This window comes from Coprococcus sp. OM06-34AC, from assembly GCF_003462545.1.
GTDB classification, from domain to species: domain Bacteria; phylum Bacillota; class Clostridia; order Lachnospirales; family Lachnospiraceae; genus Coprococcus; species Coprococcus aceti.
In genome coordinates this window covers 1-57,127 of record NZ_QTZF01000008.1, presented here as the reverse complement: position 1 = coordinate 57,127, position 57,127 = coordinate 1, and the positions used below count along the sequence as shown (strand labels likewise).

Genomic DNA, 57,127 nt, shown 5'->3' with positions numbered 1-57,127 from the left:
AGCAGACCGAGGAAATGGTCGAGGCTAAGGTAAACGAAGCCATGAATAGAATCGAGAAGGAGAATTGCGATGAATAAATTTACGAAAGTCATGAATAAAATGGCTAACAAAGCTGGAAAAAATAGCCCTGCAATACTGATAGGCTTGGGTATTACATCAGCAGCAGGTGCAGTTATATTTGCTATCAAAGGCACAATAGCTGCAAATAAGAAAGTCGAAGAGGTAAAAGAGGCTAAGATAAACGAGCTCATGGAGGAAGAGGTCGAAGATATTCCTGTAGAAGTGGAGCTCACAAAGAAAGAAATCGTACAGGCAACGTGGAAGTGCTACATTCCAACAGCTATATCGTTCACCACATCAGTGGTATGTATTATATGTGCCAACAATGTGAATGCTAAGCGGAATGCAGCTATAGCTACAGCATACTCTATGTCTGAAGCAGCATTGCATGAGTATAAGAACAAGGTGATCGAGACTATTGGTGAGGAAAAAGAGAAAGAGATAGCAAAGGCAGTTGTTAAAGATAAAATCGAGAAAGCACCAGCACCAAATACACAGGTTATCGTAGCGGGGGACGGAGAGCAGCTTTGTCTGGATTATATATCTCAAAGATATTTTAAATCTGACAGAGAAACACTTCGCGCAGCAGTAAATGACCTGAATGAGATACTGAATAGTTGTGACTATGTATCTTTGAACGACTTCTACGATAAGATTGGGTTGGAAAGGACATCAATCGGTGATGAGATTGGCTGGAATGTAAGTAGAGATGGGCTCATTCAGCTAGATATCACTGGTGATATTGCAAAGGATGGTCGTCCGTGTCTTGGAATAGGCTATCGTGTAGCTCCGAGGTACGAATATTCCATGTATCACTGATGCAAATTCGCGAAAATTACAAGTCATATTATGAGACTATAAGTCAAATAAATTATATTTTAGGAGGATAAAACTATGGAGAACAACGAAGAAATCATGAACACAGAGATGGAGAATGAGGTAAACGAGGTTAGCGAGTCAAACTATGATAACACTGATTCAACAGAAGGCGGATCTACAGCTGGAGGAATCGTTATTGGACTTGGAATAGCAGCAGTCGGCGGATTAGTCGCATTTGCTATATCAAGAAGAAATGAGATACTTCAGAGGAGGATCAAGAATCTGGAGAAGAAGGGTTACAAGGTTGAGAAACTGCCTGAGCCAGAAGATGAAATCGACGAGGACGAAGATACAGTTGTCGACATGAAGAAGGCTAAGTAGAGTTATTTACGACATAGTCAAAGCAAGGGGGATGCCTTATTACAAGGTGTTCTCCTTTTTATTTTGCATATTTTTTAGGAGGAAACATCATGAAGATAGAAATAAATGCGGGTAGTTTGCTGGGTGTGGTAGTAGGACTTATTGGCACAGGCTTTGCTATTGGGTCTACGCTGAAAATGAGAAAACTTGCAAGAAAGCTGGATAGGACTGTCGATCAGGTAATTGATTCATCTGAGATAGAGTTGTCTGAAACTGTTGTAAATAAGGCGGTTGCTAAGGCCGCTGATAAAGCCGCAGTCAAGGCGGTAACGTCAGCAACAAAAGAAGCAATAGGTGCAATAAAGGCTGACATCAGCAAACAGGTATCTGATGAGGTGTACAAGTCATATTCAGATGTAAGTGCTGCTGTAAAGACAAGGGTTGCCACAGAGGTAGCAAAGATAGACAGGGATAGACTTTCCAATGAAATACGCAAGGAAGCCAAAGAGGCTGTGCTGACTAAGTTCAACAATGATCTGGATGATATTTTGGAGAAATACAACACAGATTTGAGTAACATATCCAAGATATATCAGTCCATATCATCGTCGATAGCAGCAAACAGTTCACCCGGTATAGCACGTACCGCGTTGTTATAAAGGAGGGCATGCCTATGGCAAGATATTTATACAGAGGTCCAGTGATGGAGTTTGATAGGTGCATAGTCAACAACTGGACAGGGCAGACTGAGGCTCCATCAGAGGCAAAAGCTAAGAGCAATCTTAGTTACCAGTTTAAAAAATATAATAACCGAACAGCAAATACAAAGATAACATTGCCAGGTAAGCTGTTAAAGGTTAGTTAGGAGGAGACTATGGCTGAAGTTAAATTACCAAGTAATTCCCATAGAGCTAGAATCGAGGCAGAGAAAAAAGCTGAAGAACCGAATAAGAAAGAAGTACAGAAAGTTGTTTCTGGAAAGGTCGTACGAAAAGAGAACAAGGGTCGAAAACTCACGGACGCAATCATTAGTGATGACGTGAAGCATGTAAAGTCGTATGTTGTTTTTGAGGTTCTTATCCCGGCATTTAAGAAAGCTATATCGGATATTGTTACCAATGGTATTGACATGATTCTGTATGGCGAGACCGGACATACAAAGAAATCGGGTAGTTTGCGATCGGATTATGTGTCATACAGGTCATATAGCGATTCGTCAAGAGAACGAAGATACGTGGATAGTAGATCTGATAGTGACTACGACGACTTGATATTTGAGCATCGTGGATCAGCAGAAGATGTACTGGCACATATGGAAGATATTCTTGACGAGTATCATCAGGTATCGATAGGTGATATGTATGATCTGGCAGGCGTTACGTGTGATTATACATACAACGATTATGGATGGACAAGCCTCAGAGACGCAGAGGTGGTCCGCATAAGAGACGGATATTACATAAAGTTGCCTAGAGCAAAGGCACTCAGGAGGTAAAGCATGGATAAGAATGGTATTTTAGATAAGGCAAAAACCATTATAAATGGTGAACGACAGGGTACGTATGGCAATGCAGAGGATAACTTTACAAGCATAGCTGCATTTTGGAGCACATATCTTAATACTTCAATCGACAGCACAGATGTTGCCAATATGATGATCCTTATGAAAGTAGCCAGAAACTCAAGTGGCGTATATAAGGATGATAACTATATTGATATTTGCGGTTATGCAGCACTCGGAGGTGAGATTGCTGCTAACACAACAAAAAAGGAGGACGATATAAATGAAGAGTAAATTCTTATCAAAGATGGCAGTAGCAGCCAATAAAGCTATATTTAAGACCAGGCAGCATAGCCCGGAGATATGTATGATCGTTGGAGTAGTAGGTACGGTAGGCAGTGCAATATGGGCATGCGTGGCTACAAGAAAACTTGACGACGTTATGGAGGATTCCCATAAAAAGCTCGATTCTGTTCATGAAGATATCAAGGCTATCGAAGACGGCGAAGAGACAGAGTACACGATGAAGGACTGTAAGAAGGACCTTACAACTATCTATATGCAGACTGGTTGGGAGCTTACGAAGCTCTATGGGCCATCCATATTACTTGGTGCCTTATCCATCGGTAGTATGATTACGTCCAACCGAATCCTCAGACAGAGAAATGCAGCTCTTGCTACGGCTTATATGACTGTAAATAAGTCATTCAAAGAGTATAGAAACAGAGTTGTTGAGAAGTTCGGAAAAGAAGTGGATCAGGAACTCAGATACAATATCCAGCACAATACCATGGAGACTGTGGTGCAGAATGAAGATGGTACTCAGACAGTGGTTACGGAGGAATATGATGTCATTGATCCAAACACATTATCACCATATGCAAGGATATACGAATGCGGGAATACCGGATGGGATGATGATCCAGAGCAGACGTTATGGTTTCTCAGACAGCAACAGAACTGGGCTAACGATAAACTCAAAGATCAGGGTTATCTATATCTAAACGATGTATTTAAAATGCTGGGATTTCAGCAGACAAAGATTGGTCATGAGGTCGGTTGGATATATGATGAAAAGAATCCAAATGGTGATAATTTCGTAGATTTTGGCATATTTGATGTCAATAATTCAGCTACACGTAGGTTTGTCAATGGGTACGAGAAGGCGGTAGTGCTAGACTTCAATGTAGACGGACCTATTACAGATTACGTATGTGCATGAAGAGGTTTTGACTCTTACGGGTCAGGTGATTGGTACAGAGATATATTTGATTACCCTCAGTTGTTTATAGGACGCTGAGGGTTGTTTTCATGTAGGAGGAACACATATGAACAATAAAGTATTGGTATTTTCATTAGGAGTTGCGGTAGGTGCTGTGGCTTCTTGGTTTATAGCAAGAGAAAAGTACAGAAAGATAGCAGATGACGAGATTGCATCTGTGAAGGAAGTATTTCAGCGTAAAAAAAAAGAGGAAGTTGAGTTAGCTGAGGAGAACGTAACATACTGTGGTCTTGTGGATACATACGATACCGAGTCAGCAGATGATGATTTGGCGGAAGATAAAGATGACAGTATGCTTCCATATACCATCGAACCTGAAGAGTATGGTAATAAGGCAGAGAACGAGTGCACAGTACTCATGTGGTATGGCGACGATATTCTGACTGATACATATGGAGTGAATGTGGACGACATCGCCAACACAGTCGGCAGAGAATTCATAGATCATTTCGGTGAGAATCCAGAGGAGCCAGATGTAGTGTATGTAAGAAATGATCGCCTTGAGATGGATTATCAGATACTTCAGTGCAACTCTGGAGAGGAGGACTAATGTATTTAGAGGATAAGTTTCGAGAAGATTATTTCAAATGGCTATGTAATATAGTCTGTGGAAAGCGGTTTGGTAGAGAAGTCTCTTACAATAAGCTGCTTTCTTTTTTATATTCTAAGGAATTCTATGCAGTAATGGCAAGAGATGAGAATAGGGCAAGTGATGGTATAGATCTTCGCAAGGAATTCATGTTTGCTAACGGTTATGATACGTCTATGTCAGACTTGGTATCTGAGCCATGTAATATCTTAGAAATGATGGTTGCACTTTCATTAAGATGTGAGCGGACGATCATGGATAATCCACAGATAGGAAATCGTACAGGTCAGTGGTTCTGGCAGATGATATCCAGTCTGGGATTACAGGGAATGCATGATAGATGTTTTGACGTTCGACTCGTACATGAGATAACAGATACATTTCTCGACAGAAAATATGACCGAGATGGCAAGGGCGGATTATTCATAATTCCAAATTGCCGAGAAGATCTCAGACGTGAGGAAATATGGATACAGATGTGTTGGTTTCTTGATGGTATATCGTGAATCAAATAATGAAAAGAGAGGGTGGTGAGTATGTTAGATTTTATGACTATCGCAACCAGATCGCCCAAACGTGGCGAGGTTGAGATATATCCTAAATTCATCATCAAGAAGAGTAAGGATCTCATGATTCGCGGTCAGGATTTCTACGCTATATGGGACGAAGAACGTAAACTTTGGTCGACTGATGAAGAAGTTGTTGTCCGTCTCATAGATCAGGAAATAAAAACATATTATGAGGAGAATAGAGACAGATTTACCGATTTAGCAAAACCTATGTATATGTGGGATGCCGATACTGGAATGATTGATAAGTTTCATAAATATTGTCAGAAACAGTCCAGAGATTCGTTCCATATGTTGGATGAAAAACTTATATTTTCAAATGATGCCGCCAGAAAAGAGGATTATGCAAGTAAACGACTGCCGTATCCTCTTGAGGCGGGCGACTATTCATCATGGGATAAGCTATTATCTACTTTATATTCTGAGGAGGAGCGTCGCAAGATTGAATGGGCTATTGGTTCGATCATAACTGGTGATAGCAAGACCATTCAGAAATTTGTAGTGTTATATGGTGCCGCCGGAACAGGTAAATCAACAGTTTTGAATATTATTCAGATGCTATTTGATGGTTATTATTCAGTATTTGATTCAAAGGCATTGGGTTCTGCTACGAATGTATTTGCACTGGAGGCATTCAGATCAAATCCGCTTGTAGCAATAGAGCATGACGGCGATTTATCCAGGATTGAGGATAACACGAAGATAAACAGTTTGGTGTCACATGAGCAGATGACGGTAAACGAGAAGTTCAAAAGTACATATACAAACAGTTTTAAGTGTTTTCTTATCATGGGTACAAACAAACCAGTAAGGATCACCGATGGTAAATCGGGTTTGTTAAGACGTCTGATAGATGTATCTCCATCAGGGGATAAGCTCAGCCAAAAAGAATACAAAGAGGCGATGGCAAAAGTTAAGTTTGAGCTTGGGGCTATTGCCTGGCATTGCAAGGAAGTATATTTGGAAAATCCAGGAAGATATGACGACTATGTGCCAGTTGCGATGCTGGGAGCGTCAAATGATTTCTATAACTTCATATTGAGTGCATATCATGTGTTCAAAAAACATGACAGTACAACACTCAAAGAGGCATGGGAGATGTACAAGCTGTATTGTGATGATGCAAAAGTGCCTTATCCATATTCTCAGAGAAGTTTCAAAGAAGAACTCAAGAACTATTTCAGAGAGTATTCCGATCGTATAGCACTTGACGATGGTGCGAGAGTAAGAAGTTACTACACTGGATTCAGGACTGATATTTTTGAGCGTGAAGAACCTACAGAGAAGACGGAAGTTGCTGAAACGAGTATTCCTGCATGGTTAAGGTTTAAAGAACAACATAGTTTACTTGACGATGAACTCGCAGATTGTCCAGCGCAATATGCGTCAAGTAACGAAACTCCGACGATATCGTGGGATAAGTGTAAAACTAAACTGAAAGAGCTCGATACTCATAAACTGCATTACGTGAAAGTCCAAGATGTCAAAACTAATCTGATAGGTATAGACTTCGATAAAAAAGGAGATGATGGTAAAAAATCCTTCGAGAGAAATCTTGAAGCGGCAAGTAAGTGGCCTGCTACATATGCAGAACTCAGTAAGAGTGGAGCTGGCATACATCTTCATTATATTTATGATGGGGACGTTTCAATGCTTAGTCGTATTTATGATGAGGATATTGAAATAAAGGTATTTACGGGTAATAGTTCATTAAGACGTATGCTTACCAAGTGTAACGATATTCCTATAGCGACTATTAACTCTGGATTACCTTTGAAGGAGGAGAAAAACACGGTAGGAAAAGATAAAATAAAGAGCGAGCGAGGGCTTAGACAGCTGATAAAAAGGAATCTCAATAAAGAGATACACCCAGCTACTAAGCCCAGTATTTGTTTTATACGACAAATATTAGACGATGCTTATAATCAAGGTCTGCATTATGACGTAAGTGATATGTTCGACGCTGTGCTGGCGTTTGCCATGTCAAGTACAAATAATGCAGACTTTTGTATTAAGCAGGTAAAAGAAATGAAGTTCAAGTCGGATGAACCTTCTGAAAATACTGAGGACACGGAGAAACCTATAGCATTTTATGATATAGAGATATTTCCGAACTTATGCTTGGTGAACTGGAAGATTGCTGGTGAAGGAAATCCGATGGTTCGTATGATCAACCCAAAGCCTATAGATATTGAGAAGTTGATAACTGGGTATAGGCTGATCGGATTTAACTGTAGACGATACGATAATCATATTCTGTTTGCAATTATGATGGGGTATGACAACGAGCAGCTTTACAGATTATCACAGAGGATAATAAATCACGATAATAACGCATTCTTTGGCGAGGCGTATAACATATCATACACTGATATTTATGATTTTGCATCGTCTACCAATAAAAAGAGTTTGAAGAAGCTCGAGATAGAGATGTCAAAGGTTGCTCACGACCCAAAATCTAAGATAAGTGATGAACTCAGAAAGTTATTACTGAGGATCAAACACCAGGAGCTTGGATTGGAGTGGGATAAGCCTGTACCGAAGGAACTATGGGTAAAAGTTGCTGAGTATTGTGATAACGATGTTATATCCACAGAGGCAGCGTTCTATTACTTGAAGGCAGACTGGACGGCAAGGCAGATTCTGGCAGATTTGGCAGAGATGACAGCCAATGATACAACAAATACTCTGACTACAAGAATTATATTTGGTAAAAATAGAAAACCACAGAGCGAATTTATGTATAGGGATTTGTCACAGCCCGTGAAAGAGCTTCCGCCGGATGTGCTGTTATTCTTAAAAGATACATGTCCGGAGATGATGGCAGCACCGCATAATCCTCCGCATGCAGAAGTGCCGTTCAAAGAGGATAGCTTGCTTCCATATTTCCCAGGCTATACACATGAATTTGGCAAGTCAATGTACAGAGGGGAAGACCCAAAAGAGGGCGGCTTTGCTCAGGGTTTTCCTGGCATGTATGGCAACGTAGCATTGCTTGATATTGCTTCAATGCATCCGCATACAATAATTGCAGAATGTTTATTCGGCGTCAGATATACCAGAGCATTCCGTGATATTGTTGAAGGTCGTGTAAGTATCAAACATAAAGCATGGGATGAAGTTGACCAAATGATGGATGGTAAGCTCAGACCATATATTGAGAAAGTCAAGAATGGCGAACTGAGTCATAAGGACTTGGCAAATGCGCTCAAGACAGCTATCAATTCAGTTTATGGCTTGACAGCCGCAGGTTTTGATAATCCATTCAGGGATAATAGAAATGTCGATAATATAGTGGCAAAGCGTGGAGCACTGTTCATGATAGATCTCAAGCATGCAGTTATGGAGCGTGGATTCAAGGTTGCTCATATCAAGACAGACTCGATCAAGATACCAGATGCCACTCCGGAGATTATCAAGTTCGTTATGGACTTTGGTAAGAGGTACGGATATACATTTGAGCACGAGGCTACATATGAAAAGATGTGTCTTGTAAATGATGCGGTATATATTGCAAAATACAAGTCCCCAGAGGATTGTCAGAAGATGTATGGATACGTACCGGGTGATAATACTGAGCATGGTGGAGAATGGACAGCTACAGGTAAGCAGTTCGCAGTCCCATATGTGTTCAAGACTCTGTTTAGCCATGAACCAATAGTATTTGACGATATGTGTGAGACATTTTCAGTATCCAAGGGAGCTTTATATTTGGATATCAATGAGAAACTTCCAGACGTGAGTGAGCTCGAGAAACAGCTTGATAAACTCGAGAGTGACTATAAGAAAGGCAAGATATCAGATACAATGTTTGAACCAGAGGCTAAGAGACTTGTTGAGGATATTAAGCCGGGTCACAACTTGCAGTTTGTAGGAAGGGTTGGTCAGTTTACTCCTATATTGGTTGGTGAGAATGGCGGTGTATTATATCGTGTGGATAATGGCAAGAACTATGCGGCATCAGGATCGACCGGTTACAGATGGCTCGAATCCGAGATGGTTAGACAGATCGGAAAAGAGAACGCTATAGATAAGTCATTCTACAGAAAACAGGTAGATGCAGCAATATCAGAAATATCTAAGTATGGTGATTTTGAGCAGTTTGCTTCGGATGATCCGTATGTATGCACCGATCCGCCTATGGATTTTATGTATATTCCACCGGGGGTAACTGGTGATATGCCGTTCAAACAGAGTATCGCGTAGATTACAGCCTCTATAATGAGGAGGTGATGACTATGATAATACTGATGAATATGTATTTGGTAATAGGGGCTATATTTGGAACTCTGGAAATGGTTGGTGAGTATGCAACCGGTATGAAACGGGGGTACTTATTTAGAGCACTATTTGTTACCATATTATGGCCAATGGGAATACCAAGTGCAATTAGTGGTTTTAGAATGGGAATTGAAAAAAATAAAGAAAAAAATAAAGACAAAGATAAGTAAAAGCAGGAAGAGTCTAAGGAAACTTAGACTCTCTTTATTTTTTTTTACAAAAAGGAGAATAAACAATGGAATTAAAGATTGAAAAGAAAACTGGCGTATTGTTTATAGACAATGCAACAATTATGTTCAAGAACTTTTCTGGAAAGCCAAGTGCATATAATGCAGAGGGTAATAGAAACTTTGCACTGGTTATCCCGACAAGAGAAATGGCGGATGCCCTGGCATCAGATGGATGGAATGTCAAGATTAAAGATGGTATAAATCCGGGGGACGAACCAAGAATGCACCTATCTGTGAAGATAAAGTTTGGACGTTCTGGTCCTAACATATATTTAACAAGCGGTAAAAACAGGAGGCAGCTTACTGAAGATGAGGTTGAGATTCTGGACAGAATCAGCATCGCAAGGGTTGATCTTGATATTCGTCCATATGATTGGGTAACTCAGGAAGGTACTAAGAACGAGAAACGTGGTAGAGCCGCATATTTACAGAATATGTATGTGGTGCAGAATATTGACAGGTTTGCTCAGCGTTTTGCAGAGGAAGAGGCACCTGACGATGAGGATGAACTGCCATTCAAATAATATATAAGAATAGATCACACGAGACTTAGCGTAGCAATACGCTAGGTCTCTTTTATATTTTAAGGAGGAGATTTTTATGAATATTGTTGTCGTGACAAGATATGCGAGAGATATAAGTACGTTCATTAACGATGCCACAGATTGGGTGCTGAAAAATCCAGTTGATAGAACACTATATAGTGTTGGAATGGGCAACAATGTGCGGATTGGACCATATAATATAAGGTTTGTATATAGACCTGATGCCTCGGCAAGTTTTAGGTTTGATATTGCCTATTTTTACGACATTCCTATCGAAGGCTCTATGATTCGTCGAATGGCCCCAGGTGGAGAAATTTATACGAATCTGCATTATTTTATGAAAGAGGTATTTCGGAGAGCAGAAAACGAAGTAAACATTGCTAAAAAGAAGTTGCTCAATGACATATACGGAGTAAAATCCGTGAATTACCCAGAGGATTTTATAGCAAATTTAAAAGAAACTATGAAAAGGGCAAACGGTCTGTATGGATTATCTGGCTATAACGGGGTATATAGAATGGAAATAGACCACCTGAACAGTGAGATACTCGGACAGCATTGCTTACCTACAGAATTATACAAACGAAACGCTGTTGCATGTATAAAGGAGGAAACAACTATGAATTGTGATATTAGATCAAATATAAAGGACGTTATATTCAGCGATCGAGTAACTGTCATACTTTGGAAGGACGGAACCAAAACCATGGTTAGGGCTGGAAAACGTGAAATCTATGATCCTGAGAAAGGTTTTGCCATGGCCGTTGCCAAGAAGATGTTCGGTAATAAGGGCAACTACTATGAGGTATTCAAGAAATATGTACCGGTAACAGATTATATTGTGGATAAGAAAGATGCTAAGAAAGACATCATGATAACAGATCAGGCTGTTTCAGACGAGGTCATGAATGAAATCGCAGGTATGATCAATGAATGTCAGGAAAAGGGTAAAATATGGCCAGGGCTTACTAGGAAGAAATGGAAAGAACTGGTCAACAAGGTTGCTAAGTGTGTCACAGATAAGCGGAAGAGAGAAGAAGCTGAAGCAGATTGTAAGAAGAAGAAAGAAGGTATAAGATCAGGCAAATACCCTTGGGGCATGGACATGAGTAAATATATGACTCCGCCGGAAGAGGGTGTAAACAGCTCAGGTAAGGAGGAGTGACATGAATACTAATAAGGTAGGCACTCTTACTTTTGATAAGAGGCAGTTAGACGTATATTCGTCGTTGGACGAGCCTTTGTTCAGTGCTAGAGATGTAGCAGATATGGTTGGTTATAGCGCGGGAAATACTTGGAATATGCTCGGTATGGTGGAGACAGATGAAAAGCTGATACTACCAATGGTAGTTGCAGGGCAGAGTAGATCGGTCAGCTTTGTTACTGAGTCTGGGTTATATAACATATTAGCCCAGAGTAGAAAGCCTCTTGCACGTAAGTGGAGACGTCTTATAAGTGACGAACTTATCAATCTCAGAAAACAGAGAAATTACAATGTGCTGGAGCAGTTCCAGGAATGGGATCATAAGCTGGACGATATATATTTTGATGAAGAAACGGGGATGATGATGCAGTCGGTTACCCTTCCAGGAGGAGACGTAGATCAGATTCCATATAGAGGGGAGGCGCTTGCTTTATGATGTCTGGGAACAATCTTGATACAGCAGTAACGGGCGTATGCGTCGGTTTGGCTGAGACTAAGCAGCTTGCTACCTGTGAGTTCACCTATAACGATGGTGCTGTAGCAAAGGATGCACCTAATGGCGAACCTTTATATTTAGGATTTGTGAGTTTTGCAGAGATGGACATGTTTATAGAGACTTTACAGCGGATGGGTATAGACCTTAAACGTAACCTAACTCACCCGGTTGAAGGAGGTGACAAGCATGAGTAAGGAGTATGACAAATATATTAAAGAGCATAAGGTTGCAGTTAGGAAAGCTTATACGTGGCTTTTGGATAATTACGATGACGTGCTCAAAATAAGCAAGTATCCCAACCTGAAAGAAAATCTGCTTAATCATGATACATCAAAGTATTCGGATGAGGAATATGATGCCTATGACAAGTACTTCTATGGTGGGAACAGATCTTATGCAGTAGTTGAAGAGTTTAGGCGCGCATGGCTTCATCATATTCACGTCAATCCACATCATTGGCAGTATTGGGTTTTTGTGAATGACGACCCAAAGGAGGGTACCATAGCACTTGACATGCCAGACGAATATATTATTGAGATGATTTGCGATTGGTGGTCATTTTCATGGCGGTCTGGTGATTTAACCGAGATATTTAAGTGGTACGACGATCACAAGGACCGTATGATATTACATGAGCGGACAAGGGCTAGTGTTGAGCTCATTCTAACTATGATAAAGTATAAGCTCGATGAAGGAGGGCATGAAGTGGAAGGTGACTAAAGACAAAGAATTTCTGCGTCCTCACCAGCAGATAGCCCTCGCCAAGATGCACAATGGCTGTATATTATGCGGAGGCACTGGTTCTGGCAAGAGTAGGACGGGATTATATTACTTTTTTCAGCAGAGTGGTGGTCGGATTGATAAGTCCGGCTATCATCCTGTGAAAAAGAGACCGAAGGATTTATATATTATAACCACTGCAAGAAAACGCGATACTCATGAATGGGAGGATGAGATGGCCCCATTTATGATGTCAACTAACCCGAAACTAAATAAAACCAACGGCAACAAAATAGTTGTGGATAGTTGGAATAATGTAAAGAAGCACTCTGATGTTAGGGGTGCTTTTTTTATATTTGATGAACAGAGGGTTGTTGGTTACGGAACCTGGGTAAAGGCTTTTCTGAAGATAACAAAATCGAATGAATGGATATTGCTGTCCGCCACACCTGGAGATACATGGATGGATTATTTGCCTGTATTTTTGGCTAATGGATTTTACAGAAATAAGACGGAGTTTATCCATGAGCATGTTATATATTCAAGGTTTTCCAAGTTCCCAAAGATTGATAGATATGTTAATACTGGTAGGCTTATACGACTCAGAGAGAGACTGCTGGTGGATATGCCATTTGACCGATCTACGGTGCAGCATCATGAAGGTGTCTTCGCTGAGTATGACATGAAACTGTATAAGTCATTATTCAAAGATAGATGGAATATATATGAGAACAAACCAATAGAGAATGCGTCGGAGCTATGTTATTTGCTGAGAAAAGTAGTAAATAGCGATGAAACACGACAGACTAAGGTGTTGGAGCTGTATGAAAAACACCCTAAATGCATTATATTCTATAACTTTGATTATGAGCTGGAGATACTAAAGAGTATATTTGAGATATATAGGGATGATGACAGGTTTGAGCTTGCTGAGTGGAATGGACATGCTCATCAGGAGATACCACATACAGAGCGATGGGTATATTTGGTTCAGTATACGGCTGGGTGTGAGGGATGGAATTGTGTTGATACCAATACGATTATATTTTACTCACAGAACTACTCGTACAAGGTTATGGAACAGGCAGCAGGACGAATTGATAGACTGAATACCAAGTTTGTTGATTTATATTACTATCATCTGAAGAGTAGAGCCAGTATTGATATTGCAATCAGCAAAGCTATCAATAACAAGAAGAAATTCAATGAAAGTAGATGGTTGCATATATAGGAGGATATATGGATGAATTAGACAAGTCGTCGGGGATGTTTTTTCTCAGTAAAAAACTGGTCCGATTGTAAGGATGTACTTGAAAGGGAATTATCACGTTTTGTGTTTGGGAATGCCAAATGCGAGCTTTTTGATGACTTTTTAAAAATAACCATAACAAATGGCACTACAGAGTATTACAAATATTACGACGTAGATACTATCGAGTACATGCATTTAAATTATTTAGTTAACATAATACTCAGACTTTATAGGGATTATGTAATGCGTATATATTTTAAAAGAGAAGGACGAGTTTTATTAAATTCGCGTAAGAAACAGCCTCTATAGTGGAGGTGAAGTATATGACAGACTATGAATATATATATAGTATGGCAGTACAAAAGGCACTAAAACCGATAATAATCGGAAGTATATTTTGTGCAATCAGGGATGACGTACTCAATATAATCATCGAAAACGATGGTAAAAAATTTGAGTATAGCATTGATGAAATAACAGAAAAGATACGTACGGGTTATCCGGTTGATAGTGTGGTTAGATACTGTTACGACATGTATAAGGTATTTATATTAAGTAATTATTTCTATTAACAGTAGAGAAGGGTCTTTGGAAACATGGACTCTTCTTTTATTTTCGCGATATTTACAACCTCTATAATGAGGAGGTGATCGATATGAATTACAGACAGAGAGAAACAGCTAGAGAAGTAAGACTTTGGATTGGACAGGTCATAGTGCCAGCGGTAGTAGGTATTACTGGACTTGTGACTTTACATCCGGAGCTTAAAGACAAAGCTAAGATACAGGTAAATCGTATCAAGAACAAATTTAAAAAATAAGACGAGAGGGTCTGGACTGATATTTGGTTCAGGCTCTTTTGTTTTTTTTCAAGGAGGAGATTAGAAATGAGTATGTTAGATTGGATAAAACAAGACAGACTCATAGACGGTAAGCCATTGGCACCTATAGAGGATACAGATGATATTTGGAATGCATGTTCATGGACTTACAGTGACAGTTCCAAATTATATCAGTGTAAACGAATGCCTTCGTTATTTAAGCATGTATTTCCTGATAAAACAATCGCATATACAGACTGCGTCAGATTATGTTGTGTTGATATTAATAATCCACGTAGTACATATAGAACAGGTCTAAGTCGTCGTATCATTGATGAGATGTTTCCTATAGTGATGCCATATATGCCAGGTAATCTGATCAAGGTTTATTGTGAGGATTTCCTAACAGACAAAAAGAACGGGGACTTTGATACTGTTGGAGTATTTTATGCAATTAAAACCGAGAATGGTCAGCAGGAAAAAATTGAAATCAATAGATTCTTTAGAGAACCAGAAGGTAACGAAGAGGGTAGATGGACTGAAATATCTAAAGAAGAGTATGAGGAACGGAAGAGTAGAAAGTTGTAGAAAGGATGGCACTTATGACTATCGTAGAGTTTGTCGAGGGGTATTTGGAACATCCTCTATCAGATTTGGATAGGCAGTTCGTAGAAAAAACGTATGAATCCGTAAAATACAGACGGCAATTATTCTATATCCCACCACGTGGTTGTAATAGGTCATATTACGTTATATTGCAGGCCTTGGTGATTCTTGCCGTAGGTATGGAACAGGGGCTCATAAAGAAAAGGTAATAAAGGAGTAGGTTAATTATGAAATTCGTAGTTTCAAGGGTGAGTGATGACTATTACCATAATATTCCCGATAATGCTGAGCCACCGATACCAGGATGTGTATTGGAGAAACGAATGAAAAAGTACTCGGTGAACATACATGATATTCAGACTGGGAATGTTATAGAGACACAAAAAGAAAAGCCCGATGATCGCTGGACCATTGATATTAATTCTCTGGAGCAGCTTATGGGTTTGATACAGGCTCAGGAAGGAACTAAATATGGGTTCATAGTCTATGCTGAAGACGATGCAGGCGATCTTCCTAACATAACAATTTTTGATGATTATATTGATTAGAAGGGGGGTAATGACATGGACGAAATATCAAGACAGATTTTGATAAACCAACGAACAATCATGTCAGCAATAGATGAGATGCAAACTTTTATGGTAAATTTACCAGCATCCACGTCACTTCATATAAGCGAGGACTTACAGGTAAATATAAGAGCAACAAAACAGATACTAGACAACCACCAGAAAGGATGAGATTAGAAATGACAGTAAGTGATTTTTTGAAATTGGCATCGTCATGTACCAAATGGGTAAGAATCTCAGATAAACACACTGGTAACGATATTATAGCAATAAATCCACAAATATATGATTGGAGGATGCTATCCGATGAGATATTAGATCAGACGGTATGCTGTATAGGATCGGCGGATGAAGATGTACTAGAAATAACGGTTTGTATGATTGCAGAGAAAGGAGGCGTGATATGCGAAAATTAATCTTATTTTGTCGTAAATACGGGATAGAGGTACGTATGGATTACGACAGTTTGGTAGATGGTCAGCGTTTTGTATTCCGACGAGGGAGAGAGCGGTTTACATATGTGTTTAGCATGAGTGACCTGAGAGAGATGGATGAATGGGTACATATTGAGGATACACTCATAAATTGGGTGCATATTCAGTTTCAGTTAGGAGCAGAGGAATGAAGAAGATATTAATGTGTGTGATTGTCGCTGCATCGTTGGTGTTTTGTATTGGCTGTAGCACAATTGATGTGGCAGATGCAACTGAATCAGACATTGGAAATGTGTTTAATATTGTCGAATCAGGCAAAATGCCTGAATATGGCGAATATGAAGTTTTAGTCGATAAAACAACTAGGGTTATGTATTTTTATACAACCCGACAATATTCAAATACAATAACAGTTCTACTTGATAGTGATGGTAAACCACGGTTATACGAGGAGGAATAGCGATGATCGGAGATTATAAAGAAGTATATTTTCACGAATATTGTAAGACTTGTAAGCATCGAGATATAGAAGATTGGAAGGATCCATGCAATCCTTGTTTGGCTAACCCATGCAACATCGATTCTCATAAGCCTACATATTATGAGAAAGATGAAAATGTAAAAGAACAGAAGTAGCAAGGTTTTGCATATTTAAGGAGGAGTTTTTATGCAGACAAAGGAGAAGAAAAGAAAGAATTATGATATGCATAGACATAGGAGTCTTGCGGAAGAGGCTCTTATTAGCGAGAAGATGCAGGTGCTGCACGATTTTTGCATTGTGAATCAGTTCAATCACAAAGAATATAGAGAAAGATTTGAAAAGGCGTTGGCTACCAGACCGACTGGAGTTAGTGCAGTCACAGTCATCGAGAATCTGAGTATCACTATTATAGAGGAGGAGTTGTAGGTATGAAATTTAAAATTATATCTGGTAGCATAGCTGAAGTAGAAGCAACAGTTAATAAATATATATCCGATCCTGACACACGTATCGAGAAGGTAGATACTTCGTCGTGTGTAATCGATAAAACAGGTAAAGCAATATACACTGTTTATATTTGGTATTGGGCATAAGAGGAGGAATATTCATGATAAAAACTATAGATAAGTACAAAGAAGTTAATGCTGCAAATGTAGCTCAGTTCAAAGAAACTGGAAGAGTAGGACGATACGACGGCGATGATCTGTATACTTGTGTTATTTGTGGTAGGAAGACCAGTATAGACGGTTCATATTCAACAAGAGGGTATAATTTGATATGCAGTGGGCATTTATTTTTGGCTAATGGTAATGAATACAAAGAACTTAGTAAGTTTGTATGGGGGAGGTGCTAAAAATGGATAAATTTGAGACTGGTCAGGTCGTAGTTACAGCCGGGGTTGCCGCCAAGATGGAGCACAATCCTGGCTTTATTAAGTTTATTCTTGTGTCATTCAAGCGGTATGAGACTTGCGACTGGGGTAATTTATGTCCTGATGATGCAAAAATAAACGATAAAGCCGTAAAAAATGGTGATGATCGTATTTTGGCGATGTATGAAGATGAAAAATACGGCAAAATATGGATAATTACCGAGTGGGATAGGAGTGTCACGACGATTTTATTCCCAAGTGAGTACTAATATTGCATATTTTCCTAAAATTTTCGCGTAGTTTACATGCTCTATAGTGAAAGGAGTGATGGGCTATGTTACGAAAATTAATAAGTAATCATTTTATAGAGAGGTCTAGTGAACTTGTAGCTAGAGGTGGTATTGAAAGTATGAAGCAGAGTGCTAAATACATGAGAATGGCACTGATATTTATGAGTGCAGATGACAGGATGATAACTATAAATGAACAGTGGAAAAATGTAGCACAGAGATAACTTAAAATCAGAAGAGGGTCTTTAAAAGAGGATTCTCTTCTTTTTTTTAGGAGGAGATAAAGATATGACAATTATTCAATTGGAGAAAAGTTTAAAAACAATAAAATCATTGGAGATGGATGAGTATAGTAAGATATATTTCCTAACTTTATTAGAATCTAAAACTAGGAGTGGCACGGACAATTATGTCTTCAGATCTAAGAGATTAGATTGTTTAAGATTCAATGAACTTGAAAATTATTTAAACAATCCAGAGTACATGTTAGTAAAAATCAAAAAGAATGATTAAGAACAGAGCCACTTTTTTATTTTTTAGGAGGAGATGTAGTTATGTTCGAGAGAAAAAATGAACGATTAAAGAGCGTGGCATTGTTAAAAGATACTCTTTGTAGCAAAAATGGTAGGTATTTTTTAGACCTAACATATGAGTTTGAAGATGCACAAGAAAACGTTCACGAGGTGTATATAAGTAGAGTTCCCTTGCCTATTTATGATCAGGGTATCCCTGAAATAAAATGTAAGTCAGTATATACCATGGGGTCATATATCAACGCTGGAGCCTCCATAGATGTTGGCTATGGTGATGTGGATTTACCAGGTGATTATGCAGTAATTGATACCATAGTCAAATATGGAATTAAAGAAATGACCCTTGAGGAGATAGAGGAGAAGCTTGGGCATAAGGTTAAAATTGTGAGTAGAGAGGATGAATAATGATAGAAGTAGGTAATAGTGGATGCAAACGATTTTGTAAGTGCAATTATTGCAAATTTATATTTTTGGCTGACATGGACCAGATATATTCCATCCATTATGAAAATGGATACTTACTTAGTCGTTGGGTGCATTGTCCTCAATGTAAGAAAGCTATATTGTTGGACGAACACGAATACGGAAAACCTGATAATAATTTTATAGAACTATTAAATTTCCTAAAGATGAATGGAATCAATGTTAGGAAATGATCGAGGAGGATGACTAGATATGGCAACACACGATGAGTATGACAAGAAACTTCTAAAGGGTATTGAGAAGATAGCTGATAGGATCGATAGGATTGAGCAAAAAATGCCCAGGATGGTTGAGCAAACGGAAAATATTAGTTTACCAACCTTGTGTAGATTGGCAAAAGAAAATAATTGCGCAATGACCATACATATTTATCCAAATGATCAGGTACATTTAGGAGTTAGTATTTTTCCATCGAATTACGACGACAGGATAGTCAGCAGCGACTTTTCAGCAGAGGACATACTGGACACATTTAAAGATATTATACGCACGGTAAAGGAGAGAAAAGTATGATTAATTTAGAGCACGTGGTTCTGGCGAGCCCAGAGCAGATGGAATTTGTGATAGAGGGCATGAGGAATCCTATGAATTCATGGGCGAAGAGTGATAGTGAATATTGTTTCTTTAAAAATTGCAAGGACGATTGTGACCGTTATGGACATTGCAATGATGATATACCTTTTTATCTTGGCAACAACGACCACTCTCTCATGCAGAAGCTCTCAGATGCAGGTACAGAGCATAGGAAGTATATGCGAATGATTCCTGTATATGTGAGAATCACAGCGCCTTTATATTGGTGGAAAGAGTTTGATACTTATAAGGTAGGAACTGTTGCTAACAGCTGTAGTACCATGCATAAGATTCAGGAGAAGGAGTTTGATCGCAGTGATTTTAGTCATGAACATATTTCAAAAGGTTCAGATGCTTATTCTGACACTTGGGATATTAGGACATCAAATATGTTCTTTCCTGTAAGCATTCAAGATAAAATTTATTTTTCGGCTGAAGATATTTTAGATTTTACGATACAGGCTCTAAACCATTACCGAGAAAAATACCTTGAAACTAAGGCTATGAAATATTGGTGGCAGATGATACAGCTCCTTCCAAGCAGCTACAACCAGACTCGTAATGTCATGTTGAATTATGAGGTATTGGCTAATATCTATAGGCAGCGTAAGAATCATAAGCTGGATGAGTGGCGAGAGTTCTGCAAGTGGATTGAGAGTCTGCCATATTCGGAGTTTGTTACTGGGGAGGTGAAATTTCCTATAATCGATGGCGAATGCGTGAAAGTGCGAGAAAGGTAGGTAATATATAATGGGAATGTATACAGAAATCAATGTATGTTTTGATTTATGCCAGGATGTATCGATGGATGTTGTAGGTATATTGCATGCTCTCATAGATGATGTGGAGTTGCCGTCCTTGGTGGTGTTACCAAAACATGAGTTCTTTAGATGTGATAGATGGAAAATGGTATGCTGCTGCGGTAGTTATTATTTCGATGGGCTTACTCATAGCATAATGTCCTTCGATATGATTTCAAAAACTTGGAAGGTGAATATTAGAGCTAATTTAAAAAATTACGACTCTGAGATTGAAAAATTCTTGGATTGGCTAGCACCTTATATCAATACATGCGGATTTATTGGTTATACAAGATATGAAGAGTTCGACGATCCGACATTAGTCTATATCGAAGATCATAAAGTAGTGTTTAAGCAAATATAAAGGAGCGGATAGAGATGAGTAGGATTAGAAAAAAACTGATGGAAAGGGGTAAACGTCTATTAAATATACAGAGCCCTAGTCTTAGAAAGAGGTCAAATCTGAATCCACGGACCGAGAAAACCAAGAAGATCATGCATTTGATGGTTACTAGTCTGTGTGATAGGGATTGCAAGTATTGCTGCAACAAGCAATATGATCTGAATAGTATTCCGTATGCCACGGATGAAGAACTGAGAGAGACGGAGACATTATGTATCACGGGCGGAGAGCCTTTTGCTTATACTAAGCCGAACGCAATAGCATATCATTATAAGCATAAATACCCAAATATAATGCGCGTGATCGTATACACGAATGCTTCTGAGCTATGGTCGTCGTTGATTATTAATCGTGCACCTTTAGGTAATATAGACGGGCTTAATATATCGATAAAAAATTTAGGTGATTATCAGATGCTTGATGATATTATCCGGAATAAGGAGGTATGTTCATTACCACTCAATCGTATATACGTGTTTGGCGATAGGCTTTATGAAAAGACGAATAGTCTTTTAACAGAATATGACAAGCTAGGGCGTTTTCAGGTTATCCGTCGTGAATGGCAGGAAGATTTCAAGCCAGCAGACGATAGCATATTTAGAAGAGTTTGAAGGAGGTTTTACTATGATTTGGACAATTAGTCTTGCAGTGATTTTGGTGGTATCAATCGTGTTATCTGTAATTACATACAACGAATGTATAGATTGGGCGTGCCTTATAAGTGTAGTATTTATTACACTATCAGGTGTAGGCGTAATCCTTGCACTATTCATGATAGTGATAAGTCATTGTGCAATTGACAAAACAATCACCGAATATCAGATGAAACACGATTCTATAGTAAAAGAGGTAGAGGCTCTTGAACAGGATACCGATGAGAAAATATCCAGAGTTACTGTGATTAAAGATGTAAAAGAATGGAACAGTGACATATATTCACAGAAATACTGGTCTGAGAGCCCTTGGACAAACTGGTTCTGTAGCAAGGAAGTAGTCGATTCACTTGAGTATATAGAAATGGAGGAATGATATTTATGTCAAAGGCAATGAAATGTGATAGGTGTGGTAAGTTCTATGAGAAAAATAGCGCAAAGTGGTATCTCAATGGTGGTTCAATCACTAGAGGAATAAATATCATGAATAAAGATGGTCTCGTAACAGCTGAGTATGATTTGTGTGGTTCTTGCATTGGGGATTTGAGATGCTTTATGGCTTATGATGATAAAGAGGAGAATAAAAATGGAGAAGAAAGAACTGAGTGAGACCGCCAGATCAGTTTTGCTGGCAATAGCGGTGATAATTGATTTTGCGCTGATGATTACGTCATTGGCGCTTTATTTATTTTATTAGAAAAGGTTAGGCGATAAAAACATGGATATACGGAAAAAGACTGTAAAAGCGACTTTGAGAGATGAAGAGATTAAAAAATTACAGGAGCAGGTCTTGCAGTTACATAGGGATAAGACAGCCTTGATGAGTAAGTGCAAGACACTTTCACGAGGGCTTGCCTGTTCTTTTTGTAACTTTAGGACAGAGTGTTTATATGCAGAGAAGAATGGTGGTGATGAAATTGCGTAGGGATGGGCATACAGTGATGAGAGCTTATATTGTATATGATCAGCAGAATGATGGTAGTTGTGCTGGGATCATGAGTGAAGCGCATTTGGCCAGGTTTCTGGGAATAGCACGAGGTAGTATACGTAGACAGTTGTGGCGCGGTGACAAGCTATTTCTGAGAAGATACGAGGTTGTCAGGTGCTGGATTGATCCTGACGATTATGAGTATTTGCAGGTTGATGATAGCGTAGGCGAATAGTATAATAGTCTTATATTTTCAGATGAGGAGATTTTTATGAAAAAGAGATTATTTATAGGTTTATTAGTTGGAGCTATGTGTGTTGGACTTGTTGGATGCGGTGGTGATAGTAGTAATGCTGGTTCAGGAAGTAGTGAAAGTGTTGGTACGGAGGCTGAGAGTGACTTTGTAATGTCTAGTATATTGCCAGATGCCAAAGATATTTTTTCAGATAAAAGTATATCAATTGATAGGGATTCAGATACAAGTTATTATGCATCGATCAGTTCGGCTACGTCTGATGATTTTAAAAAATATGATTCAGCTTTGAAGGGTGGTGTTTTTACTAGTATGGATGCATATGGAATCGATGATAATAGTGGCTTTGCTAGGTACTATGATTCTGAGCATAAATACGAATTAGATTTTGGATATGACTCAAAAAACGGCGGATTGATGACCATAACTTGTGATGTAATACAAAAATAGTATCTAAAATCTCTGCCCACTTTTACAAAAATATCTGGGCTTCTGCCCGGTTTTGTGGGTGTTTTGCCCATTTTTGAGGCGGTAGCAGACCCAAAAATTTTGTAAAAAATGGCCATTTGCCCACTTTTCTGCCCACTTTGCCCACTTTTAAAAACAAAAGTGGGCAGCGAAAAACCTAGTATTTATGCGGGTTTGCGGGGTTTCTGCCCACTTTCCCACTTTTTTTCTTAAATTAATATGAAAAAAATATTATATAAATATATATAAATGGGAAATAAAAGTGGGCATCCGGGCAGAGGGCTGTTTTCAGCAAAATTTATCATCTCGGAAACGAACCTTACAAAGTCATAATGTCTTATGAAATCTCTTTAGTTTTTACAGTCGTCAAAGTATAATTGCAGTATAGTTAGTAACTAGTAGACGGAAGAGTAAAAAGTTAAGGAGGTTTTCGGATTATGAAAGAATATCTTGTAGGAATGGTTTGTACAGAATGTGACAGAGGAGAATTTGAATATAATTCTATAATCGATAAATATGAATGTACATGTTGTGGGGCGGAATTCGACGAAGAAGAGCTGACTACAAATCAAGCTTATCTTGATAGGGATGAGGAATATCCAATATTTTGTCCTAAATGTAAAACACCATTATTTTACAATGAGTATATGAATAAGTTTGTATGTTGGGATTGTTATAAAACATATCCAGGTGATATGTTTGGTGGAGAGATAAGGAAACTGATAGCATATAAACCTGCCATATGCAAGAATCATTGCGGTGCAGAATGCTATCCTAAATGTATTACATCATGTCCATATGATCGAAATTGATACTTGCTAGATTAAATGAACTGTATGAGCATAAGAGGATAACCGAATACAAGTTAATAAAATAATATTAAGAACCGGGAGGCTCAGCATAGAAATATGCTGGGTCTCTTATTTTTTAGGAGGAATATGTATGGATAAAGAGACAAAGAAATGGCACGTGTGTATATGTCAAAAAGGCGATAAAAAAGGAAGTGATTATGATATAGGAATACTTTTAGGACTAATATCTGGCGCTTGTGATATAGACGCAGAGATATGGTATAACCCGATAATGCCAATTAGTGTAGTTAAAAGGTATGGACCTACGTTGTTACAGTCGCCATTATATTTATATCATCGCGAGCTAGTAGACAAAATGTTAAGGGATGAAATATACAGAAAATATGATACTCCTATAGTATTTCAGTGTACCGATGATCAGTTTGACGAAATAAAGGCAAAAACAGAAAAATATATGATAAAAGCACTTACGCACTCACCAGTGTTTATTTGGGAATAATATTTAAGGACCCAATACAAAACGCTGTACTGGGTTCCTTGCCCTCATATACGACCAGATTTCATTTTTTATTTTGTCTGAGTTTTGTATATTTTGTTTTTACAAAAGGTATAAGCCGGTATTTTACCAACACACTGATATACATCAAACCAGTTATAGCATTCATAGTATATCCAATTCCATCTATTGTTTTGCTTATATTGTCTTCAGTAGATTTATCGTCCATGTCTTCTTGAAACTCGGGAAGATATAAATATTTGGACTCATATGCTTCATCCTGACGGCCTTGCTCGTAAATGATAGCATAGTCATTTTCTAGTGACGTACTTATGTTTCCCATTCCGTCACAGTGTTCCTTTAATGCATGCGTTATTTGGTCGGCGGGTAAGTTGGTCGGTATGTTAGCAAGTCCCGATAAGCACTCGTCGTTTGGATCAAAACTCATATAGTTTCACCTCCTCTCTGTTAAGTTTATGTATTGATTATACAAAAGTACTTAATGGTAATACAGAGGAGTTGTGAGACAATATAACAAATATCGGTTAGTATTTGCACAATTCACAACAAATACATCTTATATAACGAGATAGAAACTTTTTAATGATTCAAAAGGAGGATTTTATTATGAGTAATTTTAAAGAGAAAGCTAAGAAAAAGTATGGGACAGCGAAGGAGTACGTTAAGGAGAATAAAACAGAAATTGTTACCGGTATATATGCTGGTGTATTAGCTGGCGTATTCGCAAGCATAACAAGAATTGTAGGATATAACCATGGACACAAAGACGGGTTTATTCAAGGGTGCAAAGCACAGTGTAATTACGACAACGACGTCTTTAACAATGCTTTGGAAATGAACAAATACATTAATAATTATAACAACGAAGAAGACAAGTAAAAAATAATCTATCTCAATCTGGAGAGTCGTTAAATTTACAACGGCTCTTCTTTTTTTTTTGTGTGCAGCAGACACAAACCCTATTATTTTTGCTCGCGGCAAATACATCCCCTTTTATAGAGAGAGAGGTAAGAAGCGCCATATTTATGTGTGCTTCTATTTTTCTTTCTGAAAATGAAAGGAGGAATGTTTTAGTGACACCTGAAGGAAAATTCAAGGCGGATCTAAAAAAAGAAATCGAACATCGGTTTCCAGGAAGTATGGTGATACATCTGGATGCCACAGAAAGACAGGGAATACCAGACCTGCTTATTTTGTATAGGGACAAATGGGCAGCACTGGAAGGTAAAGAGAGCAAAAGAGCAAGTCATCGCCCAAATCAGGATTACTATGTAAACCTTATGGATAAGATGTCGTATGCTGCTTTTATTTACCCAGAGAACAAGGAGGAAATTTTAGATGAACTTCAATCAGCATTTGAAACTGGAAGGCCTTCACGCGCCTTTCTCGGCGAGTAAAAGCTCGTGGCTCAGGTATGACGATACCAAAGCAATTGAGGTGTATCGAAACCTGAAAATGGCACAGATTGGAACAAGGCTCCATGCATGGGCTAAAGAAACAATAGACCTTGGGATTAAACAACCTCGTACAAAGAAGACTCTGAATGCATATGTAAATGATGCAATAGGATTCAAGATGAGTACAGAGGTTGTTTTATTTTATTCTGAGAGATTTTTTGGCACAGCGGATGCCATATCTTTTAAGAATAATGTATTACGAATTCATGATTTAAAAACTGGTAAGTCTGGAAAGATCGAAGACCATATCGAGCAGCTGGAGGTTTATGCTGCTTTATTTTGTCTTGAGTATCATGTTGCTCCTGGCGACATTGAGATGGAACTCCGACTATACAAGCAGGATGAAGTGCTGGTTCATAATCCGACAGCAGAGGAGATTGCTCCGATCATAGACAAGATAATTCACCTCGACAAACTTCTTGAAAAGTTAGAAAAGGAGGCTGCTTAAATCATGAGTTCAATTTCAGATGAAATAAAATCAAATTTGGGATGCGGTTCAGAACCTGTAGATGCTGAGGTTCTTGAGCATTACGGAATGCCGAGGCGTTCTGGCAGATATCCTTGGGGGTCCGGAGAAAACCCATATCAGCATGGCGATGATTTTTTGAGTAGAGTTGAATCACTCAAGAAAGACGGCTGGGAAGAAACTCCGGATAATATAAGAAATACCTTTGGCATGACAACAACACAGTATAGAACTGAGAAGTCTCTTTGTAAGGATGAGAGAAGAATGCTCGATGTATCAAGAGCCAAGTCACTCAAAGAAGATGGCCTTGGCGCTACAGAGATTGGAAGACAGATGGGTATATCTGAATCCACAGTCAGATCGCTACTCAATGCAGATTCTGAGAGTCGAATGAAACAGGCTAGGAATGCTGCTGATTTCATGAGAGAGCAGGTTGATAAGAAGGGTATGGTTGATGTTGGTAAGGGAGTTGAGCGTGAGCTTCATATTTCTGAGGAGAAGATGAATCAGGCATTAACCATTCTGGAAAGAGAAGGATACCATGTATATAATGGCAGATTTCCACAGGCGACTAATCCAAACCAGATGACTACTCAGAAAGTTCTTACTAAACCAGATATACCACATTCAGAAATATATGATCTGGATAAAGTCAAACCTTTGACCGACTATTTTTCAACAGATGGCGGTGAAACATTCCATCGTAAATTTACATATCCAGAAAGTCTCGATTCAAAGCGACTTATGATTCGGTATAATGAAGATGGTGGTATCGAGAAAGATGGTGTTATAGAACTTCGTAGAGGATGTCAAGATCTTAGTCTTGGTGATTCCAAATATGCACAGGTTCGTATCATGGTAGACGGTAAGAAGTATCTCAAAGGTATGGCAGTATATTCTGACGATATGCCAGATGGTGTTGATGTTATATTTAATACAAATAAAACAAAGGATGTTCCGAAGATGGAAGTCCTTAAAGATATCAAAAGTGATCCAGACAATCCTTTTGGGTCGCTTATAAAAGATGCTGATCAGGGCGGACAGTATTGGTACAAAGATGCTAAGACCGGAGAAGAAAAACTGGGTCTTATAAATAAAAGAGCTGATCAGGGAGACTGGACAGAGTGGAAAAATGCACTCCCATCGCAGTTTCTCGGCAAGCAGTCTGTAGCCATGGCAAAGAAGCAGCTAGATCTTGCAAAGGCCGACAAAGCAGCAGAATATGACGAGATTATGTCGCTTACGAATCCTGTCATAAAAAAACACTATCTTCAGAAGTTTGCAGAGGGTTGTGATTCAGCGGCAGTTAATCTTCAGGCGGCAGCACTTCCGGGACAGAGATATCATGTTATTATCCCATTTCCGACAATGAAGGACACAGAAGTGTATGCCCCCAACTATGAAACAGGAACTAAACTAGCACTCATCAGATATCCGCATGGCGGAACATTTGAGATACCTATACTTACCGTAAACAACAATCATAAAGAGGCAAAAAAACTTCTTGGCGGTGATGTTCAGGATGCCATAGGTATTAACAGCAAAGTAGCAGAAAGATTGTCTGGAGCAGACTTTGATGGTGATACCGTTATGTGCATTCCAACACATGATGCTGGCGGAAAAGTTAAGATCACATCCACAAAGCCTTTGAAGGGACTTGAGGGATTTGATCCTAAGGTTGCTTATGGCGGTGAGTGCAAAGTAGATAGTAAAGGAGAGAAGCACTACTATCGTAATGGCCGTGAATATAGGATCATGAAGAATACTCAGACAGAGATGGGGAAAATTTCAAATCTTATTACAGATATGAACCTCGCAGGAGCTGGGGAAGATCAGCTTGCGGCAGCTGTTAGACATTCAATGGTAGTTATTGACGCTGAGAAGCATAAACTGGATTATAAACAGAGCGAACTGGACAATAATATTTCGGCTCTTAGAAAAGAGTACCAGCCTAAGTATGATGAGGATGGTAACTTTGTCAGAGCTGGCGGTGCTGCTACAATCCTTTCAAGAAGTAAAGGTGAAACGTCCGTTCCGAAGCGACAGGGAACCCCAAAGATCAATCAGAAAGGAAAGGATTGGTATGATCCAAGTAGGCCAGAAGGCGCACTCGTATACAAGATCACTGAGGATCTGTATTACCCTAAGCGATCCACGAGTAAGACTGGTATAGTCAGCATTAAGACCGCATCCGGTGAGACCATCAAGTATAAGAAGGACGACCCAGTAGCAGCAGAGAAGTATACCCCTGTTAAACATATAGACCCCGTGACCAAGGAAGTAACCTATACCGATAAGACGGGTACCATAGAGTATGCAAGGGACTATAAGAAACAGCAGAGTACTAAGATGGCTGAGACAGACGATGCTAATACATTAGTGTCCAAGGCTAGACATCCTATGGAGCTACTGTATGCAGATTATGCTAATAGTATGAAGGCTATGGCCAATCAGGCTCGACTGGACTATGCAAATATAGAAAATATAGCTATGTCAAAAGAGGCTAAGAAGAAGTATGCATCAGAGGTAAAGAGTCTGGAAGAGAAACTTAATACTGCCGAACTCAATGCACCGAGGGAGCGTGCAGCACAGAGAAAGGCCAGTGTTATTGTTGGCGAAAAGAAAGCAAACAATAAGGATCTCAAGGTTAGCGATATAAAGAAGGCATCTCAGCAGGCTATAGTTGCTAGTCGTGTAGATGTTGGCGCATCTTCAAGAAGAGACAGAGAAATTAACATCACAGACAAAGAATGGGAAGCTATTCAGGCTGGTGCCATAACCAATAACATGCTTGTTCGTATTCTCAATAATGCAAATGCTGATAAGCTCAGAGAAAGAGCAATGCCAAAACAGACTTCTGAACTCAGTTCAGCAAAAGTCAGCAGAATCAAAGCTCTTGCTGCATCTAACTATACATTGCAGGAAATTGCAAATAAACTTGGTGTTTCAACATCAACAGTTTCAAAGTATTTGAAAGGAGTGAAGTAGTATGGCAGAGACCCACGAGAACACAAGCAAACGAATTGCTATTACAACTTTTGATAATCCTTTTAATCCAATCACTGAGTTTAATGATTGGAATAACTTTGATACAGAAAAAGGTTATTACACGTGCAACTATCTTGGAAGAATTACCCACATTTCTGACGGAATGTCACAGGTTGAGTATGATCGAGAAGTTGAACGTGCAATAGACAGTATAATCACTTCTGATCCATTCAATCTCTATAAAAAAGTGGAAATGGAAGATAATGCAGCATAAATAACGCAACATAGAGGGTGAAAAGACATAGGGGGGGTCTCTAAAACAGCACCCCCTCCTGTCATCGCCGGCCTCCTCAAAAATTCCCCGGGGGAATATTTGGAAAAACAGCTTAGATGATATTTGCAAGGGTTTATGGGATAACCTGTGGTGGGACGTAGATACTCCTCCGTCTATATACAAATCCCTATAGTAAAACTCCTTTCAAGTTTGCATATTTTTTGTTCGCCAACCATCCGTGAACAGGCCCCATAAGTCCTTACAAATGCCATCTAAGTGTATAACAACATATTTGAAAGCAGGTGATAGCATGGCAAAGGTCAAGAAAACTACCTCAGAAGAGCCTAAAAGTTTCAGACCTGCACTTACACCCGAGGCGAGGGAAAACCAGATCATATCTTTAGCCATGAATACTGCCGAACAAAGAATACGTGATAATACGGCTTCCGATACATTGATATGTCATTTTCTCAAACTTGGCACATCAAAGTATCAGTTGGAACTTGAAAAGTTACGATCAGAAGGAAAACTGAACCAAGCGAAGATAGATAGTATTAAGAGTTCAGAAGAGCAGGATGAACTTTATAAACAGGCTATCGCAGCTATGATGGATTACTCTGGTTCTGGAGAAGTAGGTGATGACTACGATGAAGATTAGAACATATTCAGAGTTAATCACCATACCGACATTTGAGGAACGATTTGAATATTTAAAGCTATCTGGTATTGTGGGGGAAGACACATTCGGATTCGATAGATATTTGAATCAAGCCTTCTACAAATCCAAAGAATGGGGCAGGGTTAGGGATAAAGTAATTATTCGAGATAATGCGTGTGACTTAGCTATGCCAGGTCGCGAAATTGACAAGTATATTCTTATACATCATATGAATCCAATTTCTAAGATAGACATTCTGGAAGCAACTGATATTTTGCTTAACCCAGAGTATCTTATTTCGGTAACAGGAAATACACATAGGGCAATACATTACGGAGACAGGAGTCTACTTGTATCTGAACCAATTACCAGATCAAGATATGACACTTGCCCGTGGAAGAGATAGGAGGTATATATGGACGATAGTATCTTAACATCCGTCAAGAAACTCCTTGGTATACCAGAGGACTACGATCCTTTCGATAAGGATGTGGTAATGCACATAAACACTGTATTCTTCTCACTCAACCAGATAGGTGTTGGACCGCCAAATGGTTTTACCATAAGCGATAAGACAACAACATGGAATGAGTATCTAACAGATTCTACAAATCTTGAAGCTGTTAAAAGCTACATCTATTTGAAGGTGCGTCTACTTTTTGATCCACCTACCAGTTCGGTAATAACAGAATCCATCAACAGACAAATAACAGAACTTGAATGGCGACTTAGTGTCGCTGTCAAATAAGGGGGTGATCGTATGAGCTATTATATAATCCCTTCTGACACATTAGCTCACCATGGGGTTCTTGGTATGAAGTGGGGAGTACGTAGATATCAGAGAAAAGACGGAACCTTGACTACTGCTGGAAAGAGGAGACTTCGTACAGTGGAAAACAGAATGGCTGATAACACAAAGAAATACAATCGTTTAGCAAAGGAACATGATCAGCTTACGGATTCAAAATCCAAACCGCTGTCGGTGGAAGAACAAAAAGAACAGATTCTTAAAAGTAGATCAGCGAAAGAACTATATAAACATGCTGATCTTTTCTCGACTAATGAGTTAGATTCTGCATATCGTAGGTTGGTGCTTGAACGGAATATCTCATCCCTAATCCCAAAAGAGATAGGTCGTGGGGAGAAATTCCTTGATTCGTTTAATAAATGGAGTAAGAAGATGAACGACGTTACTTCAAACAGTATAAACGGATGGAATAACTTTGCTAAGATTTATAATACTAAAAAAACAGGTGACGAACGACTTCCTATTATCGGTGAAAAAGAAAAAGATAAGAAGAAGGATAAGAAGACCGATAACGGGTAGGTGATGTCATGAGTTTATCGAACACCGCGACGCCTATTTATTATGGTCAGTTCCGAGATGATGTCATAGCCGGTAAAATTCCTGTCTGTAAAGAGATAGAGATGGAAATGAACCGAATCGACGCGCTCATAGCTAATCCTGGAGTTTACTATGATGACCAGGCTATAAACGGTTTTGTACATTACTGCGAGAACGAATTGACACTCACCAATGGTGAGGATCTACACTTGCTGTTCACTTTTAAGCTTTGGGCAGAGCAGATATTTGGTTGGTACTACTTTGTCGAGCGTAGTATATATGTTCCAGGTAAAGATAATCATGGCGGCAGGTATGTGAAGAAGCGTATAAAGAAACGACTTGTCCGAAAGCAGTATCTCATAGTTGCCAGAGGCGCAGCTAAATCTATGTATGCATCATGCATCCAGAATTACTTCCTCAATGTCGATAAATCAACAACGCATCAGGTCACGGTTGCACCAAGAATGGCTCAGGCTGAAGAGGTCATGTCACCTTTCAGAACTGCAATAGCTAGGGCTAGAGGACCATTGTATAAATTCCTTACAGAAGGATCATTACAGAATACAACTGGTTCAAAAGCTCGTAGAGTTAAGCTAGCAAGCACCAAGAAAGGTATTCAGAATTTCTTGACCGGATCGATTCTTGAGATTAGGCCAATGAGTATCGATGCTCTTCAGGGAATGAGAATCAAAGTGGCAACTATAGATGAGTGGTTGTCTGGTGATGTACGTGAAGACGTTATAGGTTCTATTGAACAGGGAGCTGCTAAAGAGCAGGGCGACGCAAGCACGAGCAACAACGATTATCTCATAGTGGCAATTAGCTCAGAGGGAACAGTCCGTAACGGCAGCGGTGATACAATCAAAATGGAATTGATGTCGATTCTCAAGGGCGAGTATAGTGCGCCACATACGTCAATCTGGTGGTATAAACTCGACTCCATCGAAGAAGTAGCAAAGCCAGAGATGTGGCTCAAAGCCAATCCGAATCTTGGTAAGACAGTAACATATGATACATATCAGGATGATGTTGAGAGAGCTGAAAAAGCCCCAGCAACACGTAATGATATTTTGGCAAAACGTTTTGGTATCCCTATGGAAGGATACACATATTACTTTACCTATGATGAGACACTTCCACATCGTAAAAGAGATTTCTGGGAGATGCCTTGTTCTATGGGTGCAGATCTATCACAAGGTGATGATTTCTGTGCTTTCACATTTTTATTCCCATTATCAACAGGGGCTTTTGGTATAAAAACCAGGAACTATATAACTGAAAAGACATTATTCAAACTCCCTGCGGCTATGCGCCAGAAATACGAAACTTTTATAAAAGAAGGCAGTCTAATGGTAATGCCAGGCACAGTACTAGACATGATGCAAGTATATGATGACTTGGATAGTTACATTTGTCAGTGTTCTTATGATGTAAGAGCTTTCGGTTTTGATCCATATAATGCGAGGGATTTTGTAGAAAGATGGGAACGTGAAAATGGCCCATTCGGAATAGAAAAAGTAATACAGGGAGCGAAGACCGAGTCTGTACCTCTTGGCGAGTTGAAAAAATTGGCTGAGGACAGGCTTCTTTTGTTTGATGAAGAGCTTATGACATTTGCTATGGGTAATTGTATAACTCTCGAAGACACAAATGGCAATAGGAAATTATTGAAGAAACGATATGAGCAGAAGATAGATGCAGTGGCGGCTATGATGGATGCCTATGTTGCGTACAAGCTTAATCGTGAAGCTTTTGATTAAGGAGGATATGAATGGCAACATATAGATTACCCGAAAGGGTGAAAAATGGTTGGAATGCATTTATGAATAAGGATCCAACATTAGGATACTCAGCGGGAGTCAGTTATTCGTCACGACCTGATCGTGTGCGATTAACTCGAGGAAATGAACGATCAATAATAACTTCGATATTTAACCGAATTGCAATAGACGTTGAACAAATAGGATTCAAACATTGTCAGTTGGATGATAATGGTCGGTTTAAATCCGAAAAGAATACGGGACTCAATGCATGTCTTACCCTTGAGGCAAACATCGATCAGACAAGTCGATCTTTTATAAGAGATACGGTTCTTACTATGTTTGATGAAGGAGTTGCGGCAGTTGTTCCTGTGGACACACTCTATGATCCAACTGATACCGATTCATACGACATCACATCCATGCGAGTCGGTAAGATCACGGAATGGTTTCCGTATAAAGTTAAGATTCGACTATATAATGAGCGAACCGGTAGAAAAGAGGACATTATCCTTCCCAAGCGTAACGTTGCGATTATAGAAAATCCGATGTACGCGGTAATCAACGAGTATAACTCAGTCTATCAGCGTCTTGCTCGTAAGTTAAGCCTTTTGGACATAACTGATGAGCAGACAGCATCTGGAAAACTTGATCTTATAATCCAGTTACCATACATCATAAAAACCGAACAGAAGAGGAGAGAAGCAAATCAGAGACGTCAGGAAATCGAGGATCAGCTGTCAGGATCTAAGTATGGAATTGCCTATGCAGATGGCACCGAAAAGATAACACAGCTTAATAGGTCTCTTGAAAACAATCTTTTAAAGCAAATAGAGACTCTTCAGGAACAGCTTTATGCACAGTTAGGCATTACCCAGAGTGTTCTCGATGGCACAGCAGACGAGAAGACCATGCTGAACTATAACAGCAGAACTATAGAACCTATTGCATCAGCAATCGCTGATGAGTTCAAACGAAAGTTCTTAACAAAGACCGCCATAACACAGGGGCAGTCAATCACGTATTTCAAAGACCCATTCAAGTTAGTCCCAGTCAGCAGTATCGCTGAAATAGCAGACAAGTTTACCAGAAACGAAATAATGACGTCAAACGAAATACGTCAGATCATCGGCATGATGCCTTCATCAGATCCAAAGGCGGATGAGCTTATCAATAGCAATATCGCGCAGCCAAATAAAAATACCCCACAGGATTATACGGAAGAAATACAGGAAGGAGAATATCAAAATGGATAAATACGATTTTGGTGGTTGGGCTACACGAAACGATCTCTTGTGTAGTGATGGTCGAATCATAAAGAAAGATGCGTTTAAAGACCAGGATGGCATGACGGTTCCTATTGTCTGGAATCATGATCATGATTCAGTGAACGCCGTATTAGGACATGCCGTGCTTGAAAACCGAGATGATGGTGTGTACGCGTATGGTGTTTTTAACAATACCGAGGAAGGACAGCATGCAAAGGAGCTGGTCGAGCATGGAGATGTAAGGTCTCTGTCTATATACGCGAACAAGTTGAAACATGCTGGATCTAATGTGGTTCACGGAATCATCAGGGAACTGAGTCTGGTACTAGCAGGATCTAATCCAGGGGCAACCATTGATTGGGCAATAGCACACGGTGATGTAGAAGATGATGCGTTCGCTGCAAATTACGATATTGCAGGTTTAGTACTCTATCACTCAGATGACAAGACAGAAAAGGAGAAAACAGTGGAGGATAACAAGGACACAAAGACACCAGAGCAGTCAGAAGGTAAGTCTGATGACGACAAGACTGTAGAGGATGTCTATAACACACTCAACGATGATCAGAAGAAGGTTGTCGATTACTTAGTTGGATTGGCAGCTTCTGGTGCCGACAACAATGATAATAAAGAAGGAGATGGAGAAATGGGAACAATCAAGCACAATGTATTTGATCAGGCAGAGATGTCTGAGGGAACAGCGCTCACTCATTCAGACGAGGTAGCAATCATTAGCGAAGCTAAGAAGACCAGTGTTGGTTCTTTCAGGGAGGCACTTAAAAATTATGTTGCCGCACATAAGGACACACTCGCTCATGGCGCCTTTACCAACGAAGACGTAGAGCAGCTCTTTCCAGAATTCGAGTTAGTAGAGAAGGGGGAGCCAAATACTCTTGAGAGGGATCAGACATGGGTTGCCTCAGTAATGAGCAAGATTCATAAAAGCCCTATCAGCAGAATCAGAACCAGAAATGCTGATGCTAGAAAAAGAGCCCTTGCACAGGGATACCAGAAGAAGGGTGATCATAAGACACTTACAAACCAGATTAAGCTTGTAGGTAGAACAACTGATCCTCAGACAGTTTATATCAAGGATGAGCTTCAGAGGGACGATATCGTAGATATTACAGATTTTGACGTAGTTTCATATCAGTGGAAGCTTATGCGACATGCTCTTGACGAGACACTTGCACTTGCAGCACTTGTTGGCGATGGTAGAGATGATGGTGACCCAGACAAGATTCACGAAGACCATGTTAGGTCTATTTGGAATGATGATGACTTCTACTGCATCAAGCAGGATATAGATATAGCTGCTGAGAAGGCAAAGCTCCAGGGAACCGATACATCTGTGAACTTTGGAGATAGCTATATTTATGCTGAGGCAGTAGTTGAGGCAGCTCTATTTTCAAGAGAGAAATTTAAGGGATCTGGTACACCGGATTACTACTGCACCCCACATGCACTCAATGTAATGCTTCTGGCTAGAGATCGCAATGGTAGAAGAATATACAACTCAAAGGCAGACCTTGCCGCAGCACTCAACGTAAATGAGATCCATACCGTGGAGCAGTTTGGCGGCCTTGTTAGAGTTGATGATGAGGGTAAGAAGCATAAGCTCCTTGGCATCTTTGTAAATCTGGCAGATTATACATTCGGTGCTACAAAGGGCGGAGAGGTAACCAAGTTCGATGACTTCGATATCAACTTCAACCAGTATTTATACCTGCTTGAGACTCGTATATCAGGATCACTCACAAAGCCATATTCAGCTATTGCTCTTGAGGAGCCAGTAGCTTAGTCGATGAAAGGAGATAGTTAAAACATGGATAATATTTTCATGAATGTTACAGATAAGAACATAGCTGCTAGAAAGGTTTATACAAAGGCGGCTGACACATTTGCATATGCAAATGCAGACTGTACTGAGAAAATCAGTGCAGCAGATCTTCAGGATGCATTCATCAAGGGAATGGTTATTGTTGATGCTACCGGCATTCACTTCCTCCCTGTATCATGCGAGATTAAGAAAAATGTTGCTACAGTTACATATGTAACTACAGATTCAACTACATCTACCACAGCTAAGCTGGCAACAGTTAAGTCCGAGTAGATCAGATAAGGAGAAATTCAAAATGGCTAAATGGTATGGTGAAATAGGGTATTCAAAAACTGTTGAGACTAAACCCGGGTACTGGGAAGAAAAGATATATGCCCGTAATTATTATGGTGATGCTATGAATAATTATTATCGAAGACAGTCATCTGGAGAGAGTATTAACAGGAACATTAAGTATGATGTCACCCTGTCTATACTGGCAGATCCACGCCTCATTGAGAATTGCTCAAACATTATATATGCAGAGTATATGGGTACTAAGTGGCAGGTCGATAAGATTGATGCTTCTCAGTACCCTAGACTTCTTTTGACAATCGGGGAGGTGTATACAGAAGATGAGCAGACTTGAACTGCACGCCCTACTCGTTGAGTTATTGGGCAGTACGAACGTGTATTATGAACCCCCTGAGACGTTAAAAATGTCATACCCTGCAATTAGATACCAAAGAACAAACATACGGAGTAAAAGAGCTGACAACTCAAATTACTCCGTTTTTTATTGCTATGAAATAGTTGTGATTTCCAAAGATCCAGATATTCCGGTGGTAGAAAAACTGCTTGAGGTGCCTTACTGCACCCATGACAGGCATTACCGGGCGTCTAACCTTCATCACAACGTATTCACACTATATTGTTAGAAAAGGAGATAAAAACTATGGCAAATAAAGCAATGGTTTGGGATGCAATGGGACAGAAGTTTTATGAGACAGGCGTATCCAAGGGTGGATTATACCTTCAGGATGAAACTGGTGCATACCCAAATGGAGTAGCATGGAATGGTCTTTCTTCAGTAGCTGAGAACCCATCAGGCGGAGAAGAGACTAAGATCTATGCAGATAATCAGAAGTATCTTTCACTGTATTCAGCAGAGGACTTCGGAGCTACAGTTGAGTGTTATACCACACCAGATGAGTTTGATGTCTGTGATGGTAAGAAAACAATTGCAAAGGGTGTAACAATCCGTCAGCAGGACAGAAAGACATTTGGTATGACTTACCAGACAATCCTGGGAAACGATACCAAGAAGGATGAATACGGATACAAGATCCATATTATCTATGGAGCAGTGGCAAAGCCATCATCCAAGACTCACTCATCAACAAACGAGAGCCCAGAGGCATCGACAATGTCATACGAGCTTTCAACAACACCAGTTGCTGTAACGGGCAGTAAGTCTACAGCATACCTTGAGATCTCAAGTGTTGATGTTGGAGAGGCAGCTATGGCAGCTATCGAGAAGGTTCTTTACGGCGATGCGACAACAGATCCGAGACTCCCACTTCCAGATGAGATCGCACAGATCATCACAGAAGCACAGGCAGCATAGTATTCTGTCTGCAACAATGAATTTTTGTAGCCCCCCAGCATGTCAGATCAGATGTGTTGGGGACTTTTTATTAAGGAGGAAACAATATGTTAAAGAAGACATTTGAATATGAAGATTATGAAGGAAACAAGATCAAGCAGGATGAATACTTCCACCTAAGCGAAGCAGAGCTTACGGAGATGGCACTTTCAGAAAAGGGCGGTTTAGATAAGCTTCTTCAGAAGATTGTAGATGCAAAGGACACCACCGAGATTATCAAGGTGTTCAAGGAGGTTATCTGTAAATCATATGGCGAGCTTGCCCCAGATGGTAAGTCATTCCGTAAGACAGATGAGAAAGGAAATCCGCTTTATCTTAATTTTATTGCGACACCAATGTATGATCAGCTTTTTATGGAGCTGGCTACTAATGATGAGGCAGGGGCGGCCTTTATAAACGGTATCATGCCTAAAAAAGTGTCAGAGGAAATGAAAAAAACAGCTATGAATAATACGGCAAACGTATTAGCAAGCGTGTAATAGAGAGGTGATCCAGAGTGCTTCAGATTACTGTACCGAAAACCGAAATATTCAATGAGAATACAAATCAGTTTTTGTGGATTCCAGAAACCACGATACAGATGGAGCACTCCTTGGTGTCACTTTCAAAATGGGAAGGGAAGCATCACAAAGCGTATCTTGACCCAAAACTTCAGCACTCGGCAACAGAAATACTTGACTATTTCAAATGCATGACAATTACAAAAAATGTGAAAGATTCAGTGTTTCTCGCTTTATCTCAGCGAAATATAGAAGAAATCTCTTCTTATATTAATGACCCCATGACTGCAACAACATTCAATGAAATGATTACGACCAAAAAACATAATAGCAAGTTCATAACATCAGAGTATTTATATTTCTGCATGTTTAGTCTTGGTGTTCCCATTGAATGCGAGAAATGGCACCTCAATCGATTAATGACATTACTCAAGATATTCGAGGAAGAGAACAAACCACAGAAAAAACGGTCGGAAGCGGAGACTCTGAATTACTATGCAAAGCTGAATGCAGAAAGAAAAAGAAAATGGCACACGAAGGGGTGACCAGATAGGGGGATTGTATGAGTGCTATTCAGTTTAAGCAGAAAGGTGACTTCTCAAAACTTACGAGTTTTCTTGAGCGAGCCAAAGAAGGAATACATCTTGGAAAGCTCAACAAGTATGGCAGAGCTGGGGTAGAAGCATTAGCTTCAGCAACACCTGTGGACTCAGGAGAAACTGCCAACTCATGGTATTACAAGATAGAAAACCAGAACGGAACAGCTACAATCTCTTTTTTAAATTCAAACGTGAATGAAGGGGTTCCGATAGCTGTGATACTGCAATACGGACACGGAACCGGTACTGGGGGCTGGGTAGAAGGAAGAGATTATATCAATCCTGCTATCCGGCCTATTTTTGACCAAATAGCAAATGATGCATGGAAGGATGTGATAAGTGGATGAGTAACACAATCGACGAAAAAGTTGTTGAGATGAAATTTGACAACAAAAACTTTGAAACTAATGTCAAAACAACCATGACATCATTGGATAGATTAAACGAAAAACTTCAGCTTAGGGGTTCTGAGAAAAGTTTTCAGGCTATAGACAGCGCTGCCAAGAGCGTATCATTTGACAGTCTCATATCGAATGTCGAATACCTCAGGAAGCGATTCTCAGTTATGGGTATAGCTGGAATGCAGGTTGTTCAGAACCTTACAAACACCGTCATGACATCTGTCACCAAAGCAAAAAACTTTGTTGAACAGGCTATATCAGGCGGCGGTCTCAGCAGAGCCATGAAACTCGACCAGGCAAACTTCAAGCTTATGGGATTGCTACAGGATGACGCCAAGCAGGTAGCCGCAATAATGGACGATGTCGATTATGGTGTATCAGGAACAGCATATAGTCTTGATGCAGCGGCAAGTGTAGCAGCTCAGCTTGCGGCTTCTGGTATGCGTGCTGGAGAAGGTATGCAGCATGCGTTACGAGGTATTTCCGGTGTGGCGGCTATGACTGGAAGTACATACGAAGATATCGGTCGTATATATACACAGATTGCTGGCCAGGGACGAATGATGGGAGATCAGTTGCTTCAGCTTTCAGGAAGGGGTATGAACGCTGCCGCTACATTGGCAAAGTATCTTAATACAACCGAAGCCGAAGTTCGTGACATGGTCTCCAAAGGCAAGATAGATTTCCAGACGTTTGCTGACATTATGGATAAGGAATATGGAGAGCATGCCAAGAAAGCAAACGAGACATTTGATGGAGCATTAGCAAACGTTAAGTCGGCGCTTGCTAAGATTGGTGCAAATTTCTATAAGCCGCTCATAGAACAGAACGGCCCATTAGTAGGAATACTTAACACTGTTCGACTGAAGATAAATGATATAAAAGAGGTAACACTTCCGTTCGTAGAGAGTGCCTCTAAAGGCGTAGCCAAGCTTATCAATTACGCCAATACTTTGGTAAGCAAGATCAATCCAAAAACACTGTTCAGTGGGTTAACTTCAAAATGGGATAATCTCATGAACAAGATAAGCGAAGCTGGCGTGTCCGAGGATACCTTCACAGCAAAGCTCAAAGAGGTTGCTAAAGAACAGGGTATAAACATAGATTCGTTGCTGAAGAAGTATGGCTCACTGGCAAATATCTTTGCCAAGGGTAAATTATCTGGCAGTTTGATAATAGATACTCTGAAAAGGCTCACAAATGACACATCCAAAGCATCTGAGTCTACACAGGACATAACTAACAAGGTTGAATACTTCAACGATGTTGTCTCGAAAACTATTCGCGGAGATTTTGGTAATGGTGAGGAAAGAATAAAGGCGCTCACCGCAGCCAACTACGATTATGCTCAGGTACAGGCTTTGGTTAATAAAGTTTGGGAGCGTAATGGGCATAACTGGTCTGATTGTACGTTGAGCGCGGATGAGCTCACAGAAGCCATGGCAAGTCTGTCAGATAAAGAAGCGGAAACTTTGGGACTTACCGAAGACCAGATAAAGACACTTCGAGATCTTGCAACACAGGCGGAAAAGACAGGTACTCCGATTAGCGAGCTGATAGCGAGTCTGAACAAACCAAGTGGCAAAGAACTTCTCATAGAGTCTTTCCAGAATGCAGTAAAAGGAGCAACCCAGGTTGCCAAAGCATTCAAACAGGCATACTCAGAGATGTTCACAACATCGGATAAGTCCGGAGAAAGTACATTATATCGTATTACAGAAACTGTCAATAAGTTCTCACAGCATCTTGTTATGAGCGATGAAAAGGCAGACAAACTCCGGAGAACTCTCAAGGGACTATTCGCTTTAATCAGCATGATCAGCAACATTGTCGGCGGAGGATTAAAACTAAGTCTTAAAGTGATAAATGTTCTGCTCAAGTATTTTAATCTGGATCTCTTGACAGTAACTGCATACATCGGAGACTTCCTTGTAAAACTTCGGGATGCCACCGACTTCAGTAAATTGTTCGGTAAGGTACTGGATAAAGTTTCACCGTATCTCAGAAAATTTTCAGACGGTTTCAAAGATTGGATACAGGGGCTTAAAGATGCCGACAACATACCGAAGTACATATTGGAGGGGCTTGTAAACGGTCTCAAGAATGGTGGAAAAGAAGTAGTCAGTACAATAATCCAGATAGGAAAAGATATGCTGGCGGGAATTAAATCTGTGCTCGGGATACATTCTCCATCGGTAGAGTTTTACAAAATCGGAGATTTCTCCATGACCGGATGGTTCAATGGAATTCAAAATGGAGTATCCAAGTTACTGGAACTTATTAAGAGCATAGGCAGTAGTATTCTTGACACGCTCAAGGGGATTGACTTCGGAAAAGTTTTGGCTGTCGGTCTCGGCGTTGGATTACTCTATGTGACTAATAATGTAACGAAGGCGGTTACGTCATTCAGCAAGGCAGTAGAAGCAATCGCAGCACCTGCTAAAGGTTTTGGCGAATTGCTCGAAAGCGTAGGAGGGTTCTTCACAACATTTGGAAAAGGCATACAGAAATATTTCAAGGCAAAACAGTTAGACCTTATTGCAAAATCTGTGTTGGAACTTGCACTTGCTGTAGCGGTGCTTTCTGGATCCTTATGGGTTGTGTCACAGATAGATGACAATAAACTTTGGTCATCTATTGCTGCTATTGGTGCTTTATCAGCAATTGTTGCAGGATTGGCTACAGCTATAACACTGATGGGTAAAATCGGTGGCGGTGCCAAGGGCGCTCTAACAGTTGTTGGTGTGTGTGCAGCATTGTTATTAGCGACGATAGCGTTGAAGAAGTTACAGAGTCTCGATCCAGAAAAAATGGGGCCTATTGTTGATGCGCTTGGTTACTTACTTATAAAACTCGGTATAGTTTGCGGAGCGTTGATGGTTGTATCGAACCTTTCAAAAGGTACTGATAAAGCAGGCAGTCTTTTGTTAAAGATGTCCGCATCATTGTTAATAATAGCAAAAGCTATAGAGGCACTGGCCAAGCTTACCCCAGAGGGGGTCCTTCAGGGGGTAATAGTGATAGAACTCATGCAGGGGTTCTTCATAAAGATGGTGGCAGTCTCATACTTTGCAGGAGAGCATGCCGATAAGGCGGGAAAAATGCTTATCAAGATGAGCGTGGCAATGGCTATCATGGTCGGTGTTGTAAAACTTGCGTCTAAACTTGATGGTGATGAAGTGCTTAGCGGAATAGCAGTAATAGGCCTGATTACGCTTTTGTTTGAGGCCATAATCATAGTTTCACAAACAGCAGGTGAATATGGTTCCAAGGCAGGGGCTATGTTACTTGGTATGAGTATTGCCATCGGAGTCCTTGTTGGAGTAATAAAATTGATAAGTTATCTTGATGAATCAGAAGTTAAACGAGGACTCAAGATAATCGGCGTTATAGAAGTAATGTTTGCAGCAATTATAGCGGTATCAAAATTTGCAGGTGAGAATGCAGCAAAAGCAGGAGCTATGTTGCTCATGATGTCTGGAGCGTTACTTATCATAACCGGCGTAATATTCATACTTACTCAGATAGATCCGGATGCGTTACCAAGAGCAACTCTGGTTGTTTCTATATTAGAGACGTTATTTGGGGGACTCATATATGTGTCACAGTATGCTGAGAAGGTGAAAAAGGGCACCATCATATCTATGACAGTAGCTATTGGTGTATTGGTAGCAGCTGTAGTCGGACTTACATTCCTGGATTCAAGTAAGTTAGCAGTGGCAACATCATGTATTTCTGCACTTATGATATCGTTCGGTGCAATGATGGCACTGACAAAATTTAGCAAGAATACCAAACAGATGCGTGGAACAATGGTACAGATGTTGGGCGTTGTGGTGGTTCTCGGTGGGGTAATAGCGGCAATGTCTATGCTAAATACAGATAATGCTATTCAGAGTTCGGCAGCATTATCGTTATTGCTTTTATCGTTTGCCTCAGCATTTGCAATTATGGGTAGGTCAGGACGAATATCCAAGACAGTCACAGACAATCTATATACCATGACTGGTGTTGTTGGAGTATTAGCACTTATATTGGGTGCCATGAATGCACTACATGTAGAGGCGTCAATACAGAGTGCTATTGCATTGGGCGTATTGCTGAATGCTATGGCGGCATCTATGGTAATGCTTAGTTTGGTAAAAAAGATTCCAACTACCGCTGTAGGCGCTATGGCCTTGATGGGTCTTGTTGTAGGCGAGCTGGGAGTCATACTTGGGTTACTGAACAAATATGATCTGAATGCATCAATAGGTACCGCAACCGCGCTATCTATATTACTCATGGCAATGTCAGTGGCTATGATACCTTTGGCTCTCATTGGAACAGGTGCACTTGCGGCAATAGCGGGAGCTACAGCTATGATTGCTATTGTTACAGAGATCGGCTTATTCATAGCAGCGCTTGGTGCACTATCTAGTGAGTATCCAGAGTTACAGGATTTCCTGGACAAGGGGATACCATTATTGTCAGCCATAGGTGAAGGAATAGGTGAGTTCTTTGGTAGTATCGTGAGTGGCTTTGTATCCAGCGTTGCTGATGTATTGCCAGATATAGGTACGAAGCTATCTGAGTTTGCAACAAACATCTCGCCTTTTATCACTACAATGACACAGGTGGATAAGACAGCCATGGAAGGTGCCAAGGCGCTGGCAGAGACACTTCTGTTGCTCACAGCAGCTAGTCTGTTGGACAGTCTCACAAAGTTCCTTGGTGGTGGAGTTGACTACGATCAGCTTGCCATAGATTTAGCTGCTTATGGTAAGGCCGTAGTAGCATTCTCAAACGCGACAAAGGGTAAGATAGACGGTGATTCGGTGACCGTAGCAGCAAATGCTGGAAAGGTGCTGGCAGAATTACAGAAATCCATACCGCGTTCTGGTGGATGGGCACAGAAGATCATGGGCGAGAAAGACATGAGTGTATTCTCCGATGGCATAACAGCTTTCGGAGATGCTATAGTCGCATTCTCAAACACCATAGTTCAAAATGGTGGAATAGACAAAGACGCTGTAGATAATGCTGCAAAGTGTGGCGAAATCATGGCTGCATTGAACGATAAGATCCCGGCGCAAGATGGAGTATGGCAGTGCTTTACTGGTGAGAAAAAACTTAGTACATTTGGCGCCAATCTCAAGGACTTCGGCGGTGCTCTTGTTGAGTTCAGTAATATTGTTGCTGGTAAGACCGATAAGGGTTCGCTGGATCCAGATGCGATTAACAAAGCAAAAGATATGGGCGAGTTGATGGTGACATTGAATGAAGCTGTTCCCGCGACTGGCGGCATTATAGCATACTTCAAAGGCGATAACAGCTTAGGCTCATTTGGCGAAAACATTGTATCATTTGGCAATGCGTTGGTTGATTTCTCTAATAGTGTAAGCGGAAAAATCAGTGACGATGCAGTAAATGCCGCTGACAATGCTGGACAGATGATGGTAAATCTTCAGAAACAGATTTCTGGATTGAATGACGATTCATTCGATTGTCTTGATTCTCTTGGAAGTGCACTCGAAACATGGGGTTCGCATCTCAGCAATTATTCAGCTAATATTTCAGGTGTAGATACTGACCAACTCGGAACAGTGACAGATGAAATAAGTACTCTATATTCCTTCGTAGAAAAGATGACAACATTTGATGCGGACGGACTTTCACAGTTCACAGCAAGTCTCAACAATATAGGTACTATAAGTCTGGACAACTTTGTGAGTGCATTTGGTGATGCTGGAGATAAGGCTTCTTCTGTCATAACGACATTCATTGACAATATGATAAATAAAGTGAATGGCAGAAAGCAGAAGTGGGAGAATGCTGGTAGTTCGGCGATGATCGTGTTCAAGAAAGGAATCAGTAATAAATCCGGGGAAGTAGCATCAGCAGCGGGAACAGTTGCAAGCGACGGAGCAGATGCAATGTCGGAGTATAACAACCGATACTACAATATCGGTGTGAATCTTGTAGAAGGATTTGCCAGAGGTATACGAGACAGAGCATACAAAGCCACCAATGCTGCAAGGCAGATGGCTAAGAATACAGAGACTACTACCAAGAAAGTATTGGATGAGCATTCACCATCTAAGGTATTCCTGCGTATAGGTAGATATCTTGCAGAAGGTCTTGCCATAGGTGTTGCTCGTGGAAGTAGCAAGGTATATGCGTCAGTAAGCGATCTGTCCAATACTGTCGTAGACAAGGCTGGCACAGTAATGTCGATGATATCGGATGCGCTGAACCTCGATCTTGATTATGAGCCAACAATCACACCTGTAGTCGATATGGGTAATGTGACAAGTAGCATGGATGCAATTAATAATATGCTCAACAAAAACCCACAGATTTTCACAGGACTTAGATCCGGTTCAGTGGATGCGCTACTTGAGCGTAGAAATAATCAAAATGGAAATTCTGATGTTATTGAAGCTATAGACAGGTTGTCGAAGCGAATAAATCAGACTCCTGGAAATACATATAACGTGAACGGAATAACTTATGACGACGGAAGCAATATCGCGTCTGTTGTCGAACAGTTAGTACGAGCAGCTGTAGTGGAGAGGAGGGCATAAGCATGGGTAAGAAAGTCACAAACCTAAAGGTTACCAAACAGACTGGGACCGATAATACATATTTTGCTACATGGGAGTTTGCAGAGCCTAAGGTTTATACCAAGTCCAAATATGTTCTCGTGGGTTCTGTTGTATCTTTTGATTATCTCGAGTCGGAGATCGTGCAGTTCACCAATGGTGTTAAGGTCAGTTCAGATGTGAAGAATGATACGTGGAAGGTTGCCGATATAAAAGGTAACAATGCAAGGTTAGGCAAGAATAAATCAGGTACAAAGAACCTGAATAGTACGGTATCTATGAAACACCTCAAGAATGCTGATAATGGAAAGAAAGCACTGATACCCATTGCAAATACTGACCATTACAGTGTGCATTGGTATTACAGTAGTGGAGATGGGGTGTGGTTTGATGGCGGTGCATCGGATGTCAAAGTCAAGAACGCCACGTACACCCCTCCAAGTAATGCCATAAGAATGAAATGTGTGGTCAAACCGGTGTCTAAAACGTATAAGGAAAATGTAAAATCTGGAAAGACCACAAAGCAGGTAACTAAGAGTTACTGGACTGGGGATGCTGTATCGGTTATACGAAGCGTCGAGGGAGTAAACAACCCGGAGACTCTAGGGGCACCTATGGTATCCATAGACCAGTACAAGCTCACAGCAAGCATCGACAACATCACAGATTCTAAGTGTGATAAAGTGTCATTCTATATACTCAAAGATAAGAAAAAAGCAAAGATAGTTACAGCAGAGGTAAAAGCATCCAAGGCATCAATAACGATCACTGTGGATGCTGGCTGTAGCTATGATGTAAGATGCAGAGCCATCAATGTAGTGAGCTCGAAGACAAGTATAACCGGTGAATGGGGCGAATGGACATATGATACAAAGTCTGCACCAGGTAAGATAAAAAAGATCACGAGTGTAAAAACTCTTACAGAAACATCAGCATACATAAGCTGGGACAAGGTCACACAGGCCGAGAAATATGAAATAGAATACACTGAAAAGAAAGAGTACTTTGACAGTTCTAATGCGGTAAGTTCTACATCCGTTGATGCAAATGTAAATCATGCCGAGATAACAGGGCTTACAACAGGAACAAGGTATTATTTCAGAGTCAGAGTAACTAATAGTGCCGGTTCATCAAACTGGACGACGGGAACATATACAGTTGCTCTGGGAACAAAACCTTCTGCCCCAACAACATGGTCAAATAAGACTGTGTTGGGTATAGGCGAGAAGATCTTACTTTATTGGGTTCAGAATTCAGAGGATGGGTCAGACCAGTCACATGCGCAGCTTAATTTGAGTATCGATGGTGTATCACAGCCGACAATAAACCTGGACAAATATATCGGCAAGGGCGATACAAACAGTGTTTATACTATAGATACAAAGAACTATACGAAAGACACAGTGATAAAATGGTCAATCCGAACGGCAGGTGTTACTGGGGAATACGGCGACTGGTCAATAACCAGAGAAGTGAAAGTGTATGCACAACCAACAGTACAACTTACGTTAAGCAATAAGAATAATGAACCAATCACTGAGATCACATCGTTCCCAATAGTACTTGAATGTACAACTCAGCCTGATACACAGAAACTCATAAGTGCGAGCGTGACAATATCATCAAATGATACATACCAGACAATGGATAATTTGGGTAACTTCAAAATGGTATATGCAGGGGATGTGATATTCAATAAGTATTACAGTGGAACTCCGCAGACATCCAAGGACGGTGTAGAATATGACGACAACAGAACTGCCATTACACTGAGTGCTAACAACATAGATTTTGAAAGTGGTCATACTTATACGATCAACTGTGTTGTAGCATTAGATTCTGGGCTTACTGCGACAGATACCATAGAAATGACTGTGGAATGGGAAGAAAACAAGTTATCCCCAGATGCGTCAATAGTAATCGACCCAGAAACACTCACGGCAATTATCAGTCCATGGTGCGTTGATGAGAACGAAGAACTTGCAGTCGATGTATTGTTATCAGTGTACAGAAGAGAGTTTGACGGCACCTTTACGGAAATAGAAACAGGCGTAGCAAATACAATGGGTATTTCAGTGCCAGACCAGCATCCGGCTCTTGACACGGCAAGTTATAGGATAATTGCAATAGATCAGAACACGGGGGTAGTCAGTTATGCAGATGTAGCAGAAGATGTCGGAGAAACTGCTGTAATAATTCAGTGGGATGAACAGTGGGGATCATATGATGCTTCGGGTGGAGATGGGGATGCTTTGGAGGAACCTGCATGGACATGCAAGATGCTCAGACTTCCTTATAATATTGACATCTCAGATAGCTTTAATCCAGATACAGAGTTACTTGAATATGCTGGTAGAGAGCATCCTGTCAGCTATTACGGAACACAGATAGGGCATACATCGAACTGGAATGTAGTCATACCGCACAATGATAAAGATACGCTTTCGATGATCCGGGAGCTTACAAGATGGCTTAACGACGTATATGTAAGAGAACCGTCCGGTACAGGTTACTGGGCAAGCATTTCTGTATCCTACAGCCAGACACATTGCGAGTTAACTACACCGGTACAGTTCAGTGTTACACGAGTCGAAGGGGGTAAGTGATATGCCTGATTGGACAAAACCAATGCAGCAGACATACGAATACTACATTGTCGATCCTGCGACATGGCGGGATACCGAACGGCTTATGAACGTGAAGATGGGCGCAACAATATCGAGGGACGCTGATGCTGATACACTTGGCTCGGCGTCTTTTGATTTATCAGAGAGTATTGGGGAATGTTATATAAGGACATACCTCGTCACAATTCAAAATGGGATACGTGAACGGTTTCCATTGGGGACGCATATGGTTCAGACACCATCAGAAGAGTTTGATGGTAAGGCAAAAAGCGTATCTGTAGATGCGTATACACCTCTTATCGAGTTGAAAGAAAATCCGCCTCCACTTGGCTTTTCCATACGGAAGGGTGAACCGATAATGGACAATGTGTGCTCACTAACCAAGTCACATGCGAGGGCGCCGGTGATAGAGTGCACAGACAATAAGAAATTGGAAGTGGATTTTGTTTCTAATACGGACGACAACTGGCTAACGTTCCTGAAAGATCTGAGCAGTAATGCGAAGTACGAGTACGAACTTGACGATCTGGGACAGATATGTTTTAGGCCAGTGCAGGAGGTTACGGCATTACAACCGGTTGTTACTTTCGACGATAGCAACAGTTCTATACTTTTACCAAGTATAACCATCAGCAGGGACCTTTATGGGATACCAAATGTTGTGGAGATACTGTATTCCGGAAACAATCTCACATATCAGACAAGAGTGGTCAACAACGACCCGAATAGCCCGATATCTACAGTGAATCGTGGGCGGGAAATAATTCGCAGAGTGACGAATCCGTCGCTTACAGGGAACCCAACAAAAGCACAGATTGACGAATATGCAAGGCAGTTGTTAAAAACACTGTCTACACTAGAATATACTGTGAGTTATTCCCATGGGTATTATCCAGTTCGGGTTGGGGATTGTGTTCTGCTTAATTATGAAAGGGCAGGAATACTCAATCAGAAAGCAAAAATCATAAGTCAGTCTATCAAGTGTACAACAGGATGCGTTGTCACAGAAAAGGCAATATATACAAATAGTTTATGGGGGTGATGAGCCATGCAATTATCGGCGGATCTTGTATCTAAATTTGTTAAGGCAACCAAGGATACAAAAACACAGGATGGTACAACTATGTACGGCACAGTGGTGATGCAGAACGGTACCCCATATGTACGACTTGATGGTTCTGAGATACTCACCCCGGTTACATCTATGGCGGATGTGCACAGTCTTGAGCGGGTAATGGTTCTTGTTAAGGATCATACAGCAACAATAATGGGAAATATATCTTCACCATCAGCTCGAAGCGATGATGTTAAAGTACTTACTGAAGTTGTTGCTGACAAGGCGAGTATTGGCGATCTCAAGACAATAAATGCAGATATAGAGAATCTCAAGGCTGATAACGTAGAGATATCCGATAAGTTGACAGCTACAGAAGCCGATATAAAAGATCTCGAAGCAGATAATGTCACTATAAATGAAAAACTTACAGCTAATAATGCCAGCATCAAGGAACTTGAAGTGGACAATGTCAGCATACATGAGAAACTCACTGCCAATGATGCAACCATAGAAGAACTTCAAACCGGGAAGCTTGATGCAAAACTGGCTGATATAAAGTATGCACAGATAGATTTTGCAAATATAGGCAAGGCAGCACTGGAGCAGTTCTTTGCGAAAAGCGGTTTGATAGAAAATGTCGTGGTTGGCGATCAGCAGATAACTGGCACATTGGTTGGTGTAACTATCCTGGGTGACAGCATCAAGGGCGGTACAGTCATAGCAGATAAGCTGGTTATCAAAGGAGAAGATGGACTGTACTACAAGCTGAATACCGATGGTAACACGGTAGAGAAAGAGCAGACGGATTACAATAGCCTTGATGGCGGTGTGATCAGAGCCAAGTCTATCACGGCAACTAAGATAGCTGTTGATGATCTTGTGGCATTTGGAGCAACAATAGGCGGCTGGCACATAGTGGATGGTGGTTTATACTCTGGCACAAAGGAGAGTATGAGTAATATCTCCCGGGGAACATATCTCGGAAGCGATGGTCAGATAAACGTTGGTGATTCTGACAATTTCATAATGTTCTATGTGGATAATAAGGGGGAATCCCATCTTGCTATATCGGCAGATAAATTCACCCTTGGCAAGCAGAATATAGAAAACGTTATAAGCGACATAAAACAGGATGTTAATAATGTCAGAGATGAGATAACCACACTCCTGAGAATAGAATCATCAAGAGGAACGGTATTCAAGAATAATGCAGTATCAACAGTCTTGTCTGTGGTGATATATCATGGAAAAGACAGGATAACAGACATAGATAAATTACACAAGGTTTATGGAAGCTCTGCATATATTCAGTGGAAATGGCAGAGGCTTGAAGAAGAAACATATGGAATTATATTATCCACCGACTCTCGAATAGAAAATGGTGGTTTTTCTTTTGTACTCACACCGGATGATGTAGATACAAAGGTGACTTTCATGTGTGAATTAATAACAGATTAATGAGGAGGAAAATAATCTATGGCAACAATAAAAGCAGCAGATCAGATTACAGTGCTTGATGTGTCAGACGCATATAACGTTGTGCTGTCAAGCGAGGCGTATACATTTCTTGGGGACACGCAGGGAGCTGCGGCCGGTTCTAAATGCACAACAGATGCAGCAGCATATTGCGGTAATAACATGTGTTCCGTTGTTACAGTAGATGCTAAGGCAATCGTATGTCCAACAGGTGTGACGGCTGAGGTAAGCAACAGTGGAACTCCAAAAGTTACAATCACGTTTACTCTGACAGCAAAGCTGACAACCGCATGCGAAGCGACTGTCCCAGTTGTTGTTGACGGTGTAACTATCAACAAGAAGTTCTCATTTGCAGTAGCAAAGACAGGAGCTACAGGTGCTAAGGGCGATAAAGGAGCTACAGGCCCAACCGGACCACAGGGTCCTCAGGGGGTATCCCCAACTGTATCAGTTACCAAAGCTAATGGTGTGACAACCATAACCATCACCGATAAAGACGGCACACATACCCAGACAGTAAAAGATGGTACAAATGGTACTCCTGGTGCAGCGGGGGCAAACGGCAAGACCCCATACTTCCATGTAAAGTACTCAAATGATGGCGGCAAGACATTCACATCAAACTCAGGTGAAGATGTTGGAATGTATATCGGTACATGTACTGATTATAACCAGGCAGACCCAGCAACCGTCAGTTCATATACATGGGCGAGAATTAAAGGTGAAACAGGTGCTAAGGGCGATAAAGGAGCTACAGGTCCAACAGGACCACAGGGGGATACTGGAGCAACAGGACCACGGGGACCTCAAGGTAATGCAGGAGCAGACGCAATAACTGTAACAATCACATCAAGCAATGGTATTATCTTTAAAAATAATATCGGTTCTACCGTGCTTACAGCACATGTATTTCAGGGAGGCAAAGAGATTACAGGAATTAGTAGTGCTGGCGTTGTGCCAGGAGGATTAGGAACCTTAAAGTGGTACAAAGGGTCAACTTTCTTGAAAGCAGCAGCAACATATCCAGTTACTGCTGAGGCTGTGGACAACTCTCAGGCTTACATATGTCAGCTTGAAGCGTAAGGGGGTGTTTCTATGGCTACTATCAAAGCCAAGGCAGAAATAACCATATTTAATGTCAAGGATGTCAAGAGTGTAACAAGGTATTATCTACTTCAATCATCCACAGCTACAGCACCGGCTAAACCTACAACTATCAATCCTGGGGGTAATTGGAAGACGACAGAGCCGTCTTATACGGATGGCTCTACAAATACCTTATATTTTGTTGATCTGACTATTATGAGCGATGGCAAGACATTCAGTTACTCAGATGTATCGAAGTCGAGCAGCTACGAAGCGGCTAAGTCAGCATGGAATAAAGCAAACAATGCTCAGAAGACTGCCGACGGTATTGCTAATAACATTTATGTTCCTGGTACGGTACAAATAAATGGTGGGAAGATCCAGGCTGGTTCGCTTGATGTGTCTAAAATATTGATGGGAGACCCTTCAAATTTATCACAGCTTAGCGAACATACATATGCAAGTTTAGGGTGGTCGGCCAAAAGCAATGAAAAAGAAGATTATCAAGTAACATTTATTCGAGATCTTCAGGTACCTGTTGGTGATAGGCCGGAATACAACTTGAAAGTTCCGGTTAGCTTTGCATATTCAGGAAATCCACAAGGCATGAAATATTTATTGACTATGGACGATTACGATATAGTGGGTTATACAGCATCTACAGGTAAAACTGAATCATTGAAAAATCAATCTTACTTTAGTCTATCACCAAAGATCCTATATACTAAGCCAGCGACGATGCAGCCATATGTTAAATTTGAGAACATAGCAAGCAACACATGGGTATTGTCTATGCCAGAATCTATGCCAATGGTAAAAGACTTTCAATTTTATATGTGTATAGCGAAAGCGGATGGTGTTCCATCAGGATTGACATATATTACGCTTAGCATCTCAAATTTGCGAATAACAAAAATCACAGATGGGTCTAGTATAACGGGCATAATCAAGAGTACAAATTATGTCGAAGATTCTAATGGAGATTGTATAAGTGGGATGATGACCAATTATTCGTCCGGCGAGATACGAACGCCAAACGGTAGATGGGATGATGATGGATTAGTAACAAAAGCATTATCTGCTACTGGCGGGAAAATCGGTGGATGGGACATCCGGGACGGAACATTGTACTCTGCGGGAAGTGCGTCAAGTGACGATGGAACGCAGCTTATAAGAACATACACTATTTTGGACCCTACTTCATTCACGCCAATAGAAATCATAGTAAGTGAAAGAGCGGATTATTCAGATGCTGATTGGTGGAGAATAGAATCCACAAAAAAACTAGTGTCCAGTACCTTCGATTACGATATAGGTAAATTAAAGGCGGGCGATAGTTTTATTGGTGGATGGGGAATCACCGCAAGTCGAATAATCAGCAAAATTGGACTAAGTATGGGTGCTGGTGGAGCAGGGTTAATACTCTGTAATGAAGATGGCAAACCAGTTATTTGGATACAGGACAAGAACAGCAAGCAGACATTTCGAGTTGATCAAGATGGCACAATGTACCACAATGATAATGTTTTAGGTGAAGTAATAACAAAAAACGTTGGTGCAAAATCCATGAGCTCAGGTACTTGGACAGACACAGGTGCATCAGTTACGTTGCCAGCAGGAAAATACGTTGTTAATGGTACAGTACTGTTTAATAGTGCCGCTAATGGACAGAGGGGCGCCCGATTTGCCACATCATCTACTGACTACTTCAGAGAGAGCCAACAGATGAATATAGCAGGAACAACAAAAGGAGTAACAAGTGTACAGTGCTCGTATATTGCGGACTTGAAAACATCAACAAAACTCAACCTTCAGGGAATACAGTCAAGTGGTGCGGCATTGAGCACTATTAACAGTTACATTCAGGCAATCAGAATAGCATAAGTCGGAAAGGATAGAAAGATATGAACATATGGATACAAACAATAGTGTCGATAATCGTCGCGGTATTGGCATCATCAGGATTATGGGCGTTTTTGCTTAAAAAATCAGATAAAAAAGACGCTCAGTCGGAAATGCTGATGGGCTTGGCACATGACCGGATACTTTATTTGGGAAAGAGCTATCTTGAACGGTCACCTACATATATAACAATGGACGAGTATGACAATCTCAAGAATTATTTATATGAGCCCTATAAAAAACTTGGCGGTAATGGTACTGCCGAGCGGGTTATGGATGAGATTGACAAACTCCCCATTACGCCAAACGATCACGGAAAGGAGTAGATTAAAATGGAGAAAATTTCATTATTACTTATCGCAGTTGCGATTATATGCACTGTGATCACAGTTATCACACAGTTTACAAAGGAATTAGGATTCCTTAAAAAGATACCAACCTCACTACAGGTACTCATCACGAGCATCATTGTATGTGAGGTCTTTTTATTTGGGGTTCTTTCATATTATAATATCGCACTCATGTGGTATTACCCGGTAGCTATTCTGTTTGCATCTTTTCTTATTGCTTATATTTGTATGTTCGGTTGGGAAAAGCTCATAGAAATGTTCAAGCGCTTTTGGAAAAAGGAGAGTGATTTTTGATGAATGGAATAGATATATCAGCGCATCAGGATGGTATTAATCTCTCTAAGGTGGCTTGCGACTTTATAATAGTCAAGGCTACCGAGGGATCAGACTACTTCAACAGATGTTTCAATGACCACGCTAACAAGACACTCAAGCTTAGCCGCTTACTGGGTATGTACCACTACGCAAATGGTGGGGACGTCAAGAAGGAGGCAGATTTCTTCTTAGATAAGATAAAGAAGTTCATAGGTAAGGGGATCATAGCCCTTGATTGGGAAGCCGACAACAATCCTAGATTTGGCAGAGATGATACGGAGTGGTGCGAGGCATGGTGCAACTATATATATCGTAAAACTGGAATTAAGCCTTTCATCTATATACAGAAGTCGATGATGAATAGAGTTAAGTCTGCTGGATACCCACTCTGGATAGCTCAGTATGCAGATGATAACGATACTGGATTCCAGAAGACTCCTTGGAATGAAGGCTCTTATGATTGCATTATCAGGCAGTACTCTTCCCATGGACGACTCAACGGATATAATGGTAATCTTGATCTCAATAAGGCGTACATATCCAAGGCAACTTGGCAGAAGTATGCTGGGGTTAAAACTGCAACATCTTCAACGACTAAGCCTACCATAAAGAAGAAGTCCATTGCAACGATAGCAAAGGAAGTCCTCGCAGGCAAATGGGGGAATGGCGACGTTAGAAAGTCAAGGTTGACTAAGGCTGGGTACAACTATGAGAAAGTTCAGGCGGAGGTCAACAAGCAGGTAAAGGCTTCTCATGTAAAGTCTACCGACGAGATTGCACGAGAGGTAATTGCCGGTAAATGGGGGAACGGCGAAGAGCGCAAGACCAAGCTCAAGAAAGCTGGATACGACCCGGAAAAGATCCAGAAGCGAGTCAATGAATTGATGGCTAGATAGTCAACGATAGCGTCAAAATGGGGTAAAAAGTGGTGTATTATTACAATATGCATACTATTAACGCCTAAAATCGTTGAAAATAAAGGACTTACAGCATCTGTTGAGGAAGCTGCTAACGCTGGCAAATTCTAAATAAAAGGCTTAAAAGCTAGACTTTTTGGGCTATTCAGACTAGGTAATTCGGTCTGGATAGCCCTATTTTTATGTCCATAAGACACGTAAAAGTCGCAAGCAAGTCACAAGCAACAAGTCACACAAGTCACAAACCCTGTAGACTGTGTGAGTTGGGGGGTAGTTCCTGTGTTGTTATGTTCAGTATAAGGTGATTACTCAGTTGATGAATTCTTAATATCGCAAAATTTATTTGCAGTGTCTGAAATGAATAAATGTCTGAGTTGTTTTGGTGAGACATGTAAAAAATGTTAGAAATCAGATAAACAGCAAGGCAGATTGTATTGGATATCGCAAATTTTTTATGCGAAATAATATTAATTATGAATAGGAGGTAATTCATATGAGTTATCGAAGAAAGAACGGCACAGGGGGTATCACCAAAATGTCAGGAAAGAGAAACAATCCTTATAGAGTTAGGATTACGGAAACTTTTGTGGTGGATCCTTTCGATCATTCGATTCGTACACAGGGAGAAAAGGAAGAATTAATTCAACGTAAATTTGTGAGGGTAGGTGAAGTCGTATAACACCAACTTGCATGAGAAGATTGAAATGCAGAAAGCCAAGGAACTTTTTGGAAAAAGTAATTGAGTGATTAATCCTGTCTTGCTATAATTGAGACAGGGTTAGTTTTGAAGAAGATTATAAAATCCTTTCAAAATGGTTAAAATGAATTTGTGACACAATCTTCAAAAGGGCTTAGTGAAGCACTTGGAACGCTAAAGCCCAAAATTGATATAGCTACAGTTGCTGCTAAGGTTGAAACCTAGCAGGAACAGACCAAGAAAGCAAAAAATCACCGTTACGATTATGGATGAAGTTCTTCATAGTAGACGCGTATTTGGACATAATGGCGGTGTAAGCCATGCGGCAAATATAATTAATACGATAAATTCAGGTACATTTGCTCAAACAGAAAAACGCCTTGCTATAGAAGGATTTACTAGGATTGTTCCAGACATTGTATGGAATCTTGGTAATCAATTCTACGCTTGGGCACATTAAAGGAGACCAGCTATGAAAAGTCAACCATAGATTAGCTGGAAATTATTAAATCA

72 protein-coding genes (1 of these 72 cut by a window edge) are annotated in these 57,127 nt (G+C 40.4%); 71 read left to right on the top strand and 1 reads right to left on the bottom strand.

Features of this window, described 5'->3' with window-relative positions; all coding sequences use genetic code 11:
- The 43 genes from DXB91_RS14205 to DXB91_RS12590 form a co-directional block, all read left to right on the top strand.
- A protein-coding gene (locus DXB91_RS14205; protein WP_158564619.1) for a hypothetical protein crosses the window boundary here: on the top strand, positions 1–77 show its 3' portion. The gene continues 91 nt to the left of window position 1, outside the view; only the last 77 of its 168 coding nucleotides appear in the window; its start codon lies off the left edge, out of view; the stop codon is at positions 75–77.
- Positions 70–879 carry a DUF6353 family protein gene (locus DXB91_RS12790; RefSeq protein ID WP_118018352.1) on the top strand — a complete coding sequence of 270 codons (810 nt, stop codon included), beginning with the start codon at positions 70–72 and terminating at the stop codon, positions 877–879. Before DXB91_RS14205 ends, DXB91_RS12790 begins: the two co-directional genes overlap by 8 nt.
- A 75-nt stretch (positions 880–954) precedes the next feature.
- Positions 955–1,260 carry a hypothetical protein gene (locus DXB91_RS12785; RefSeq protein ID WP_118018350.1) on the top strand — a complete coding sequence of 102 codons (306 nt, stop codon included), beginning with the start codon at positions 955–957 and terminating at the stop codon, positions 1,258–1,260.
- A gap of 89 nt (positions 1,261–1,349) precedes the next feature.
- Positions 1,350–1,898 (top strand): hypothetical protein, encoded by a 549-nt coding sequence (locus tag DXB91_RS12780; protein WP_118018348.1) that lies wholly within the window; start codon positions 1,350–1,352, stop codon positions 1,896–1,898.
- 14 nt (positions 1,899–1,912) lie between these two features.
- Entirely contained in the window at positions 1,913–2,104 is a 192-nt protein-coding gene (locus tag DXB91_RS12775; protein WP_118018346.1) for a hypothetical protein, read from the top strand.
- Between the two features lie 9 nt (positions 2,105–2,113).
- Positions 2,114–2,734, top strand: coding sequence for a hypothetical protein (locus tag DXB91_RS12770; protein ID WP_118018344.1), 621 nt, complete (start codon positions 2,114–2,116; stop codon positions 2,732–2,734).
- Positions 2,735–2,737: 3 nt separating this feature from the next.
- Positions 2,738–3,034 carry a DUF6378 domain-containing protein gene (locus DXB91_RS12765; RefSeq protein ID WP_118018342.1) on the top strand — a complete coding sequence of 99 codons (297 nt, stop codon included), beginning with the start codon at positions 2,738–2,740 and terminating at the stop codon, positions 3,032–3,034.
- On the top strand, positions 3,024–3,962 hold the full coding sequence (locus DXB91_RS12760) for a DUF6353 family protein (protein WP_199413836.1): 939 nt from the start codon (positions 3,024–3,026) through the stop codon (positions 3,960–3,962). The genes DXB91_RS12765 and DXB91_RS12760 overlap by 11 nt, the downstream gene beginning before the upstream one ends.
- 106 nt (positions 3,963–4,068) lie before the next feature.
- Positions 4,069–4,572, top strand: a complete 504-nt coding sequence (locus tag DXB91_RS12755) for a hypothetical protein (protein ID WP_118018340.1) — start codon at positions 4,069–4,071, stop codon at positions 4,570–4,572.
- Entirely contained in the window at positions 4,572–5,117 is a 546-nt protein-coding gene (locus DXB91_RS12750) for a hypothetical protein (RefSeq protein ID WP_118018338.1), read from the top strand. The genes DXB91_RS12755 and DXB91_RS12750 overlap by 1 nt, the downstream gene beginning before the upstream one ends.
- Positions 5,118–5,147: 30 nt before the next feature.
- Entirely contained in the window at positions 5,148–9,386 is a 4,239-nt protein-coding gene (locus DXB91_RS12745) for a DUF5906 domain-containing protein (RefSeq protein WP_118018336.1), read from the top strand.
- Between the two features lie 32 nt (positions 9,387–9,418).
- Positions 9,419–9,631, top strand: coding sequence for a hypothetical protein (locus DXB91_RS12740; protein WP_118018334.1), 213 nt, complete (start codon positions 9,419–9,421; stop codon positions 9,629–9,631).
- A gap of 65 nt (positions 9,632–9,696) precedes the next feature.
- Positions 9,697–10,215: a hypothetical protein gene (locus DXB91_RS12735; protein WP_118018332.1), complete on the top strand. Its 519-nt coding sequence runs from the start codon at positions 9,697–9,699 to the stop codon at positions 10,213–10,215.
- Between the two features lie 76 nt (positions 10,216–10,291).
- On the top strand, positions 10,292–11,401 hold the full coding sequence (locus tag DXB91_RS12730) for a hypothetical protein (RefSeq protein ID WP_118018330.1): 1,110 nt from the start codon (positions 10,292–10,294) through the stop codon (positions 11,399–11,401).
- Position 11,402: 1 nt separating this feature from the next.
- Positions 11,403–11,876: a BRO-N domain-containing protein gene (locus DXB91_RS12725; RefSeq protein WP_118018327.1), complete on the top strand. Its 474-nt coding sequence runs from the start codon at positions 11,403–11,405 to the stop codon at positions 11,874–11,876.
- On the top strand, positions 11,873–12,130 hold the full coding sequence (locus DXB91_RS12720; RefSeq protein ID WP_118018325.1) for a hypothetical protein: 258 nt from the start codon (positions 11,873–11,875) through the stop codon (positions 12,128–12,130). The genes DXB91_RS12725 and DXB91_RS12720 overlap by 4 nt, the downstream gene beginning before the upstream one ends.
- Positions 12,123–12,656, top strand: a complete 534-nt coding sequence (locus tag DXB91_RS12715; RefSeq protein WP_118018323.1) for a DUF5662 family protein — start codon at positions 12,123–12,125, stop codon at positions 12,654–12,656. The genes DXB91_RS12720 and DXB91_RS12715 overlap by 8 nt, the downstream gene beginning before the upstream one ends.
- Entirely contained in the window at positions 12,637–13,887 is a 1,251-nt protein-coding gene (locus DXB91_RS12710; protein WP_118018321.1) for a DEAD/DEAH box helicase family protein, read from the top strand. The genes DXB91_RS12715 and DXB91_RS12710 overlap by 20 nt, the downstream gene beginning before the upstream one ends.
- 344 nt (positions 13,888–14,231) lie before the next feature.
- Positions 14,232–14,480: a hypothetical protein gene (locus DXB91_RS12705; protein ID WP_118018319.1), complete on the top strand. Its 249-nt coding sequence runs from the start codon at positions 14,232–14,234 to the stop codon at positions 14,478–14,480.
- 83 nt (positions 14,481–14,563) lie between these two features.
- Complete coding sequence (locus DXB91_RS14200) at positions 14,564–14,728, top strand: hypothetical protein (RefSeq protein ID WP_158564618.1); 165 nt, start codon at positions 14,564–14,566, stop codon at positions 14,726–14,728.
- Positions 14,729–14,794: 66 nt separating this feature from the next.
- Positions 14,795–15,316 carry a hypothetical protein gene (locus DXB91_RS12700; protein ID WP_118018317.1) on the top strand — a complete coding sequence of 174 codons (522 nt, stop codon included), beginning with the start codon at positions 14,795–14,797 and terminating at the stop codon, positions 15,314–15,316.
- A gap of 245 nt (positions 15,317–15,561) precedes the next feature.
- Complete coding sequence (locus DXB91_RS12690) at positions 15,562–15,882, top strand: hypothetical protein (RefSeq protein WP_118018313.1); 321 nt, start codon at positions 15,562–15,564, stop codon at positions 15,880–15,882.
- A 15-nt stretch (positions 15,883–15,897) separates the two neighbouring features.
- On the top strand, positions 15,898–16,074 hold the full coding sequence (locus tag DXB91_RS14195; RefSeq protein WP_158564616.1) for a hypothetical protein: 177 nt from the start codon (positions 15,898–15,900) through the stop codon (positions 16,072–16,074).
- Between the two features lie 8 nt (positions 16,075–16,082).
- A complete protein-coding gene (locus tag DXB91_RS12685; protein WP_118018311.1) occupies positions 16,083–16,319 on the top strand; it encodes a hypothetical protein in 237 nt (78 codons plus the stop codon).
- Between the two features lie 205 nt (positions 16,320–16,524).
- On the top strand, positions 16,525–16,797 hold the full coding sequence (locus tag DXB91_RS12675) for a DUF6440 family protein (RefSeq protein ID WP_118018307.1): 273 nt from the start codon (positions 16,525–16,527) through the stop codon (positions 16,795–16,797).
- 207 nt (positions 16,798–17,004) lie between these two features.
- The gene (locus DXB91_RS12670; RefSeq protein WP_118018305.1) at positions 17,005–17,244 is read left to right on the top strand and encodes a hypothetical protein; all 240 of its coding nucleotides are present in this window, start codon (positions 17,005–17,007) and stop codon (positions 17,242–17,244) included.
- Positions 17,245–17,246: 2 nt separating this feature from the next.
- Positions 17,247–17,411 (top strand): hypothetical protein, encoded by a 165-nt coding sequence (locus DXB91_RS14190; RefSeq protein WP_158564614.1) that lies wholly within the window; start codon positions 17,247–17,249, stop codon positions 17,409–17,411.
- A gap of 14 nt (positions 17,412–17,425) precedes the next feature.
- Positions 17,426–17,671 (top strand): hypothetical protein, encoded by a 246-nt coding sequence (locus tag DXB91_RS12665; RefSeq protein ID WP_118018303.1) that lies wholly within the window; start codon positions 17,426–17,428, stop codon positions 17,669–17,671.
- Between the two features lie 2 nt (positions 17,672–17,673).
- A complete protein-coding gene (locus DXB91_RS12660; RefSeq protein ID WP_118018301.1) occupies positions 17,674–17,958 on the top strand; it encodes a hypothetical protein in 285 nt (94 codons plus the stop codon).
- A 65-nt stretch (positions 17,959–18,023) separates the two neighbouring features.
- Positions 18,024–18,203: a hypothetical protein gene (locus DXB91_RS14050; RefSeq protein WP_147343995.1), complete on the top strand. Its 180-nt coding sequence runs from the start codon at positions 18,024–18,026 to the stop codon at positions 18,201–18,203.
- Positions 18,204–18,267: 64 nt separating this feature from the next.
- Positions 18,268–18,492: a hypothetical protein gene (locus tag DXB91_RS12655; protein WP_118018299.1), complete on the top strand. Its 225-nt coding sequence runs from the start codon at positions 18,268–18,270 to the stop codon at positions 18,490–18,492.
- Between the two features lie 41 nt (positions 18,493–18,533).
- Positions 18,534–18,917 (top strand): hypothetical protein, encoded by a 384-nt coding sequence (locus DXB91_RS12650; RefSeq protein WP_118018297.1) that lies wholly within the window; start codon positions 18,534–18,536, stop codon positions 18,915–18,917.
- Positions 18,918–19,187: 270 nt separating this feature from the next.
- Entirely contained in the window at positions 19,188–19,508 is a 321-nt protein-coding gene (locus tag DXB91_RS12640; protein WP_118018293.1) for a hypothetical protein, read from the top strand.
- Complete coding sequence (locus DXB91_RS12635) at positions 19,505–20,308, top strand: hypothetical protein (protein WP_118018291.1); 804 nt, start codon at positions 19,505–19,507, stop codon at positions 20,306–20,308. Before DXB91_RS12640 ends, DXB91_RS12635 begins: the two co-directional genes overlap by 4 nt.
- Before the next feature lie 64 nt (positions 20,309–20,372).
- Positions 20,373–20,732, top strand: coding sequence for a hypothetical protein (locus DXB91_RS12630; RefSeq protein ID WP_118018289.1), 360 nt, complete (start codon positions 20,373–20,375; stop codon positions 20,730–20,732).
- Between the two features lie 452 nt (positions 20,733–21,184).
- On the top strand, positions 21,185–21,382 hold the full coding sequence (locus DXB91_RS14045; RefSeq protein ID WP_147343993.1) for a hypothetical protein: 198 nt from the start codon (positions 21,185–21,187) through the stop codon (positions 21,380–21,382).
- A gap of 13 nt (positions 21,383–21,395) precedes the next feature.
- The gene (locus DXB91_RS12620; protein ID WP_118018285.1) at positions 21,396–21,800 is read left to right on the top strand and encodes a hypothetical protein; all 405 of its coding nucleotides are present in this window, start codon (positions 21,396–21,398) and stop codon (positions 21,798–21,800) included.
- Positions 21,801–21,805: 5 nt separating this feature from the next.
- Positions 21,806–22,033: a hypothetical protein gene (locus DXB91_RS12615; protein WP_118018283.1), complete on the top strand. Its 228-nt coding sequence runs from the start codon at positions 21,806–21,808 to the stop codon at positions 22,031–22,033.
- 109 nt (positions 22,034–22,142) lie between these two features.
- A complete protein-coding gene (locus tag DXB91_RS12610; RefSeq protein ID WP_118018281.1) occupies positions 22,143–22,349 on the top strand; it encodes a hypothetical protein in 207 nt (68 codons plus the stop codon).
- The gene (locus DXB91_RS12605) at positions 22,336–22,587 is read left to right on the top strand and encodes a hypothetical protein (RefSeq protein ID WP_118018279.1); all 252 of its coding nucleotides are present in this window, start codon (positions 22,336–22,338) and stop codon (positions 22,585–22,587) included. The genes DXB91_RS12610 and DXB91_RS12605 overlap by 14 nt, the downstream gene beginning before the upstream one ends.
- A gap of 36 nt (positions 22,588–22,623) precedes the next feature.
- Positions 22,624–23,055, top strand: coding sequence for a hypothetical protein (locus DXB91_RS12600; RefSeq protein ID WP_118018277.1), 432 nt, complete (start codon positions 22,624–22,626; stop codon positions 23,053–23,055).
- Between the two features lie 455 nt (positions 23,056–23,510).
- Positions 23,511–23,885, top strand: coding sequence for a hypothetical protein (locus DXB91_RS12595; RefSeq protein WP_118018275.1), 375 nt, complete (start codon positions 23,511–23,513; stop codon positions 23,883–23,885).
- 130 nt (positions 23,886–24,015) lie between these two features.
- Positions 24,016–24,384 (top strand): hypothetical protein, encoded by a 369-nt coding sequence (locus DXB91_RS12590; RefSeq protein ID WP_118018273.1) that lies wholly within the window; start codon positions 24,016–24,018, stop codon positions 24,382–24,384.
- Positions 24,385–24,445: 61 nt separating this feature from the next.
- Here DXB91_RS12590 and DXB91_RS12585 read toward each other — a convergent pair whose 3' ends face one another.
- Positions 24,446–24,829 (bottom strand): hypothetical protein, encoded by a 384-nt coding sequence (locus DXB91_RS12585; protein WP_118018271.1) that lies wholly within the window; start codon positions 24,827–24,829, stop codon positions 24,446–24,448.
- 179 nt (positions 24,830–25,008) lie between these two features.
- On the opposite strand from DXB91_RS12585, the gene DXB91_RS12580 reads away from it, so the two are divergent.
- The 28 genes from DXB91_RS12580 to DXB91_RS12445 all read left to right on the top strand — a co-directional run bounded on the left by DXB91_RS12580 (position 25,009) and on the right by DXB91_RS12445 (position 56,596).
- Positions 25,009–25,281: a hypothetical protein gene (locus DXB91_RS12580; RefSeq protein WP_118018269.1), complete on the top strand. Its 273-nt coding sequence runs from the start codon at positions 25,009–25,011 to the stop codon at positions 25,279–25,281.
- Between the two features lie 194 nt (positions 25,282–25,475).
- Entirely contained in the window at positions 25,476–25,799 is a 324-nt protein-coding gene (locus tag DXB91_RS12575; RefSeq protein ID WP_330416398.1) for a hypothetical protein, read from the top strand.
- A complete protein-coding gene (locus tag DXB91_RS12570) occupies positions 25,741–26,307 on the top strand; it encodes a DUF2800 domain-containing protein (RefSeq protein ID WP_118018267.1) in 567 nt (188 codons plus the stop codon). Before DXB91_RS12575 ends, DXB91_RS12570 begins: the two co-directional genes overlap by 59 nt.
- 3 nt (positions 26,308–26,310) lie before the next feature.
- Positions 26,311–29,313, top strand: a complete 3,003-nt coding sequence (locus DXB91_RS12565) for a helix-turn-helix domain-containing protein (RefSeq protein WP_118018265.1) — start codon at positions 26,311–26,313, stop codon at positions 29,311–29,313.
- A 1-nt stretch (position 29,314) separates the two neighbouring features.
- On the top strand, positions 29,315–29,587 hold the full coding sequence (locus DXB91_RS12560; RefSeq protein WP_118018263.1) for a hypothetical protein: 273 nt from the start codon (positions 29,315–29,317) through the stop codon (positions 29,585–29,587).
- 310 nt (positions 29,588–29,897) lie between these two features.
- Positions 29,898–30,245: a hypothetical protein gene (locus DXB91_RS12555; protein ID WP_118018261.1), complete on the top strand. Its 348-nt coding sequence runs from the start codon at positions 29,898–29,900 to the stop codon at positions 30,243–30,245.
- The gene (locus DXB91_RS12550; protein ID WP_118018402.1) at positions 30,235–30,651 is read left to right on the top strand and encodes a hypothetical protein; all 417 of its coding nucleotides are present in this window, start codon (positions 30,235–30,237) and stop codon (positions 30,649–30,651) included. Before DXB91_RS12555 ends, DXB91_RS12550 begins: the two co-directional genes overlap by 11 nt.
- 9 nt (positions 30,652–30,660) lie before the next feature.
- Complete coding sequence (locus DXB91_RS12545) at positions 30,661–30,993, top strand: phage head-tail connector protein (protein WP_118018259.1); 333 nt, start codon at positions 30,661–30,663, stop codon at positions 30,991–30,993.
- A 12-nt stretch (positions 30,994–31,005) separates the two neighbouring features.
- Complete coding sequence (locus tag DXB91_RS12540; RefSeq protein WP_118018257.1) at positions 31,006–31,572, top strand: DUF7211 domain-containing protein; 567 nt, start codon at positions 31,006–31,008, stop codon at positions 31,570–31,572.
- Between the two features lie 8 nt (positions 31,573–31,580).
- On the top strand, positions 31,581–33,350 hold the full coding sequence (locus DXB91_RS12535) for a terminase TerL endonuclease subunit (RefSeq protein WP_118018255.1): 1,770 nt from the start codon (positions 31,581–31,583) through the stop codon (positions 33,348–33,350).
- Between the two features lie 11 nt (positions 33,351–33,361).
- The gene (locus tag DXB91_RS12530; RefSeq protein WP_118018253.1) at positions 33,362–34,606 is read left to right on the top strand and encodes a phage portal protein; all 1,245 of its coding nucleotides are present in this window, start codon (positions 33,362–33,364) and stop codon (positions 34,604–34,606) included.
- Complete coding sequence (locus tag DXB91_RS12525) at positions 34,599–36,419, top strand: caudovirus prohead protease (RefSeq protein WP_118018251.1); 1,821 nt, start codon at positions 34,599–34,601, stop codon at positions 36,417–36,419. The genes DXB91_RS12530 and DXB91_RS12525 overlap by 8 nt, the downstream gene beginning before the upstream one ends.
- Positions 36,420–36,443: 24 nt before the next feature.
- Positions 36,444–36,731: a hypothetical protein gene (locus DXB91_RS12520; protein ID WP_118018249.1), complete on the top strand. Its 288-nt coding sequence runs from the start codon at positions 36,444–36,446 to the stop codon at positions 36,729–36,731.
- Positions 36,732–36,753: 22 nt separating this feature from the next.
- Entirely contained in the window at positions 36,754–37,086 is a 333-nt protein-coding gene (locus DXB91_RS12515; protein ID WP_118018247.1) for a DUF7253 family protein, read from the top strand.
- A gap of 306 nt (positions 37,087–37,392) precedes the next feature.
- Positions 37,393–38,064, top strand: a complete 672-nt coding sequence (locus DXB91_RS12505; protein ID WP_118018243.1) for a hypothetical protein — start codon at positions 37,393–37,395, stop codon at positions 38,062–38,064.
- Positions 38,065–38,150: 86 nt separating this feature from the next.
- Positions 38,151–38,582 (top strand): hypothetical protein, encoded by a 432-nt coding sequence (locus tag DXB91_RS12500; protein ID WP_199413834.1) that lies wholly within the window; start codon positions 38,151–38,153, stop codon positions 38,580–38,582.
- Positions 38,583–38,599: 17 nt separating this feature from the next.
- The gene (locus tag DXB91_RS12495; protein WP_118018241.1) at positions 38,600–39,148 is read left to right on the top strand and encodes a hypothetical protein; all 549 of its coding nucleotides are present in this window, start codon (positions 38,600–38,602) and stop codon (positions 39,146–39,148) included.
- A 17-nt stretch (positions 39,149–39,165) separates the two neighbouring features.
- Positions 39,166–39,549, top strand: a complete 384-nt coding sequence (locus DXB91_RS12490; protein WP_118018239.1) for an HK97 gp10 family phage protein — start codon at positions 39,166–39,168, stop codon at positions 39,547–39,549.
- Positions 39,546–46,169 carry a tape measure protein gene (locus tag DXB91_RS12485; protein WP_158564613.1) on the top strand — a complete coding sequence of 2,208 codons (6,624 nt, stop codon included), beginning with the start codon at positions 39,546–39,548 and terminating at the stop codon, positions 46,167–46,169. The genes DXB91_RS12490 and DXB91_RS12485 overlap by 4 nt, the downstream gene beginning before the upstream one ends.
- A gap of 2 nt (positions 46,170–46,171) precedes the next feature.
- On the top strand, positions 46,172–48,793 hold the full coding sequence (locus DXB91_RS12480) for a fibronectin type III domain-containing protein (RefSeq protein WP_118018235.1): 2,622 nt from the start codon (positions 46,172–46,174) through the stop codon (positions 48,791–48,793).
- A 1-nt stretch (position 48,794) separates the two neighbouring features.
- On the top strand, positions 48,795–49,856 hold the full coding sequence (locus tag DXB91_RS12475) for a hypothetical protein (RefSeq protein ID WP_118018233.1): 1,062 nt from the start codon (positions 48,795–48,797) through the stop codon (positions 49,854–49,856).
- 6 nt (positions 49,857–49,862) lie between these two features.
- Positions 49,863–51,329: a hypothetical protein gene (locus DXB91_RS12470; RefSeq protein ID WP_118018231.1), complete on the top strand. Its 1,467-nt coding sequence runs from the start codon at positions 49,863–49,865 to the stop codon at positions 51,327–51,329.
- Positions 51,330–51,347: 18 nt separating this feature from the next.
- A complete protein-coding gene (locus DXB91_RS14580; protein WP_158564611.1) occupies positions 51,348–52,430 on the top strand; it encodes a collagen-like protein in 1,083 nt (360 codons plus the stop codon).
- A 12-nt stretch (positions 52,431–52,442) separates the two neighbouring features.
- Entirely contained in the window at positions 52,443–54,317 is a 1,875-nt protein-coding gene (locus DXB91_RS12465) for a hypothetical protein (RefSeq protein ID WP_118018229.1), read from the top strand.
- A 20-nt stretch (positions 54,318–54,337) separates the two neighbouring features.
- Positions 54,338–54,661, top strand: a complete 324-nt coding sequence (locus tag DXB91_RS12460) for a hypothetical protein (RefSeq protein ID WP_118018227.1) — start codon at positions 54,338–54,340, stop codon at positions 54,659–54,661.
- 6 nt (positions 54,662–54,667) lie between these two features.
- Positions 54,668–54,979 carry a hypothetical protein gene (locus tag DXB91_RS12455; RefSeq protein WP_118018225.1) on the top strand — a complete coding sequence of 104 codons (312 nt, stop codon included), beginning with the start codon at positions 54,668–54,670 and terminating at the stop codon, positions 54,977–54,979.
- Complete coding sequence (locus DXB91_RS12450) at positions 54,979–55,896, top strand: GH25 family lysozyme (RefSeq protein WP_118018223.1); 918 nt, start codon at positions 54,979–54,981, stop codon at positions 55,894–55,896. Before DXB91_RS12455 ends, DXB91_RS12450 begins: the two co-directional genes overlap by 1 nt.
- Before the next feature lie 514 nt (positions 55,897–56,410).
- Complete coding sequence (locus tag DXB91_RS12445) at positions 56,411–56,596, top strand: hypothetical protein (protein WP_117822842.1); 186 nt, start codon at positions 56,411–56,413, stop codon at positions 56,594–56,596.
- The last annotated feature ends 531 nt before the right edge of the window (positions 56,597–57,127 follow it).

Coding starts and splice junctions, on each gene's coding strand:
- DXB91_RS12655 (WP_118018299.1), top strand. CDS start 18,268: ATGACAATTATTCAATTGGAGAAAAGTTTAAAAACAATAAAATCATTG.
- DXB91_RS12750 (WP_118018338.1), top strand. CDS start 4,572: ATGTATTTAGAGGATAAGTTTCGAGAAGATTATTTCAAATGGCTATGT.
- DXB91_RS12665 (WP_118018303.1), top strand. CDS start 17,426: ATGATAAAAACTATAGATAAGTACAAAGAAGTTAATGCTGCAAATGTA.
- DXB91_RS12605 (WP_118018279.1), top strand. CDS start 22,336: ATGAAATTGCGTAGGGATGGGCATACAGTGATGAGAGCTTATATTGTA.
- DXB91_RS14195 (WP_158564616.1), top strand. CDS start 15,898: ATGGACGAAATATCAAGACAGATTTTGATAAACCAACGAACAATCATG.
- DXB91_RS12585 (WP_118018271.1), bottom strand. CDS start 24,829: ATGAGTTTTGATCCAAACGACGAGTGCTTATCGGGACTTGCTAACATA.
- DXB91_RS12620 (WP_118018285.1), top strand. CDS start 21,396: ATGATTTGGACAATTAGTCTTGCAGTGATTTTGGTGGTATCAATCGTG.
- DXB91_RS12515 (WP_118018247.1), top strand. CDS start 36,754: ATGGCTAAATGGTATGGTGAAATAGGGTATTCAAAAACTGTTGAGACT.
- DXB91_RS12490 (WP_118018239.1), top strand. CDS start 39,166: ATGAGTGCTATTCAGTTTAAGCAGAAAGGTGACTTCTCAAAACTTACG.
- DXB91_RS12505 (WP_118018243.1), top strand. CDS start 37,393: ATGGCAAATAAAGCAATGGTTTGGGATGCAATGGGACAGAAGTTTTAT.
- DXB91_RS12775 (WP_118018346.1), top strand. CDS start 1,913: ATGGCAAGATATTTATACAGAGGTCCAGTGATGGAGTTTGATAGGTGC.
- DXB91_RS12615 (WP_118018283.1), top strand. CDS start 21,806: ATGTCAAAGGCAATGAAATGTGATAGGTGTGGTAAGTTCTATGAGAAA.
- DXB91_RS12760 (WP_199413836.1), top strand. CDS start 3,024: ATGAAGAGTAAATTCTTATCAAAGATGGCAGTAGCAGCCAATAAAGCT.
- DXB91_RS12590 (WP_118018273.1), top strand. CDS start 24,016: ATGGATAAAGAGACAAAGAAATGGCACGTGTGTATATGTCAAAAAGGC.
- DXB91_RS12700 (WP_118018317.1), top strand. CDS start 14,795: ATGAGTATGTTAGATTGGATAAAACAAGACAGACTCATAGACGGTAAG.
- DXB91_RS12765 (WP_118018342.1), top strand. CDS start 2,738: ATGGATAAGAATGGTATTTTAGATAAGGCAAAAACCATTATAAATGGT.
- DXB91_RS12595 (WP_118018275.1), top strand. CDS start 23,511: ATGAAAGAATATCTTGTAGGAATGGTTTGTACAGAATGTGACAGAGGA.
- DXB91_RS12545 (WP_118018259.1), top strand. CDS start 30,661: ATGGACGATAGTATCTTAACATCCGTCAAGAAACTCCTTGGTATACCA.
- DXB91_RS14200 (WP_158564618.1), top strand. CDS start 14,564: ATGAATTACAGACAGAGAGAAACAGCTAGAGAAGTAAGACTTTGGATT.
- DXB91_RS12735 (WP_118018332.1), top strand. CDS start 9,697: ATGGAATTAAAGATTGAAAAGAAAACTGGCGTATTGTTTATAGACAAT.
- DXB91_RS12785 (WP_118018350.1), top strand. CDS start 955: ATGGAGAACAACGAAGAAATCATGAACACAGAGATGGAGAATGAGGTA.
- DXB91_RS12470 (WP_118018231.1), top strand. CDS start 49,863: ATGCAATTATCGGCGGATCTTGTATCTAAATTTGTTAAGGCAACCAAG.
- DXB91_RS14050 (WP_147343995.1), top strand. CDS start 18,024: ATGTTACGAAAATTAATAAGTAATCATTTTATAGAGAGGTCTAGTGAA.
- DXB91_RS12565 (WP_118018265.1), top strand. CDS start 26,311: ATGAGTTCAATTTCAGATGAAATAAAATCAAATTTGGGATGCGGTTCA.
- DXB91_RS12675 (WP_118018307.1), top strand. CDS start 16,525: ATGAAGAAGATATTAATGTGTGTGATTGTCGCTGCATCGTTGGTGTTT.
- DXB91_RS12480 (WP_118018235.1), top strand. CDS start 46,172: ATGGGTAAGAAAGTCACAAACCTAAAGGTTACCAAACAGACTGGGACC.
- DXB91_RS12465 (WP_118018229.1), top strand. CDS start 52,443: ATGGCTACTATCAAAGCCAAGGCAGAAATAACCATATTTAATGTCAAG.
- DXB91_RS12580 (WP_118018269.1), top strand. CDS start 25,009: ATGAGTAATTTTAAAGAGAAAGCTAAGAAAAAGTATGGGACAGCGAAG.
- DXB91_RS12730 (WP_118018330.1), top strand. CDS start 10,292: ATGAATATTGTTGTCGTGACAAGATATGCGAGAGATATAAGTACGTTC.
- DXB91_RS14190 (WP_158564614.1), top strand. CDS start 17,247: ATGAAATTTAAAATTATATCTGGTAGCATAGCTGAAGTAGAAGCAACA.
- DXB91_RS12705 (WP_118018319.1), top strand. CDS start 14,232: ATGACAGACTATGAATATATATATAGTATGGCAGTACAAAAGGCACTA.
- DXB91_RS12570 (WP_118018267.1), top strand. CDS start 25,741: ATGAACTTCAATCAGCATTTGAAACTGGAAGGCCTTCACGCGCCTTTC.
- DXB91_RS12770 (WP_118018344.1), top strand. CDS start 2,114: ATGGCTGAAGTTAAATTACCAAGTAATTCCCATAGAGCTAGAATCGAG.
- DXB91_RS12455 (WP_118018225.1), top strand. CDS start 54,668: ATGGAGAAAATTTCATTATTACTTATCGCAGTTGCGATTATATGCACT.
- DXB91_RS12755 (WP_118018340.1), top strand. CDS start 4,069: ATGAACAATAAAGTATTGGTATTTTCATTAGGAGTTGCGGTAGGTGCT.
- DXB91_RS12530 (WP_118018253.1), top strand. CDS start 33,362: ATGGCAACATATAGATTACCCGAAAGGGTGAAAAATGGTTGGAATGCA.
- DXB91_RS12555 (WP_118018261.1), top strand. CDS start 29,898: ATGGCAAAGGTCAAGAAAACTACCTCAGAAGAGCCTAAAAGTTTCAGA.
- DXB91_RS12610 (WP_118018281.1), top strand. CDS start 22,143: ATGGATATACGGAAAAAGACTGTAAAAGCGACTTTGAGAGATGAAGAG.
- DXB91_RS12710 (WP_118018321.1), top strand. CDS start 12,637: ATGAAGTGGAAGGTGACTAAAGACAAAGAATTTCTGCGTCCTCACCAG.
- DXB91_RS12650 (WP_118018297.1), top strand. CDS start 18,534: ATGTTCGAGAGAAAAAATGAACGATTAAAGAGCGTGGCATTGTTAAAA.
- DXB91_RS12670 (WP_118018305.1), top strand. CDS start 17,005: ATGCAGACAAAGGAGAAGAAAAGAAAGAATTATGATATGCATAGACAT.
- DXB91_RS12445 (WP_117822842.1), top strand. CDS start 56,411: ATGAGTTATCGAAGAAAGAACGGCACAGGGGGTATCACCAAAATGTCA.
- DXB91_RS12550 (WP_118018402.1), top strand. CDS start 30,235: ATGAAGATTAGAACATATTCAGAGTTAATCACCATACCGACATTTGAG.
- DXB91_RS12725 (WP_118018327.1), top strand. CDS start 11,403: ATGAATACTAATAAGGTAGGCACTCTTACTTTTGATAAGAGGCAGTTA.
- DXB91_RS12500 (WP_199413834.1), top strand. CDS start 38,151: ATGTTAAAGAAGACATTTGAATATGAAGATTATGAAGGAAACAAGATC.
- DXB91_RS12560 (WP_118018263.1), top strand. CDS start 29,315: ATGGCAGAGACCCACGAGAACACAAGCAAACGAATTGCTATTACAACT.
- DXB91_RS12780 (WP_118018348.1), top strand. CDS start 1,350: ATGAAGATAGAAATAAATGCGGGTAGTTTGCTGGGTGTGGTAGTAGGA.
- DXB91_RS12685 (WP_118018311.1), top strand. CDS start 16,083: ATGACAGTAAGTGATTTTTTGAAATTGGCATCGTCATGTACCAAATGG.
- DXB91_RS12450 (WP_118018223.1), top strand. CDS start 54,979: ATGAATGGAATAGATATATCAGCGCATCAGGATGGTATTAATCTCTCT.
- DXB91_RS12790 (WP_118018352.1), top strand. CDS start 70: ATGAATAAATTTACGAAAGTCATGAATAAAATGGCTAACAAAGCTGGA.
- DXB91_RS12535 (WP_118018255.1), top strand. CDS start 31,581: ATGAGTTTATCGAACACCGCGACGCCTATTTATTATGGTCAGTTCCGA.
- DXB91_RS12690 (WP_118018313.1), top strand. CDS start 15,562: ATGAAATTCGTAGTTTCAAGGGTGAGTGATGACTATTACCATAATATT.
- DXB91_RS12485 (WP_158564613.1), top strand. CDS start 39,546: ATGAGTAACACAATCGACGAAAAAGTTGTTGAGATGAAATTTGACAAC.
- DXB91_RS12475 (WP_118018233.1), top strand. CDS start 48,795: ATGCCTGATTGGACAAAACCAATGCAGCAGACATACGAATACTACATT.
- DXB91_RS12740 (WP_118018334.1), top strand. CDS start 9,419: ATGATAATACTGATGAATATGTATTTGGTAATAGGGGCTATATTTGGA.
- DXB91_RS14045 (WP_147343993.1), top strand. CDS start 21,185: ATGCTTGATGATATTATCCGGAATAAGGAGGTATGTTCATTACCACTC.
- DXB91_RS12525 (WP_118018251.1), top strand. CDS start 34,599: ATGGATAAATACGATTTTGGTGGTTGGGCTACACGAAACGATCTCTTG.
- DXB91_RS14580 (WP_158564611.1), top strand. CDS start 51,348: ATGGCAACAATAAAAGCAGCAGATCAGATTACAGTGCTTGATGTGTCA.
- DXB91_RS12600 (WP_118018277.1), top strand. CDS start 22,624: ATGAAAAAGAGATTATTTATAGGTTTATTAGTTGGAGCTATGTGTGTT.
- DXB91_RS12635 (WP_118018291.1), top strand. CDS start 19,505: ATGATTAATTTAGAGCACGTGGTTCTGGCGAGCCCAGAGCAGATGGAA.
- DXB91_RS12660 (WP_118018301.1), top strand. CDS start 17,674: ATGGATAAATTTGAGACTGGTCAGGTCGTAGTTACAGCCGGGGTTGCC.
- DXB91_RS12640 (WP_118018293.1), top strand. CDS start 19,188: ATGGCAACACACGATGAGTATGACAAGAAACTTCTAAAGGGTATTGAG.
- DXB91_RS12540 (WP_118018257.1), top strand. CDS start 31,006: ATGAGCTATTATATAATCCCTTCTGACACATTAGCTCACCATGGGGTT.
- DXB91_RS12745 (WP_118018336.1), top strand. CDS start 5,148: ATGTTAGATTTTATGACTATCGCAACCAGATCGCCCAAACGTGGCGAG.
- DXB91_RS12715 (WP_118018323.1), top strand. CDS start 12,123: ATGAGTAAGGAGTATGACAAATATATTAAAGAGCATAAGGTTGCAGTT.
- DXB91_RS12630 (WP_118018289.1), top strand. CDS start 20,373: ATGGATGTTGTAGGTATATTGCATGCTCTCATAGATGATGTGGAGTTG.
- DXB91_RS12460 (WP_118018227.1), top strand. CDS start 54,338: ATGAACATATGGATACAAACAATAGTGTCGATAATCGTCGCGGTATTG.
- DXB91_RS12720 (WP_118018325.1), top strand. CDS start 11,873: ATGATGTCTGGGAACAATCTTGATACAGCAGTAACGGGCGTATGCGTC.
- DXB91_RS12520 (WP_118018249.1), top strand. CDS start 36,444: ATGGATAATATTTTCATGAATGTTACAGATAAGAACATAGCTGCTAGA.